General features: G+C 68.9%; 52 protein-coding genes, 1 tRNA gene and 1 pseudogene. 23 read left to right on the forward strand and 31 right to left on the reverse strand.

Annotated features, from left to right (window positions below; genetic code table 11):
- From ACTHK2_RS10275 to ACTHK2_RS10285, 3 genes are all read left to right on the forward strand, one after another.
- Positions 1-289 (forward strand): hypothetical protein (locus tag ACTHK2_RS10275; RefSeq protein WP_440245616.1); only part of this gene is annotated, 289 nt, incomplete at its 5' end.
- A gap of 192 nt (positions 290-481) precedes the next feature.
- Complete coding sequence (locus tag ACTHK2_RS10280; RefSeq protein ID WP_440245617.1) at positions 482-1,039, forward strand: hypothetical protein; 558 nt, start codon at positions 482-484, stop codon at positions 1,037-1,039.
- Entirely contained in the window at positions 1,023-2,120 is a 1,098-nt protein-coding gene (locus ACTHK2_RS10285; RefSeq protein ID WP_440245618.1) for a hypothetical protein, read from the forward strand. Before ACTHK2_RS10280 ends, ACTHK2_RS10285 begins: the two co-directional genes overlap by 17 nt.
- Positions 2,121-2,237: 117 nt before the next feature.
- On the opposite strand, the gene murA is transcribed toward ACTHK2_RS10285, so the two are convergent.
- Positions 2,238-3,497 carry a UDP-N-acetylglucosamine 1-carboxyvinyltransferase gene (gene murA / locus ACTHK2_RS10290; protein ID WP_440245619.1) on the reverse strand — a complete coding sequence of 420 codons (1,260 nt, stop codon included), beginning with the start codon at positions 3,495-3,497 and terminating at the stop codon, positions 2,238-2,240.
- A 65-nt stretch (positions 3,498-3,562) separates the two neighbouring features.
- Positions 3,563-3,802 carry a BolA family protein gene (locus tag ACTHK2_RS10295; protein ID WP_440245620.1) on the reverse strand — a complete coding sequence of 80 codons (240 nt, stop codon included), beginning with the start codon at positions 3,800-3,802 and terminating at the stop codon, positions 3,563-3,565.
- 220 nt (positions 3,803-4,022) lie between these two features.
- Between ACTHK2_RS10295 and ACTHK2_RS10300 the strand changes: the two genes are divergently transcribed.
- From ACTHK2_RS10300 to ACTHK2_RS10380, 17 genes are all read left to right on the forward strand, one after another.
- Positions 4,023-5,036, forward strand: a complete 1,014-nt coding sequence (locus ACTHK2_RS10300) for a KpsF/GutQ family sugar-phosphate isomerase (RefSeq protein WP_440245665.1) — start codon at positions 4,023-4,025, stop codon at positions 5,034-5,036.
- Between the two features lie 113 nt (positions 5,037-5,149).
- Positions 5,150-5,692 (forward strand): KdsC family phosphatase, encoded by a 543-nt coding sequence (locus ACTHK2_RS10305; protein ID WP_440245621.1) that lies wholly within the window; start codon positions 5,150-5,152, stop codon positions 5,690-5,692.
- 5 nt (positions 5,693-5,697) lie between these two features.
- A complete protein-coding gene (gene lptC, locus ACTHK2_RS10310; RefSeq protein WP_440245622.1) occupies positions 5,698-6,282 on the forward strand; it encodes an LPS export ABC transporter periplasmic protein LptC in 585 nt (194 codons plus the stop codon).
- Positions 6,283-6,295: 13 nt separating this feature from the next.
- A complete protein-coding gene (gene lptA / locus ACTHK2_RS10315; RefSeq protein ID WP_440245623.1) occupies positions 6,296-6,853 on the forward strand; it encodes a lipopolysaccharide transport periplasmic protein LptA in 558 nt (185 codons plus the stop codon).
- The gene (gene lptB / locus ACTHK2_RS10320) at positions 6,853-7,572 is read left to right on the forward strand and encodes an LPS export ABC transporter ATP-binding protein (RefSeq protein WP_440245624.1); all 720 of its coding nucleotides are present in this window, start codon (positions 6,853-6,855) and stop codon (positions 7,570-7,572) included. The genes lptA and lptB overlap by 1 nt, the downstream gene beginning before the upstream one ends.
- A 132-nt stretch (positions 7,573-7,704) precedes the next feature.
- Positions 7,705-9,129, forward strand: a complete 1,425-nt coding sequence (locus ACTHK2_RS10325) for an RNA polymerase factor sigma-54 (protein ID WP_440245625.1) — start codon at positions 7,705-7,707, stop codon at positions 9,127-9,129.
- Between the two features lie 156 nt (positions 9,130-9,285).
- The gene (gene hpf / locus ACTHK2_RS10330; protein ID WP_440245626.1) at positions 9,286-9,606 is read left to right on the forward strand and encodes a ribosome hibernation-promoting factor, HPF/YfiA family; all 321 of its coding nucleotides are present in this window, start codon (positions 9,286-9,288) and stop codon (positions 9,604-9,606) included.
- A 30-nt stretch (positions 9,607-9,636) separates the two neighbouring features.
- Positions 9,637-10,092: a PTS sugar transporter subunit IIA gene (locus ACTHK2_RS10335; RefSeq protein ID WP_440245627.1), complete on the forward strand. Its 456-nt coding sequence runs from the start codon at positions 9,637-9,639 to the stop codon at positions 10,090-10,092.
- 183 nt (positions 10,093-10,275) lie between these two features.
- A complete protein-coding gene (gene hprK / locus ACTHK2_RS10340; protein ID WP_440245628.1) occupies positions 10,276-11,229 on the forward strand; it encodes an HPr(Ser) kinase/phosphatase in 954 nt (317 codons plus the stop codon).
- Positions 11,223-12,119, forward strand: a complete 897-nt coding sequence (rapZ, locus tag ACTHK2_RS10345) for an RNase adapter RapZ (RefSeq protein WP_440245629.1) — start codon at positions 11,223-11,225, stop codon at positions 12,117-12,119. Before hprK ends, rapZ begins: the two co-directional genes overlap by 7 nt.
- A 139-nt stretch (positions 12,120-12,258) precedes the next feature.
- Positions 12,259-12,651, forward strand: coding sequence for a PTS sugar transporter subunit IIA (locus ACTHK2_RS10350; protein ID WP_440245630.1), 393 nt, complete (start codon positions 12,259-12,261; stop codon positions 12,649-12,651).
- Between the two features lie 77 nt (positions 12,652-12,728).
- Complete coding sequence (locus tag ACTHK2_RS10355) at positions 12,729-12,998, forward strand: HPr family phosphocarrier protein (protein WP_131995408.1); 270 nt, start codon at positions 12,729-12,731, stop codon at positions 12,996-12,998.
- 117 nt (positions 12,999-13,115) lie between these two features.
- A complete protein-coding gene (ptsP, locus tag ACTHK2_RS10360; protein WP_440245631.1) occupies positions 13,116-14,867 on the forward strand; it encodes a phosphoenolpyruvate--protein phosphotransferase in 1,752 nt (583 codons plus the stop codon).
- A gap of 108 nt (positions 14,868-14,975) precedes the next feature.
- Positions 14,976-16,376 carry an MBOAT family O-acyltransferase gene (locus ACTHK2_RS10365; protein WP_440245632.1) on the forward strand — a complete coding sequence of 467 codons (1,401 nt, stop codon included), beginning with the start codon at positions 14,976-14,978 and terminating at the stop codon, positions 16,374-16,376.
- Positions 16,377-16,392: 16 nt separating this feature from the next.
- The gene (locus tag ACTHK2_RS10370; RefSeq protein ID WP_440245633.1) at positions 16,393-17,547 is read left to right on the forward strand and encodes a hypothetical protein; all 1,155 of its coding nucleotides are present in this window, start codon (positions 16,393-16,395) and stop codon (positions 17,545-17,547) included.
- Between the two features lie 89 nt (positions 17,548-17,636).
- A complete protein-coding gene (locus ACTHK2_RS10375) occupies positions 17,637-18,587 on the forward strand; it encodes a 2OG-Fe(II) oxygenase (protein ID WP_440245634.1) in 951 nt (316 codons plus the stop codon).
- A 16-nt stretch (positions 18,588-18,603) separates the two neighbouring features.
- Positions 18,604-19,719 carry a class I SAM-dependent methyltransferase gene (locus ACTHK2_RS10380; protein WP_440245635.1) on the forward strand — a complete coding sequence of 372 codons (1,116 nt, stop codon included), beginning with the start codon at positions 18,604-18,606 and terminating at the stop codon, positions 19,717-19,719.
- Between the two features lie 14 nt (positions 19,720-19,733).
- Here ACTHK2_RS10380 and tsaB read toward each other — a convergent pair whose 3' ends face one another.
- The 22 genes and pseudogenes from tsaB to clpB form a co-directional block, all read right to left on the reverse strand.
- Positions 19,734-20,420: a tRNA (adenosine(37)-N6)-threonylcarbamoyltransferase complex dimerization subunit type 1 TsaB gene (gene tsaB / locus ACTHK2_RS10385; protein WP_440245636.1), complete on the reverse strand. Its 687-nt coding sequence runs from the start codon at positions 20,418-20,420 to the stop codon at positions 19,734-19,736.
- Between the two features lie 427 nt (positions 20,421-20,847).
- Positions 20,848-22,164, reverse strand: coding sequence for a cell envelope integrity protein CreD (gene creD, locus ACTHK2_RS10390; RefSeq protein WP_440245637.1), 1,317 nt, complete (start codon positions 22,162-22,164; stop codon positions 20,848-20,850).
- 163 nt (positions 22,165-22,327) lie between these two features.
- Positions 22,328-22,402, reverse strand: a tRNA-Lys gene (locus ACTHK2_RS10395).
- Positions 22,403-22,456: 54 nt separating this feature from the next.
- A complete protein-coding gene (gene queC / locus ACTHK2_RS10400; RefSeq protein ID WP_440245638.1) occupies positions 22,457-23,137 on the reverse strand; it encodes a 7-cyano-7-deazaguanine synthase QueC in 681 nt (226 codons plus the stop codon).
- 159 nt (positions 23,138-23,296) lie between these two features.
- Positions 23,297-24,016, reverse strand: a complete 720-nt coding sequence (gene queE, locus ACTHK2_RS10405) for a 7-carboxy-7-deazaguanine synthase QueE (RefSeq protein ID WP_440245639.1) — start codon at positions 24,014-24,016, stop codon at positions 23,297-23,299.
- A 7-nt stretch (positions 24,017-24,023) separates the two neighbouring features.
- On the reverse strand, positions 24,024-24,953 hold the full coding sequence (ybgF, locus tag ACTHK2_RS10410; protein ID WP_440245666.1) for a tol-pal system protein YbgF: 930 nt from the start codon (positions 24,951-24,953) through the stop codon (positions 24,024-24,026).
- A gap of 7 nt (positions 24,954-24,960) precedes the next feature.
- Entirely contained in the window at positions 24,961-25,470 is a 510-nt protein-coding gene (gene pal, locus ACTHK2_RS10415; RefSeq protein WP_440245640.1) for a peptidoglycan-associated lipoprotein Pal, read from the reverse strand.
- Between the two features lie 99 nt (positions 25,471-25,569).
- Complete coding sequence (gene tolB, locus ACTHK2_RS10420; RefSeq protein ID WP_440245641.1) at positions 25,570-26,889, reverse strand: Tol-Pal system beta propeller repeat protein TolB; 1,320 nt, start codon at positions 26,887-26,889, stop codon at positions 25,570-25,572.
- Between the two features lie 4 nt (positions 26,890-26,893).
- On the reverse strand, positions 26,894-27,244 hold the full coding sequence (locus tag ACTHK2_RS10425; RefSeq protein ID WP_440245642.1) for a hypothetical protein: 351 nt from the start codon (positions 27,242-27,244) through the stop codon (positions 26,894-26,896).
- 28 nt (positions 27,245-27,272) lie between these two features.
- Positions 27,273-28,193 carry a cell envelope integrity protein TolA gene (locus ACTHK2_RS10430; protein WP_440245643.1) on the reverse strand — a complete coding sequence of 307 codons (921 nt, stop codon included), beginning with the start codon at positions 28,191-28,193 and terminating at the stop codon, positions 27,273-27,275.
- A gap of 4 nt (positions 28,194-28,197) precedes the next feature.
- Complete coding sequence (gene tolR / locus ACTHK2_RS10435) at positions 28,198-28,638, reverse strand: protein TolR (protein WP_440245644.1); 441 nt, start codon at positions 28,636-28,638, stop codon at positions 28,198-28,200.
- A 128-nt stretch (positions 28,639-28,766) separates the two neighbouring features.
- A complete protein-coding gene (gene tolQ, locus ACTHK2_RS10440) occupies positions 28,767-29,447 on the reverse strand; it encodes a protein TolQ (RefSeq protein ID WP_440245645.1) in 681 nt (226 codons plus the stop codon).
- A complete protein-coding gene (gene ybgC, locus ACTHK2_RS10445) occupies positions 29,444-29,884 on the reverse strand; it encodes a tol-pal system-associated acyl-CoA thioesterase (RefSeq protein ID WP_440245646.1) in 441 nt (146 codons plus the stop codon). Before ybgC ends, tolQ begins: the two co-directional genes overlap by 4 nt.
- 54 nt (positions 29,885-29,938) lie before the next feature.
- Positions 29,939-30,991 (reverse strand): Holliday junction branch migration DNA helicase RuvB, encoded by a 1,053-nt coding sequence (ruvB, locus tag ACTHK2_RS10450; protein ID WP_440245647.1) that lies wholly within the window; start codon positions 30,989-30,991, stop codon positions 29,939-29,941.
- A gap of 149 nt (positions 30,992-31,140) precedes the next feature.
- A complete protein-coding gene (locus ACTHK2_RS10455; protein WP_440245648.1) occupies positions 31,141-33,030 on the reverse strand; it encodes a potassium transporter Kup in 1,890 nt (629 codons plus the stop codon).
- A 13-nt stretch (positions 33,031-33,043) separates the two neighbouring features.
- Positions 33,044-33,637, reverse strand: coding sequence for a Holliday junction branch migration protein RuvA (gene ruvA, locus ACTHK2_RS10460; protein ID WP_440245649.1), 594 nt, complete (start codon positions 33,635-33,637; stop codon positions 33,044-33,046).
- The gene (gene ruvC / locus ACTHK2_RS10465; protein ID WP_440245650.1) at positions 33,634-34,194 is read right to left on the reverse strand and encodes a crossover junction endodeoxyribonuclease RuvC; all 561 of its coding nucleotides are present in this window, start codon (positions 34,192-34,194) and stop codon (positions 33,634-33,636) included. Before ruvC ends, ruvA begins: the two co-directional genes overlap by 4 nt.
- 43 nt (positions 34,195-34,237) lie before the next feature.
- Positions 34,238-34,936: an esterase/lipase family protein gene (locus tag ACTHK2_RS10470; protein ID WP_440245651.1), complete on the reverse strand. Its 699-nt coding sequence runs from the start codon at positions 34,934-34,936 to the stop codon at positions 34,238-34,240.
- Positions 34,933-36,711, reverse strand: a pseudogene (gene aspS, locus ACTHK2_RS10475) (aspartate--tRNA ligase). Before aspS ends, ACTHK2_RS10470 begins: the two are co-directional and overlap by 4 nt.
- 138 nt (positions 36,712-36,849) lie before the next feature.
- The gene (locus tag ACTHK2_RS10480) at positions 36,850-37,467 is read right to left on the reverse strand and encodes a DUF3011 domain-containing protein (protein WP_440245652.1); all 618 of its coding nucleotides are present in this window, start codon (positions 37,465-37,467) and stop codon (positions 36,850-36,852) included.
- Positions 37,468-37,540: 73 nt separating this feature from the next.
- Positions 37,541-37,840: an FmdB family zinc ribbon protein gene (locus ACTHK2_RS10485; protein ID WP_440245653.1), complete on the reverse strand. Its 300-nt coding sequence runs from the start codon at positions 37,838-37,840 to the stop codon at positions 37,541-37,543.
- 177 nt (positions 37,841-38,017) lie between these two features.
- Complete coding sequence (gene clpB, locus ACTHK2_RS10490) at positions 38,018-40,600, reverse strand: ATP-dependent chaperone ClpB (RefSeq protein ID WP_440245654.1); 2,583 nt, start codon at positions 40,598-40,600, stop codon at positions 38,018-38,020.
- 130 nt (positions 40,601-40,730) lie between these two features.
- On the opposite strand from clpB, the gene ACTHK2_RS10495 reads away from it, so the two are divergent.
- On the forward strand, positions 40,731-41,870 hold the full coding sequence (locus tag ACTHK2_RS10495) for a saccharopine dehydrogenase family protein (RefSeq protein ID WP_440245655.1): 1,140 nt from the start codon (positions 40,731-40,733) through the stop codon (positions 41,868-41,870).
- A gap of 202 nt (positions 41,871-42,072) precedes the next feature.
- On the opposite strand, the gene ACTHK2_RS10500 is transcribed toward ACTHK2_RS10495, so the two are convergent.
- Genes ACTHK2_RS10500 through rluD form a run of 3 tightly spaced genes read right to left on the reverse strand, consistent with a single transcriptional unit; the run spans position 42,073 to position 44,334 of the window.
- Entirely contained in the window at positions 42,073-42,594 is a 522-nt protein-coding gene (locus ACTHK2_RS10500) for a DUF4166 domain-containing protein (protein ID WP_440245656.1), read from the reverse strand.
- A complete protein-coding gene (gene pgeF, locus ACTHK2_RS10505) occupies positions 42,591-43,331 on the reverse strand; it encodes a peptidoglycan editing factor PgeF (protein WP_440245657.1) in 741 nt (246 codons plus the stop codon). The genes ACTHK2_RS10500 and pgeF overlap by 4 nt, the downstream gene beginning before the upstream one ends.
- Positions 43,332-43,341: 10 nt before the next feature.
- Positions 43,342-44,334, reverse strand: coding sequence for a 23S rRNA pseudouridine(1911/1915/1917) synthase RluD (gene rluD / locus ACTHK2_RS10510; RefSeq protein ID WP_440245658.1), 993 nt, complete (start codon positions 44,332-44,334; stop codon positions 43,342-43,344).
- A 164-nt stretch (positions 44,335-44,498) separates the two neighbouring features.
- Here rluD and ACTHK2_RS10515 point away from each other — a divergent pair, with 164 nt between their 5' ends.
- A complete protein-coding gene (locus ACTHK2_RS10515) occupies positions 44,499-45,338 on the forward strand; it encodes an outer membrane protein assembly factor BamD (RefSeq protein WP_440245659.1) in 840 nt (279 codons plus the stop codon).
- A gap of 66 nt (positions 45,339-45,404) precedes the next feature.
- Here the strand turns inward: ACTHK2_RS10515 and ACTHK2_RS10520 are convergent, their stop codons facing one another.
- The 4 genes from ACTHK2_RS10520 to sucC all read right to left on the reverse strand — a co-directional run bounded on the left by ACTHK2_RS10520 (position 45,405) and on the right by sucC (position 52,247).
- Entirely contained in the window at positions 45,405-47,069 is a 1,665-nt protein-coding gene (locus ACTHK2_RS10520) for an NAD+ synthase (RefSeq protein ID WP_440245660.1), read from the reverse strand.
- Between the two features lie 63 nt (positions 47,070-47,132).
- A complete protein-coding gene (locus tag ACTHK2_RS10525; RefSeq protein WP_440245661.1) occupies positions 47,133-49,802 on the reverse strand; it encodes an Ig-like domain-containing protein in 2,670 nt (889 codons plus the stop codon).
- Between the two features lie 391 nt (positions 49,803-50,193).
- On the reverse strand, positions 50,194-51,063 hold the full coding sequence (gene sucD, locus ACTHK2_RS10530) for a succinate--CoA ligase subunit alpha (RefSeq protein ID WP_440245662.1): 870 nt from the start codon (positions 51,061-51,063) through the stop codon (positions 50,194-50,196).
- Positions 51,064-51,080: 17 nt separating this feature from the next.
- Positions 51,081-52,247, reverse strand: a complete 1,167-nt coding sequence (sucC, locus tag ACTHK2_RS10535) for an ADP-forming succinate--CoA ligase subunit beta (RefSeq protein WP_440245663.1) — start codon at positions 52,245-52,247, stop codon at positions 51,081-51,083.
- Between the two features lie 190 nt (positions 52,248-52,437).
- On the opposite strand from sucC, the gene ACTHK2_RS10540 reads away from it, so the two are divergent.
- On the forward strand, positions 52,438-53,685 hold a 1,248-nt coding region (locus ACTHK2_RS10540), incomplete at its 3' end, for a histidine kinase dimerization/phospho-acceptor domain-containing protein (RefSeq protein ID WP_440245664.1).

The following is a 53,685-nucleotide window of genomic DNA, read 5'->3' on the forward strand; positions in this document are numbered from 1 at the left end:
CGCACTCGCGAGCGACCTCGTGCACGGCGCCAACGCGTTCGAATATCCGGTCGCGGTGAAGGATCGCGTGGAAACGATGCGCTACGTGCGCGGTGCGGTCGAGACGCGCAGGGTTCCGGCCGGTGAGTACAAGGCGCAGCTCATGCAGCGCGACGGCGAGCCTGGCGAGGACCGCAAGCGCGTGGCGCGCAGCTGGTTCGCCGAATCGCTCGGCTGGCTGCCGGTCGAGATCGAGCAGACCGAGAAGAAGGGTGACACGGTCACATTGCGCTTGGTTGCGGTGCGCTAGGCGCGGCAGTTAACGGCTACGACAGGCAGACGCCGGGTCCCGGCTTTCGCCGGGGCGACGAGGGTGGTTTGGCCGGCTGATGTTCGAACGGCCGAATGGCATGTTTCCGTCTTCGCGCGTTTTTCCGTTTCCCGAAAATGCAGGCCGCGCGGGCGTACGCTGGCGCGGCTGTTGCAGCCCGGGGAGAACGCGATGGCCGAGACGCTGCCGAAGATCCTGCTCGCGCTCGGCGCGGGCCTCATGGCCGCCGGTGCGACGGCTGCGCCCGCGGCCGGCGACTACGCCTGGCCGAACCTGACCGATTTCCTGAAGCAGCTCATCGACAAGGTCGGCGCGCCGGTCAAGGTGTACAAGCTCGAAATGGACCGCGACGGCAAGGTCGACCTGTGGATCCAGGACCAGGCCCATCCCGACCTCGTCGACAGCTGGGAGTACGACCACGGGCGCATCGAGGGCCCCATCCCGGTCAAGTTCGATCACTACCCGTCCGTGGCGGCGCTCGACCACCACGTGATCGAGCTGACCACGATCGATTTCCCGCGCCTGCCCGCGATGCTCGCGACCGCGCGAACGAAGCTCGGCCTGCCTGACGCGCGCGTCGTCTTCATCGAACTCGAACGCGGCGACTCGAGCGGCTTCATCTCGCTCACCGATACGCCGATCTGGACGTTCTCGCTCGACACGCCGCGCCACGACGGTCGCGTCGAGTTCGACCTGCAAGGGAGGGTGCTCGATGTCGACAAGGACTGAGTTTCGCCGCGCCATCACGCTCGCCGCGTTGTGCAGCCTCGACATCGCGGCCGCGGATGCACCCGTCGCGCCCGCGCATCTGCTCGAGGCGCCGGCCGCGCTCAAGGCCGCCTTCGCCGCGCACATCGGCCATACGGTCGACGTCCTGAGCTTCAATCTCGGCGAGCACTACGCGCAGGTACTCGTGCAGAACGTGGCTGCGCGGGACGAATTCGACGAGTTCGCGGCCGTGCCTGGCTTGCCGCTCGAGCCGGGCCGGCCGAAGAAGGCGGGCGAGATCGACTGCCGCAGGAAGGTCGCGTTCGCCACGCTCGATCTTGATGCCGGCGTGCGCGCGCTCGCGCAGGCGCGCGCGATCGCGGCCGCGAATGGCTACAAGACGCCCGACAACGTGATCCTCGGCGCGGACATCTTCTGCAACGATTTCGGCTGGCGCGCGATCCTCGTCAGCGACACGAATGACGACGCGATGCTGCAGGTCACCTGGACGCCAGACGGCAAATCGCCGAAGGCGCAGGAAATGCATGAGGACGGTTGGCGCAAGGTCGACGTCGCGAAGCTGCTCGCGGGCGGCGCGAAAGTCGCAGCGGCCGCGCCGAAGGCCGCGCCGAAGACGGTCGCCGGCGACGGCCGTACGCGCGACTTCCTGCACGGCATCGACGCCGATCTCGCGCGCGTGCAGGCCGAGGTCGGTGCGCCGCTCGGCTTCGAGCACATCAGCCTCGGCCACACGCAGCTCTCGATGGATGTCTTCCAGCCCGCGAACCGCAAGCGCGTGTCGACCTGGCTCGTCGGCGAGGACGGCGCGATCAAGCTCTGGCGCGAGGACGACACGATCCCGTTCGACTGCAACAAGCCGTTCACGACCGCCGATTTTCCGCTCGCGCAACTGGCCGACCTGATCGCCGCGGCACCCGCGCAGATCCCGTCGATGCCGCAGGCCGAGGTCAAGGACGCCGCAGTCCGCCGCAGCGGGCTATGCGGCAGGCCGCACGTCTACATCCGCATCGAGGACGAGCGCGGTTACGGCAACGTCGAGTACGACGAGCGCGGGCGGCTCGGGTCCGCGGAGATCCAATAGGGCGCGTGGACGTCGCGAGCGGCGCACGCCGCGATCTCTTCCGCCCTCGCCCCCCAGCCCTCAGCCCTTGCCCCAAAAAAGCATCGCGCTTCTGCCCGCTCCCACAGTGAGGGGCGCTTACGCGGGCAGTCGGCGGATATGCGCACCGAGGCCGCCGAGTTTTTCCTCGATGTTCTCGTAGCCGCGGTCGATGTGGTAGATGCGATCGATCATCGTATCACCGCTCGCGACGAGGCCGGCGAGCACGAGCGAGGCCGAGGCGCGCAGGTCCGTCGCCATCATCGGCGCACCGGACATCTTGTCGACGCCCTTGATGATCGCGCTGTTGCCCTCGAGCTGGATGTCGGCGCCGAGGCGCTGCAGTTCCAGCGCGTGCATGAAGCGGTTCTCGAACACCGTCTCGGTGATGATGCCGACGCCCTCGGCGACGCAGTTGAGCGCGGTGAACTGCGCCTGCATGTCGGTCGGAAACGCGGGATACGGCGCGGTCGTGATGTTGACGGCCTTCGGGCGCTTGCCGCGCATGTCGAGCTCGATCCAGTCCTCGCCCGTGTTGAGGTGCGCACCGGCGTCCTCGAGCTTGGACAGCACTGCATCGAGCGTCTTCGGCCGCGCGTGCTTGGCCGTGACCTTGCCGCCGGTGATCGCGCCGGCGACGAGGAAGGTGCCGGTGTCGATACGGTCGGGCAGCACCTCGTAGGTCGTACCCGACAGGCGCTCGACGCCGTCGATGACGAGCGTCGCGGTGCCGGCGCCGCTGACCTTCGCCCCCATCGAGTTGAGGCAGTTGGCGAGGTCGACCACTTCCGGTTCCTGTGCGGCGTTCTCGATGATCGTCGTGCCCTGCGCGAGCGCCGCCGCCATCATGAGATTCTCGGTGCCGGTGACGGTGACGAGGTCCATGTTGATGCGCGCGCCCCGCAAGCGCTTGGCCCGCGCCTTGATGTAGCCGCCCTCGACGCTGACCTCGGCGCCGAGCGCCTGCAAGCCCTTGAGGTGCAGGTCGACCGGGCGCGAACCGATCGCGCAGCCACCCGGCAACGAAACCACCGCTTCGCCGAAGCGGGCGACCAGGGGCCCGAGCACGAGGATCGACGCACGCATCGTCTTGACCAGGTCGTACGGCGCGAAATAGTGGCGCGCGGGACGCGGGTCGACATGGATCTTCATGCGCTCGTCGATGACGAGCTCCACGCCCATCTGGCCGAGCAGCTCCATCGTCGTGGTGACGTCATGCAGGTGCGGCACGTTGCTGATCGTGACCGGGCCGTCGGCCAGCAGGGTCGAGGCGAGGATCGGCAATACCGCATTCTTCGCGCCGGAAATCCACACGTCGCCGTTGAGGGGTTGGCCCCCGTTGATCACGATTTTTGCCATGGGGTCGGGGAATGGGGATGGGGAATGGGGAATGGGGAATGGGGAATGGGGGTAGGAGCGACTCCCTATTCCCTATTCCCCGCTTCTTCGGGCGTCAGCGTGCGCAGCGACAGCGCATGGATCGCGCCGCCCATGAGGTCGCCGAGCGTCGCGTAGACCATGCGATGGCGCGCGAGCGGCAGCTTGCCGGCGAAGGCCGGGCTGATCACGAGCGCCTCGAAGTGCACGCCGTCCGGGCCATGCACGTCGACCTTCGCCTCCGGCATGCCCTGCTGGATCAGACTCTGCACGGTGGAACTGTCCATCTTCTGCGTTTCCTCGGGCGATCGGTGGACGGGCGGCGGACTGCCGGCTGCGACGCTGGGGCCGCACGACCCGTCCTGTAGCCGGCCTGCCGGACCAATCCCGGCGGGGAAGCGGCTACAATGGAGGCGGCGCATGGTACTCAAAATCCTTGGGCAGCGCAGAAAACCCGATGTCTTCCACGCCTATGCAGCCCTCCACCTCGTCACGATGAACGCCCAGATGCTCGCCGCCGCCCGCCCCCTGAGCAACCCGTTGCTCGATGCGAATGCGCTCGTGCGCAGCGCCCAGGCCGTCATTGCGACCGAGGCGCAGGCGATCGAGGCGCTGCACGGGCGCATCGACGCCGACTTCCTGCGCGCCTGCCAGCTCATGTTCGAATGCAACGGCCGCGTGGTCGTGTCGGGCATGGGCAAATCGGGGCACATCGCGCGCAAGATCGCCGCGACGCTCGCCTCGACCGGCACCCCCGCCTTCTTCGTCCATCCGGGCGAAGCGAGCCACGGCGACCTCGGCATGATCACGCAGAAGGACGTCGTGCTCGCGCTCAGCAACTCGGGCGAAACCGACGAGTTGCTGACCATCCTGCCGCTGATCAAGCGCCAGGGCATTCCGCTGATCGCGATGAGCGGCAACAATGGCTCCTCGCTGGCGCGCCTCGCCGACGTGCACCTCGATACGAGCGTGCCGGCCGAAGCGTGCCCGCTCGGCCTCGCGCCGACCTCGAGCACGACCGCCGCGCTCGTCATGGGCGATGCGCTCGCGATCGCGCTGCTCGAGGCGCGCGGTTTCACCGACGAGGATTTCGCGCGCTCGCACCCGGCCGGCAGCCTCGGTCGGCAGTTGCTGCTCAAGATCAGCGACGTCATGCACCGCGACGGCCAGATCCCTACGGTCGGCCCTGATGTCACGCTGACCGAGGCGCTGGTCGAAATGACGCGCAAGGGCCTCGGCATGACCGCGATCGTCGACCCCGCCGACCAACGCCTGCTCGGTGTATTCACCGACGGCGACCTGCGCCGCGCGGTCGACGACGACGACATCGACCTGCGCACGACGCCGGTCATGCGCCTGATGACGGCGCAACCGAAGACGATCACCGCCGACAAGCTCGCCGTCGAGGCGGCGCAGCTCATGGAAGCCCACAAGATCCATGCCCTGCTCGTCGTCGACGCGGACAACCGCGTGGTCGGGGCGCTCAACATCCATGACTTGTTGCGGGCGCGGGTGGTGTAGGAGCCGGGAATGGGGAATGGAGAATAGGGAATCGTTCAAGCGGTTCCGCTCCATTTTCGACGATCCCGCTTCCCCATTCCCCATTCCCATTCCCCATTCTCATCGTTCCACGCATGCTCCCCAACGACCTCCCCGCCGACATCCGCGACCGCGCCGCGCGCGTGAAGCTCGCCGTATTCGACGTCGACGGCGTGCTCACCGACGGCAAGCTGTTCTTCGCCGCCGACGGGCACGAGATCAAGGCGTTCCATGTGCTCGACGGGCTCGGCTTCAAGCGCCTGCTCGCCAACGGCATCGAGGTGGCGGTGATCACGGCGCGGATGAGCCACGTCGTGACCGAGCGCATGGCCGCGCTCGGCGTCGCGCACGTCTACCAGGACCAGCAGGACAAGCGCGCCTGCCTCGACGAGTTGCTGCACGCGCTCAAGCTCGATGCGAGTGAAGTCGCCTACACCGGCGACGACCTGCCGGACCTCGCGCCGATGCAGAAGGTCGGCCTTGCGATCGCGGTGGCCAACGCGCACCCGTGGGTGCGCGAGCGCGCGCACTGGCGCACGCGCCTGACCGGCGGCAATGGCGCCGCGCGCGAGGTGTGCGACCTGCTCCTCGGCGCGCAAGGGCGCGCCGAATCCGAACTCGCCGCGTTCCTGCGCTGATCGCGATGGAACGGCGCTATTGGGCGATCGTGTTCGTGCTGGGCCTGCTCGTCGTCGGCACCGAGGCGTTGCTCTGGCTCGTGCGCGAGCGCACCAACGCGCAGACCTTCGCCGGGCCGCCGCGCTCGGACTACACCTTGAGCGAGTTCACCCTCGATGCGCTCGACGGCACCGGCAAGCGCACGTTCCAGGTCACCGGACCGCGCCTTGCGCGGCGCGGCGACGACGGCTCGATCTTCGTCGACGCGCCCGATTACAAGCTCGTCGACGGCGCCGGCCATCCGTGGGTCGGCAAGTCCGAATCGGCCTGGGTCGACAAGGAAGGCACGGTCATGAAGCTGCTCGGCCACGTCGAGATGCATCGTGCCGGCGACGAGGGCACCGAGCCGGTCGATGTCGTGACCCGCGACCTCACGACCTGGCCGAAGCAGAAGAAGATGGAAACCGCGGCCGCGGCGACGATCACCCAGCCCGGCTCGATACTGCGCGGCACCGGCCTTCGCGGCGATCTCAACGACAAGACCCTGGAGCTCCTCTCCGATGTCAGTTCGACCCTGCAATCGAGGCACGCGCGCGAAGGCGCGCACTGAGCGCGCGCTGTGCGTGGCGATCGCGCTGCTGGCCGCCGCATCGATGCCGGCGGCGCATGCGCTGAGCAGCGACCGCGACAAGCCGATGGACGTCACCGCGGACTACTCGAAGATCAACCAGGGCAAGGACAAGCAGCCCGGCACGACGTACCTGCGCGGCAACGTGCGCGTCGTGCAGGGCACGATGAAGGCGAGCGCGGCCGAGGCGACGATCCACCAGAAGTCGAATGGCGACGTGCTGCGCGTGGTGATGAACGGCAAGCAGGCGCATGTCGAGCAGCAGCAGGACGGCGGCGGCACGATGACCGCCGACGCCGACCAGATCGACTTCAACAACGACACCAGCATCGCCGTGCTGACCGGCAACGTGAAGGTCGTGCAGGCCGGCCGCGGCGAGTTCCGCGGCGAGAAGATGACCTACAACACCAACACCGGCGAGATGGAGAGCGGCGACGCCAGCGGCAGCAGCCGCGCGCACATCATCCTGCAACCGAAGGCGAGATCGCCGGGCGAGGCCAGGCCCGCCGGGGACAAACCTGCCGAGAAGCCCGCCGACGGCGCGCCGCGCTGATGCTGAGCGCATCGGGACTGCGCAAGAGCTTTCGCGGTCGCGCCGTCGTGCGCGACTTCGCATTCCACTTGCGCCAGGGCGAGATCGTCGGCCTGCTCGGGCCCAACGGCGCCGGCAAGACGACCTCGTTCTACATGATCGTCGGTCTCGTCGCCGCCGAATCCGGATCGATCCGCATCGACGACCGCGACGTCACCTCGATGCCGATGCACGCGCGCGCGCGCCTCGGCGTCGGCTACCTGCCGCAGGAGCCGTCGGTGTTCCGCCGCCTCAGCGTCGCCGACAACATCCTCGCGATCCTCGAACTCCGTGACGATCTCGACGAGGCGGGCCGCCAGGCCGAGCTCGAAGCGCTCGTCGACGACCTGCAGATCGGCCATATCGCCGGGCAGAAAGGCGTCAGCCTCTCCGGTGGCGAGCGCCGTCGCGTGGAGATCGCGCGCGCGCTCGCGGCCAAGCCGCGCTACATGCTGCTCGACGAGCCGTTCGCGGGCATCGATCCGATCTCGGTCGTGGACATCCAGCGCATCGTGCGCCAGCTCAAGTCGCGCGGCATCGGCATCCTCATCACCGACCACAACGTGCGCGAGACGCTCGGCATCTGCGAACGCGCCTACATCATGAGCGAGGGCAGCGTGCTCGCGCAGGGCACGCCAGCGGAGATCCTCGCCAACGAGCAGGTGCGCGAGGTCTACCTGGGCCGCGAATTCCGCATGTGATTCATGCAGGACCGCGCTTTCGGCGGGCGGCCATTCGGGCTAGGTTCCGCCGGTTGCGGCGCCGCGTCAAGGCTGCCCTCGGCCGATCTTTGGCGCTAGGATGACCGAAACGCCACTTGGCACGTTTTCGGCATGAAACCCGCTCTCCAACTCCGCCTCGGCCAGTCGCTGGCCCTGACGCCGCAGCTGCAACAGGCGATCAGGCTGCTGCAGCTGTCGCGCATGGAGCTGGAGCTCGAGCTCAATACCGCGCTCGAATCGAACCCGCTGCTCGACATGGCCGAGGACGGCGGCGACGGCGAGGATGGCGACGCCGGCGACGGCCTCGAAGCCGCCGACGAGGCACCCGCCGAATCGGCCGATTCCGCCGAAGCGGACGAGCCGCTCGACCTCGACCTCGAGCCCGATCCGACCGACTACCGCGGCAGCGGCTCGGGCGACGAGGACGGCCTCGAGCCGCAGGACGCCGAGATTGAGGACCTGCGCGACCACCTGCTGTGGCAGCTCAACCTCACGCCGATGTCGCCGCGCGACCGCGCGATCGCGACCGCGATCATCGAGGCGGTCGACGACGACGGCTATCTCGCCGAGAGCGACGACACGATCCGCGACGCGCTCGCCGCGCTGTACACGGTCACGCCCGAGGAAATCGAATCGGTGCGCCATCGCGTGCAGCACTTCGACCCGGTCGGCGTCGCCAGTCGCAACCTGCGCGAGTGCCTCGCCGTGCAGCTTGATGCCTTCGACGTGCAGACGCCCGGTCTTTCACTCGCGCAGTTGCTCGTCGCCGACCATCTCGAAGCGCTCGCGCGGCAGGATCGCGCGCGCATCTGCCAGCGCCTGCAGACCGACGAAGCCCAATTCGAGACCGCGCTCGCGCTGATCCGTTCGCTCGTGCCCAAGCCCGGCGGCGCGTTCGCGAGCACGAACGCCGAATACGTCGCACCCGACGCGTACGCGCGCAAGGTCGGCGGCCGCTGGCAGGTCGCGCTCGCGCCGGGCTGCCAACCGCGCCTGGGCATCAACGAACATTACGCGAGCCTGATCGCGAAGGCGCGCCGCGAGGACGCCAGTTACCTCAAGGGCCAGCTGCAGGAAGCGCGCTGGCTGATCAAGAGCCTGAAGACGCGTGCCGAAACGATGCTCAAGGTCGCCGGCGCGATCGTGCGCGCCCAGGAAGCATTCCTCGAGTTCGGCCCCGAAGCGATGCGCCCGCTCGTGCTCAAGGACGTGGCCGACGAGATCGGCATGCACGAATCGACGATCAGCCGCGTGACCACGCGCAAGTTCCTGCACACGCCGCGTGGTACGTTCGAGTTCAAGTACTTCTTCTCGAGCGGCGTGGGCACCGTCGATGGCGGTGCCGCGTCGGCGACGGCGATCCAGGCGATGATCAAGCGCCTCATCGACGAGGAGCACGCGACGCGGCCGATGTCCGACCAACTGCTCGCCACCGAGCTGAACCGGCGCGGCATCAACGTCGCGCGGCGCACCGTGGCGAAGTACCGCGAGGCGATGAACATACCTTCATCGAACGACCGTAGCCGGCTTGGATGAACGTGCGACGCCACCACATTCATATCGAGGACCACGAACGACGGAGGGAACGCAGGCATCCAACGCAATGTCGAATGATGGAGCCGCACGCCGTACACAGGCGCGGTGTTCTATTCGGGGCCCGGCGTCGCCGTGCCCGTCCACGAGGAGCCAGTCATGCAGATCAACGTCAAGGGCCACCAGGTCGAAGTCACCGCCGCGTTGCGCGATTACGCCGCCGGCAAGTTCGAGCGCGTCACGCGCGTCTTCGACCAGTTGCATGACGTCACGGTCGTGCTCGGCATCGAGAAGCTGCTGCACAAGGCCGAAGTGACGATGCAGCTCTCGGGCAAGACCCTGCACGCGGACGCGACCGCGCCCGACATGTACGCGGCGATCGACGTGCTGGTCGACAAGGTCGACACGCTGCTGCGCAAGCACAAGGAAAAACTGACCGACCATCATGCGGACGCGGTGCGCGCGACGCGCTACAGTTGAGTTTCGTCCGGCCGAACCCCGCACCCGCCCATGCCTTTCCTGGACTTGCTGCCCGCCGAGCGGGTGCGGACCGACCTTGCCGCGACCGGCAAGGCGCAGCTGATCGAGCAACTCGCCGGGCTGCTCGCCGGCGGGGGTGACCCGGCGATCGCGCGCGAGGCACTCGCCGCGCGCGAGCGCCTCGGCAGCACCGGCCTCGGCCATGGCGTCGCGATCCCGCATGGGCGCAGCGCGAAGATCGACGAAGCCTGCGCGGCGTTCGTGCGCCTCGCCACTCCGGTGGATTTCGGCGCCGACGACGGGCGCCCCGTGGATCTCGTCGCCGCCCTGCTCGTTCCGGCCCACTTCACCGACCAGCATCTGAAGCTCCTCGCCGAACTGGCCGAGCTGTTCTCGGATGGGGCAATCACCGCGGAGCTTCGCGCGGCGCCTGATGCGGCTGCGTTGCGGGGGGTACTGGAGCGTGGGCTGAGGGCTGATGGCTGATGGCTAATGGCCCCGAGGTAGCGCGGATCACGCCGCGCACGCGGGCGATCCGCCGCTGCGCGGCTTGATCCGCCCCACCGACTCCGCGACTGCGGCGGGCAATGCCTTACACTTTGCCATCGCCCGGAATGCATGCCGCGCCATGGCCCCAAGCCTCCACCCCTCAGCCATCGTCCCCGCCACATGGACCGCCTGACCGCGCGTCAACTGTTCGATGCCGTCAGCGAACGCCTGGCGCTGCGTTGGCTTGCCGGGCTGCGCGGCGAGCAGCGGGCGATCGAGACCGGCGACACCCTCGAGCGGCGCCCGTCGCTGGTCGGCTATCTCAACATCATCTACCCGAACAAGGTGCAGATCGTCGGCACCGAGGAACTGAAGTACCTCGACGGGCTCGATTCGCGCCAGCGCTGGGAGACGGTCGAGAAGATCATGGCCTACCAGCCGACCGCGCTGCTCGTCAGCAAGGACCAGCCGGTGCCGGCCGACCTGCGACAGGCCGCCGAGGAATCGAACACGCCGCTGTGGACGAGCCCCAAGCGCGGCCACGAGCTGCTCACCTACCTGCAATACCAGCTCGCGCGCACGCTCGCGCGCCAGGTGACCCTGCACGGCGTGCTGATGGAGGTGTATTCGATCGGCGTGCTCATCACCGGCGAGAGCGGCACCGGCAAGAGCGAGCTCGCGCTGGAGCTGCTCACGCGCGGCCATCGCCTCGTCGCCGACGATGCGCCCGAGTTCACCCTCATCGCACCCGACGTCATCGACGGCACCTGCCCGGAGATGCTGCGCGACCTGCTCGAGGTGCGGGGCCTCGGCGTGCTCAACGTGCGCGAGATGTTCGGCCACACCGCCGTCAAGCCGTCCAAGTACCTGCGCCTGATCGTGCACCTCAAGCCGCAGAAGCTCGATGCGCCGCACGGCGACGCGATGACGCGCCTGACCGGCGACGTCGGCTACCGCGAGGTGCTCGACGTGCGCGTGCCGCAGATCACGATCCCGGTGGCGCCGGGTCGCAACATCGCGGTGCTCGCCGAAGCGGCGGTGCGCAGCCATATGCTCAAGAGCAAGGGCTTCGATCCCGCGCAGACCTTCATCGACCGCCAGGCGCACCAGATGCGCCGCCTGCCGCCATGGTAGAGGCCAACCACGCCGACGGCGCCGTCGCGGGCGGCCCGGACCAGCTCATCGTCGTCAGCGGCCTGTCGGGGTCGGGCAAGACGGTCGCGCTGCGCACGCTCGAAGACCTCGGCTTCTACTGCGTCGACAACCTGCCCGCGGCGCTGATGCCCGCGTTCGTGCAGGCCCTCTCGCATTCCACCACGGGCCACCGCAAGCTCGCGGTCGGCGTCGACGTGCGCAACCGCGCCGAGAACCTCAACCGGCTGCCGCAGATCCTCGCCGAACTCGCGCGTTCGGACATCGGCTATCGCCTCGTGTTCCTCGACACGCGCGACGAAGTGCTGATCAAGCGCTATTCGGAAACGCGCCGCCGCCACCCGCTGTCGGGCGATGGCCTCGGCCTTGCCGAAGCGATCGCCGAAGAGCGCCGCCTGCTCAAGCCGATGCTCTCGCTCGCCGACCGCGTCGTCGACACGAGCGACCTCAACGTGCACCAATTGCGCCGCCTCGTCATCACCGAGATGGGACTGACGCCGGGCGCGATGACGCTGTTGTTCGAATCGTTCGCGTACCGCCGCGGCGTGCCGACCGACGCCGACTTCGTGTTCGACGCGCGCTGCCTGCCCAATCCCCACTGGGATTCGAAGCTGCGACCGCTGTCGGGCAAGGACATGCCGGTGCGCGAATGGCTCGAGTCGAAACCGGAAGTAAAGCAGTTCGGCGACGACCTGCTCGCATTCCTGTCCACCTGGCTGCCGCGTTTCGAAGCGGATGGCCGCAGCTACGTGACGATCTGCCTGGGCTGCACCGGCGGCCGCCACCGCTCGGTGTACCTCGCCGAGCGCCTCGCCGAACACTTGCGCCCGCGCTACGGCCAGGTGCTGACGTATCACCGGGAGATGGAGTGATGAGAGCCGCGAATGGGGCATGGGGAATGGGGAATGGGAAAAGCATGTCGCGATCCGGCGCGGGCGTGGGCGCGCTAGCCCTCCGCTTTGAACTATTTCCCATTCCCCATTCCCCATTCCCGCCCCGCGGAGCGCGCCCATGAGCGTCGGCGTCCTCCTCATGACCCATGAATCGATGGGCGCGGCGCTCGTCAGTGCCGCGCGCCATGTACTCGGCCGCCTGCCGCTGCCCATCGAAGTGCAGGAGGTCGCGGCGAACGCCGATCCCGACCAGATGCTGCGCGCGGCGGCGGCCAACGCGCGCGATCTCGATCACGGCGACGGCGTGCTCGTGCTGTCCGACCTCTACGGGGCGACGCCATGCAATATCGCGCAGCGCCTGCCCGACCTCGGCGTGCGCATGCACTGCGTGTCGGGATTGAACCTGCCGATGCTGCTGCGTGTCCTCAACTACCCGGAACAATCGCTCGACGAACTCGCGCAGACCGCCGCCAGCGGCGGACGCGGCGGCATCGTCGTCGACAACCCCTGACGGGAGCCGACGCCCACCCTTGCTCCGGCGGCCACCCACCCACATCACTGCCCAGCCCTCAGCCCTCAGCCATAACCATGCTCGAAAAGGACATCACGATCAGCAACAAACTGGGACTGCATGCGCGCGCGTCGGCCAAGCTCGTGCAGGCGCTGCACGCGTTCCAGGCCAGCGCGTTCATCGCATGCCGCGGCAAGGAGGTCAATGCGAAGAGCATCATGGGCGTGATGATGCTCGCCGCCGGGCTCGGCACGCCGATCCGCCTGCGTACCGACGGCGTCGACGAGCAGGCGGCGATGGATGCGATGGTCGACCTGTTCGAGCGCAAGTTCGACGAGGGCCAGTAAAAAAACCCGCTTTCGCGGCGCGCACGCCGCGAGGCTGCCGCAGCGACCCTGCGGCAGGATGCGAAGCGGCGCGACGGACGTTGCGCTGATTTTTTCGACACGGAGGATGGAAAGCGCGTGCGACTCGTACTGACCGGCCTCGGCGCATCGCGCGGCATGGCGCTCGGTCGCGCACGCCTCGAACAACCGAGCCGCTACCTCGTCGACGACCGGCCGCTTGCCGAAGCCGAGATCGAGACGGAGGTCGAGCGCCTCAAGCGCGCGATCGGCGCGGCACGCGAGGAACTCGCCGTGCTGCGCGAGAAGGTGCACGGCGCGATGGCACGCGAAGTCGCCGAATTCATCGACGCGCACAGCCTCATGCTCGCCGACCGCGAGCTCACCAGCGGCCTGTTCGACCTCATCCGCGTCGGCCGCTACCGCGCGAGCGCCGCCCTCAAGATGCAGAAGGACCGCCTCGTCGCCGTGTTCGAGGCGATGGACGATCCGTACCTGCGCAGCCGCAAGGAGGACGTCGAACACGTCATCGCGCGCGTGCAGGCCGGCCTGTCGCGCGAATCGAGCCGCGCCGAGCGCCAGCTCGCCTCGCGCGTCGGCGAGATCCTCATCAGCGATTCGGTCGCGCCGTCCGAACTCGTGCCGCTCGCCGAACACGGCGTGCTCGGCGTCGTGCTCACCTCCGGCAGCCAGGTGTCGCACAGCGCGATCCTCGCGCGCTCGCTGCGCCTGCCGATGATCGTCGCCGCGCACGACGCGCTCGCGCGCATCCAGGACGACGACCTCATCCTCGTCGACGGCGACCGCGGCGAAGCGATCGTGCACCCGGCCGCCCCCGATCTCGCGCGTTACCGCGCCTGGCAGCGCGACACCGCGCAGAAAGGCAAGCGGCTCGCCCTGCTGCGCGACGTCGAGTCGCGCACGCTCGACGGCGTGCCGATCGCGTTGTACGCGAACGCCGAGTCGGCCGCCGACGTCGCCCAGGCCCGCGCCTGCGGCGCGGCCGGCATCGGCCTGTACCGCACCGAATTCCTGTTCCTGCAGCGGCGCGAGCTGCCCGACGAGGACGAGCAGTTCCTCTGCTACCGCGATCTCGTGCTCGGCATGGGCGGCCTGCCGGTGACGATCCGCACGCTCGACCTCGGCGCCGACAAGGCCGACTCGAGCGGGCTCGTGCTCGACGACGAGGAGAACCCCGCGCTCGGCGTACGCGGCGTGCGCCTGTCGCTGCGCCATCCGCAGCTCATGCGCACCCAGCTGCGCGCGATCCTGCGCGCGTCCGCCTACGGTCCCGTGCGCGTGCTCGTGCCGATGGTGTCGGCCGCGGAGGAAATGGCGAGCGTGCGCCACCTGCTGCGCGACTGCGCGCGCGACCTGCGCACGGCCGGGCACGAGATCGCCGAAAACGTGGAGCTCGGCGCGATGATCGAAGTGCCGGCCGCGGCGATCGCGTTGCAGGGGATGATCCGTTCGCTCGACTTCGTCGCGATCGGCACCAACGATCTCGTCCAATACACGCTCGCAGTCGATCGCAACAACGACCAGCTCGCCAACCTCTACGACCCGCTGCATCCGGCCGTGCTGAAGCTCCTCGCGCAGACGATCGCGTGTGCGCGGCGCGCGGGCAAGCGCGTCACGCTGTGCGGTGAAATGGCCGGCGACCGGCGCTACACGGCGCTGCTGCTCGCGCTGGGCCTGACCGACTTCAGCATGCACCCGGCCGTGCTGCTGGAGCTCCGCGAGGCGATCATCGGCCTCGACTGCGCCGCGGCCCGCACGCAGGGGAAGGCGTTGTTGCGCGCCTCGACGCGCGATGCGATCAAGCGCGTGATGGCGAAGTTCGCAGGAGTGGGGTGCAAGGCCGGAGGGTGAGCGGCAAAAGATCGCGCGTGCCGGGCGCGCGGCGTGGCATCATTGATGTTCGCGACAGAGCGGCTCCATCCGGGCGCGGCTCGCGCAGGGCCTTGATGACCCCACCGGATGCTCTTCAACTCCTTCCACTTCGTCGCATTCTTCGTCGTCGTCCTCGCGCTCAACCAGTCGCTGCGGAGCTGGCCGGTCGCGCAGAAGCTCATGCTGCTCGCGGCGAGCTACTACTTTTACGGCCAGTGGCAGTGGCATTACCTGCTGCTCGTGTGGTTCTCCACCCTGGTCGACTGGACGATCGGCCTGCGCCTGCCGCGCGCGCGGCACCCGCATCGCCTGATCGTGTTCAGCGTGGCGGTGAACCTCGGCTTCCTCGCCGTGTTCAAGTACGCCAACTGGCTGATCGACACGTTCAACGGCGCGTCGGACGCGCTCGGCAGCGCACTGCACGTCACGCCGATCGACCTGCTGCTGCCGGTCGGCATCTCGTTCTACACGTTCCAGAGCCTGTCGTACACGATCGACGTCTACCGCGGCGAGCTGCCGCCGCGCCGCAACCTGCTCGACTACGCGCTGGCCGTCGCGTTCTTCCCGCAGATCGAAGCGGGGCCGATCGTGCGCGCGCGCGAGTTCCTCGCCGAACTCGACGGCCCACAGCGCGTGGACTTCGGCGACGTCAAGCGGGCGCTGGTACTGATCGCACTCGGTTACGTGAAGAAGATCGTGCTCGCCGACAACCTCGCGCCGATCGCCGACCCCGTATTCGACGACCCGGCCGCACACGGCTTCTGGGACTGCCTGCTCGCGGTGTACGCCTTCGCGTTCCAGATCTACTGCGATTTTTCCGGTTACACCGATATCGCGATCGGCTGCGCGTTGCTTCTCGGCATCCGCTTTCCGCCGAACTTCGCGCATCCGTACGCGGCGCAGAGCATCCAGGAGTTCTGGCGACGCTGGCACATGACACTGTCGCGCTGGCTGCGCGACTACCTGTACGTCCCGCTCGGCGGCAACCGCCGGGGCGAGGCGCGCACCTACGCCAACCTGATGACGACGATGCTGCTCGGCGGCCTCTGGCACGGCGCGAGCTGGAACTTCGTGATCTGGGGCGGGCTGCATGGCTCCTACCTCGCCGGCGAGCGCGCCCTGCTCGCCCGCTGGCGCTGGTGGAACGCGCCAAACATGGCGGCGGTCGCGCTGCGCACGCTGCTCACCTTCCACCTCGCCTGTTTCGCCTGGGTGTTCTTTCGCGCGCACGGTTTCGACCAGGCGAGCACCATGCTCGGCCGCCTCGCGCACCCGCAGGCATCGGCGTTCGATGGCGCCGCGCATGGCGCGACGGCCGTGCTCGTCGCTGCGCTGTTCCTCGCGCAGCAGTTCGGTGCGCGCGTGCGCTACAAGGAGCGCATCGCCGCGAACGACGCGCTGTTCGCGTCCGCGATCGCCTGCGCGATGGCGGTGACGATCCTGTTCGCGCCGGCCGCGGGCGCGCCCTTCATCTACTTCCAGTTCTGAGGGTTCCGCTTCCGCCATGCGACCGACCCGCACGCGCATCGCCCTCACCCTGCTCGCGCCGTTCGTGCTGCTGCTCGGGATCGAATCGACGTTCCACGCACGCCTGTGGGAGCGGCACGCGCAGCCCGCGAGCCATGCCGGGACCAGTGCACGCCTGAAACGCGCGCTGCGCGACCCGGTCGCGCGCCGCATCGATTTCGTCACGCTCGGCAGCTCGCGACCGGAATACGGCATCGACCATGCGGCATGGGCCGCGCGCGCGACCGAGCGCGGGCTCGTCCATGCCGATCTCAGCATGCCCGGCACGCACTGGATGACGATCGGCGTGCTCGCGCGCTGGCTCGAGCGCGAGCACCCGGAGATCCGCGGCGGCGTCATCGGCATGTCGGTCCAGGATTTCTCCGGCCCGGGCAATGGCGCCTACGAACTGGGCATCGTGCAGCCATTCCGCACGCTCGCCGACACCCCTTGGATCGCGCAACACGTGCGTTTCGACCTGCACGACCTCTCCACCTGGGGCGTCTATTCATCGATGGCGCAGTGGCGGGGCGACCTGCGCGAGTACCTGCGCGATCCTTCCGCGCGCCGGAATTCGATCCGCTGGTACCGGCAGAACAGGCCGGCACAGCAGATGCTGTTCGGCAACCCCGAATCACACGGCGACATGTGCGGGTCCGGCCTCGCAAGCCTCGCCGCCTGCGATGCGCTCGACGCGTCGACCGATGACGCCAGCGCGGGACTGCGGCGGCAATGCGCGGAGCTGCGCGGCCAGGCGGCATCGCGGGCGGACTACGGCAGATGGTTGCGCGACGCGGACGTACCCGCGCCGCTCCAGCAGGCGCGCGACCTCGTGCGCGGGCAGCTCCGCGCGATCACGTGGCCTGAACCGCCGGTCGTCCTGCTCATGCCGATGCCGGCCCTATGGGCGCGCGATGTGCTCGGCGCATCGCAGCACGCATGGGCGTTGCACGTGCTGCAACCGCTCGTCGACACCGGCCGCATCCGTGTCCTCGACGCCACCGACCTCTTCGCCGGCGATCCCGGCGAGTGCGGCGACTTTTTCGATTTCTACCATCAGAACGCCACGGGGCGCGAGCGGCTGGACGCCTGGCTGCAGCCGCGCCTGGCGCCGCTCCTGGGCGCGGCGCCCACTGCGGCCGGCACCCGCTGAAAATCCGGGGCGCATCGGCGGATGCAAGGGGCGCTCGCCCCGCGCGCCGCGGACCACCTTCCCGACAGCCCTCATGGCATGATGCGCGGATGATTTCCACCGACCTGCCCCGCTACGTAGATCACTCGGTACTCGCCCGCGTCGATGCGCATGCGGCCGCATTCGCGCGACGCGACCCGTTCCGCCACGTCGTCATCGACGGCTTCTTCGACGCGAGCTACGCCACGGCGCTGCTTGCGCAGTTCCCCGCGTTCGAGCGCGGCAACGCGCGCAACGAAGCGGGCGAGCTCGGCGGGAAGTCGACGATCGAACGCATCCGCGGCCTCGGCGAGCCGTACGCGCAGCTCGACGACCTGATCCGCACGCCCGAATTCCTCGGCCTCGTCTCCCGCATCACCGGCATCGCGGACCTGCTCTACGACCCCGACTACTTCGGCGGTGGCACGCACGAGAATCGCGATGGCCAGGACCTCGACCCCCACGTCGACTTCAACCGCCATCCGCACGAACCTTGGCATCGGCGGCTCAACCTCATCGTCTACCTCAATCCGGAATGGGACGACGCCTGGGGCGGCTCGCTCGAGCTGCATTCGGACCCGCGCTCGCCGGACGACCGCGTCACGCTCGTCACGCCGCTGTTCAATCGCTGCGTGATCTTCGAAACCACCGAATGGAGCTGGCACGGCTTCAGCCGCATCGCCCTGCCGCCGGAGCGCCGCACGCTGTCGCGCAAGTCGATCGCGCTGTACTTCTACACGCGCGAACGCCCGGCCGAGGAACTCGCTGACACGCACTCGACGATCTACGTCGACCGCCCGCTGCCCGCGCGCTTTCGCGCCGGTCTCACGCTCGACGAAGGCGACGTCGAGGAGCTGCGCGTGCTGCTCGCGCGCCGCGACCAGCACAACCAGCGCCTGTACCGCGACATCACGCGCTTGACCTGCGACCTCGAGCGTTCGCAGGCGGCGCTGTACGCGGGCCGCCTCGGCCGCCTGCGCTATCTCGCACGCCGCGTGTTGCGTCCGCTGCGGTCGGGCTGATGCCTGGCCGCCTGCCATGAGCACCCTGGCTCGCATCGCGGGATGGCTGCGTCCCGCGGCGCGCCGCCTGCCGGAATCGCTCAAGCGGCCGCTGCGGCGCTGGTACTACGCGCGCGCCGCGACCCCGAGGATGGAGGACCCCGCATACCTCGCGCGCCTTGCCGAGGAGACATCCATCTTCGCCGGACAGGAAGAAGTCCACGACCTGCCGCCGATCTTCCACTACTGGTCGAACCGCTACCTGCGCCCGCAACTGGAAGCGTTCGGTTTCTCCAACCCCGACGAATTCTTCGTGCACTACCTCGCGGCAGCGCACGCCGATGCGCGTGCGGCACGGCGCCCCGCGCGGTTCGCGAGCCTCGGCTGCGGCAACTGCGACACCGAGGTGCGCGTCGCAACACTGCTCGTCGCGCGCGGCATCACCGATTTCACGATCGACTGCGTCGACATCAACGAGGCGATGCTCGCGCGCGGGCGCCAGCTCGCCGCCGAGGCGGGGGTATCCGCGCAAATCGCCGCGGCAAAAGGCGACTTCAACGACTGGCGCGCGCCCGCTCGCTACGACGCGGTCATCGCGAACCAGAGCCTGCACCATGTGGTGAACCTGGAGGGGCTGTTCGCGACGATCGATGCCGCCCTCCACCCGGAAGGCCGCTTCGTCACGTCCGACATGATCGGCCGCAACGGCCACATGCGCTGGCCCGAGGCGATGGCGATCGTGCACGAGTACTGGCGCGAGCTGCCGCGCGAATATCGCTGGAACGTGCAGCTGCGCCGCCACGAGGAACGGCACGAATACTGGGACTGCTCGATCGCTGGCTTCGAGGGCATCCGCGCGCAGGACATCCTGCCGCTGCTGCTCGCGCGCTTCGAGTTCGAGCTGTTCATCGGCTACGGCAATCTGGTCGACCCGTTCATCGACCGCAGCTTCGGGCCGCACTTCGACGCGAACGCCGCGTGGGATCGCGACTTCATCGACCGGGTACATGCTCGCGACGAAGCGGAAATGCTCGCCGGCCGCATCACGCCGACGCACATGATGGCCGTGCTGCGACGCCGCCCGTACGACGGCCCGCGCCTGCATCGCGAGGGGCTGCCGGCGCATGCCTGCGTGCACGCGCCGGTAGCGTAGCGACCGAACGCGGGTCAGCGTGCGCGCTGCTGCTCGTCGAGCGTGAGCGCGACCTTGTCGCGCAGGTAGACCGGCAGGGCGAGTTCGGGCGCGACACCGTCGCGCACGCGCGGCAGCGCGAGGCGTGCGACGTCGACCGCCTGCGGATAGCGGTCGCCTTCGGCCCACGAAGGCTCGACGCCGAGGCGCTTGCGCAGCACGTCGGCGTAGGTCGACCAGCCGCTGCCGACGACGTTGCACGCTTCGCGCGAGGCGAGCGGCAGTTCCGCGGCCGCGCACACCACCTCGTCGGCGATCGGCTCGACCAGGCCGTCCGGCATGCGGCGGAACCAGCCCGCGTAGATCTCGCCCATGCGCGCATCGATGACCGCGAGGATCGGCGCATCGTTCTCCGGTGCCTGCAGCGCGAGCGCGGCCAGCGAGGAGACCGGCACGACCGGAACGCCGAGCGCGAACGCGATGCCCTGGGCCGCGGATACGGCGAGACGCACGCCCGTGAATGCACCCGGCCCGCACCCGACCGCGACCGCATCGAGGCCGCGCCGCGCGAGTCCGGCCTCGGCAAGCACCTCGTCGCACATCGGCAGCAGCAGTTCGGCATGGCGCCGCGGCGCGAGTTCGCTGCGCGCGAACAGGCGCTCGCCGGCAAGCAGGGCGACCGAGCAGGATTCGGTCGCGGTTTCGATCGCGAGCAGGTTCATGGCGTGCGGGATTCTAGCGTGCGGGGCGTTTGGAAGGGCCGATGGCTGGGGGCTGAGCTGAGGCATGAGGGCTGAGGGACGCGGGGCGAGGGTTGGGTTGTTCGTGGAGCATCGCGACTGAAAGTCGCTCCTGCAGGACCGGCCTGGCTTTGCGGGAGCAGCTGTCCTTCGCCCGTCGAACTTCGAACATTTGCGTTTTGCGCTGCGCGCAGCCCGCGAAGCGGGCGGAGTCGAAGCGCCCGCCCTCGAGGGAACGGCCCTTCGACTCCGGCCTGCGGCCTGCGCTCAGGGCGAACGGATGAATCCCGTCGCGCGTGCGGTGCGTTGTGTGGGAGCGGCGGAAGGAAGCGCGATGCCCTTCCGCCCTTCAGCCCTCGGCGCCCGCTGCGAAGCCGCGCGCATGCGGGCGCTCCACACTACGGTCGCTTCAAGCCGACTCCTTCCCGCCCGCCGCATACCAGTCCACCCGCCGCGTCAGCGCCATCAAGGCGACAATCGTCGCGAGCATCGCGAGCGAGCCCATGAGCAACGCATAGTCCTCGCTGCGCACGAGCCCGTACAGCAAGGCGTACACGAGCGCGAGCATGCCGCCGAGCGCGAACCCGGCGCGTCGCTGCGCGAGGATCGCCGCGGCATAGCCACCCACGATGAACGCCGTCGCGCCCGCCGCTGCCGCGTACGCGATGCCGAAACCGACGTGCTCGGACAACGCGAGCAGCACGAGGTAGAACGTGCACAGCGCCGCACCGACCAGCAGGTACTGCACCGGATGCACGCGCAAGCCGCACAGCACTTCGAACAGGAAGAACGCGACGAACGTGAGCGCGATGAACAACAGCCCGTACTTTCCCGCGCGCACGTTCTGCTGGTAGGCATTGGCCGGGCGGACGAGGCTCACGCCGAACGCGCTCGCGCCGAGGTCGACGGATGCCATCTCGAGCGACGACCAATGCTGCGGCACGGGGCGATTGAGGTCGAGCACCTGCCAGTCCGCACGGAAGCCCTGCGCATCGATATGGCGCTCGGCCGGCACGAAGGCGCCATCGAAGCCCGGATCCGGCCACGCACCCTCGACGTGCGTTTCGGTCTGCCGCGCGATCGGCAGCGCGGCGAAGCGCTCGCTGCCGGCCGCGGTCAGTTCGAACGCGAACGGCAGCGGCTGCGACATCAGCGAGGGATCGAACGGGAACGCGGCGCTGATTGCGGTGAGGCCGCCCACGCCGGCACCGTCGGGGCCGAACTCGAGCGCGTCCGTGCCGATGCGCAAGCCCGACGCGCGCCGGATGCCGTGCACGTCGGCAACCGGCACGCGCAGCTCCGCGCGCCGCCACTGCGCGCTGCAGCCGTCGCCGCCGACACGCGCGACATCACCCGCGACGAAGCGTCCTTCGGCCTTGATCGTCGCGGTATAGACGACGCTCTCGTAGATGCCGTAGCTGCGCAGTTCCGGTGCGAGCGTCGCGGCGAGCGCGAGGCGATCGGGCAGCACGAAGTCGGTACGCTCGATCGTCGCCGGCTTGCCGTCGCGCTCGACCTCGCAGCGCACCGGCACCGCGAGCACCGGCCCGCCGACGACCTGCGGCGCGCCCCAGCGCACGGCGATCTGCCGCGCCGCTTCCTGCGCGCGACCAGCGCGCTCGCCGATGAGATCGTTGACCTGCGCGAGCGGAATCAGCATCGACAGCGCGAGCACGGCGACGCCGAGCACTTTCGCGGTGGCACCGGTCGTGAATCGGGGAATCATGGCTCTGCCTCCGTTCGTCGGGAGCAGGCATTGCAACCGCGCCACGCGGCGTGGCGCAGGCGGATTGGGGCGGGATGCGGGCGGTTTGCGCTGGGAGCGTGGCGTTGCGTGCGCGCGCAGGAAGTGGGGACCCTGGCCAAGCACCGTGGTCGTCGCATGTGGATGGTGGGCCGTGATGGGATCGAACCATCGACCAACGGATTAAAAGTCCGCTGCTCTACCGCTGAGCTAACGGCCCACAGGAGGCGCCCGCGATCACCGCGGGGTCGCGCAGTTTACCCGCCCGGGGGCGTCAACGGTAGCGCGTGGGGTCGGCGACGCCGGCGACGCGGAAGCCCTCGGCGCGCAGGCGACAGGCGTCGCAGTGGCCGCAGGCGCGGCCGTCCGGGTCGGCTTGGTAGCAGGAGACGGTCTGCGCGAAATCGATGCCGAGGTCCAGGCCCGCGCGCACGATGTCGGCCTTGCCCATGTCGAGCAGGGGCGCGTGCACGGCGAGGTGCGCGCCTTCGACGCCGGCCTTGGTCGCGACGTTGGCGAGGCGGCCGAATGCCTCGATGAAGGCCGGCCGGCAATCAGGGTAGCCCGAATAGTCGACCGCGTTGACGCCGCACCAGATGTCGCGCGCGCCGAGCACTTCAGCCCAGCCGAGCGCGATCGACAGCATGATCGTGTTGCGCGCGGGCACGTAGGTGACCGGAATGCCGGCGCCGCCTTCATCGGGCACGGCGATGTCGTCAGCCGTCAACGCGGAGCCGCCGATGCTGCGCAGATCGACGTGCACGGTCTTGTGCTCGACCGCGCCGAGCGCGAGCGCGACGCGACGCGCGGCATCGAGCTCGGATGCGTGGCGCTGGCCGTAGTCGACGCTGAGCGCGTAGCACGCGTGGCCGCGCGCCCGCGCCATCGCGAGCGTCACCGCCGAATCCATGCCGCCGGACACGAGCACGACGGCGCGTTGGTTTTCATTGGCCATCGATCACTCCGTTCGGCTTGGAGATTGGTGATTGGTGATTGGTGATTGGTGATTGGTGATTGGAGATTGGCGATATCCGGCGGTTTCGCGAGGGTGCCGACGCAGAAGATGACAAGCAGCCACTCACGAATCACCCATCACGAATCACCAGTCCCCAACTTACCGGCCCGGCTCCTCGCCCCACAACAGCTTGTGCAACTGCAGCTGCATGCGCACCGGCAGGCGATCGGCGAGGATCCACTCGGCGAGCGTGCGCGGCGCGAGGCGGCCATGCACGGGCGAGAACAACACCTGGCAACGCGCGGCAAGGTCGTGTTCGCGCACGCGCGCGACGGCCCAATCGTAGTCGCCGCGATCCGCGAGGACGATCTTGGCCTGGTCGTGCGGCAGCAGGTGGCCGACGTTCGACCAGAGGTTGCGCGCGACCTCGCCCGAGCCGGGCGCCTTGAGGTCGACGACTTTCCGCACGCGTGCATCGACGCCGCCGACGTCGAGCGCACCGGACGTCTCCAGCGACACCTCGTAGCCTGCGTCGCACAAGCGCGCGAGCAACGTGATGCAACGCTTCTGCGCGAGCGGCTCGCCGCCGGTCACGCAGACATGGCGCGCGCCGTATGCGGCGACTTCGTCGAGCACCGCATCGATCGTGCGCCATTCGCCGCCATGAAACGAATACGTCGTATCGCACCAGCTGCAACGCAGCGGGCAGCCGGTCAAGCGCACAAAGACGGTGGGCCAGCCGACGGCATCGGCTTCACCCTGCAGCGAGTGGAAGATCTCGGTGACACGCAGCCGCTCGGGCGATTGCGCCACGGCGTCCGCGGTCGTGATGGCGACGGCGTCGCCGGCCGCGGCGCCGCGGGCGGCGACGGTCGTCATGGCAGGCTCAGTGGCGCGCTTCCGACTGCAATGCGCGCAGTCGGCCCTGCGCGAGGCGCGCGACGGTCGTGTCCGGATACTTCTGCACGACTTCGTTGAGCGTGGCCTCGGCCGCGTCCCACTGCTTCTGCTCGTACTGACTGTAGCCGACCTTGAGCAGCGCGTCGGGCGCCTTCTGGCTGTTCGGATACCGCGCGAGCAGCGTCTGGAAGGATTCCTGCGCGATCTTGTAATTCTGCGTCACGTAGTACGACTCGCCGAGCCAGTAGTACGCGTTGCCGGTGAGATCGCTGTTCGGATACTGGTCGATGAACGACTGGAACCGACGTGCCGACTCGGCGTAGCGACCGTCCTTCAGCGCGGCGAATGCCTCGTTGTAGGTCGAACCTTCCGCAGCGGGATCGGCAGGCGCGGCCTTGGCGACGTTCGTCGCCGGCGGTTCGGCCGCCGTCGCATCACGCGGCGCGATCGCTGCGCGATCATCCGCGGTGAGTTCGCCGACACTGGTGCGCGCGGCGTCGTTCCGCGCGTTCGGCGCCCGGCCTTGCGGGTTGCCGAGGTCCACGTCGGGCGGCTGTTCGGGGGCAGCGGGACGGGCACCCGCGGGGGCGCCGGTCGCAGGCGCGCCATGGCCTTCGAGCCTTCCAATGCGCGAATCCAGATCGACGTACTGGTCCTTGTCGCGCTGCTTCGCCTCGTCGAGTGCGTGCTTGAGCTCCTCGACCTGGCCTTGCAGCGACTGCACCTGCGACTGCAACGCCTGGATCTGGTTGACGAGGTCGACCGCGCCGCCGCCCTGGCCATTGGCCTGCTGCTCGAGGCGCTCGACGCGCGCGGCCAACGACAGGCGCTGCTGCGCCGAAACGGGTGCGGCGAACGCGAAGACGGCGGCCGACAAGGCCGCCGTCGCGATCGCACTCGCCTTCAAGTGCGCCATCACGTTCTTACTTCGCGGTGTAGACGATCTCGACGCGACGGTTCTTCGACCAGCACGATTCATCGTGCTGACGGCAGACCGGACGCTCTTCGCCGTAGCTCGTCACGTTGAGCTGCGAGGACGACGCGCCGGCCGCGCTGAGCGCGCCCTGCACGGCATTGCCGCGGCGCTCGCCGAGGCCGAGGTTGTATTCACGCGAACCGCGCTCGTCCGCATTGCCTTCCAGCGTCACGCGCGCTTCCGGGAACTGGCGCAGGTATTCGGCGTGGCAGGCGATCTGCGCCTGGAACTCCGACTTGATCTCGGTGCGGTCGAGGTCGAAGTAGACCACGCGCTGGCGCAGGCACGAATCGGTGTCGAGGCTGTCCTTCGTATAGCGGCCGGTGCTCTCCATGGAGTGCGTCTCGGTCGTCTGCGGCTGCTCCTCGACGACGGGGGGCTTGACGACCTTCTTCTTGCACGCGGCGACGCCTGCGACGAGCAGGACCGAGAAAACGATGCGGACGGTAGTGTTCATGGTGGTTCCCTTTCGTGAACTGGGCAGATAGTGTTGGAATAAACCTGAATCGACGTTCAAGCGGAGCAGTGGCGACTCGCCGCTCCCGCACCGGACGCGTCAGCGCTGGCGATACGGGCCCCAAGCGGGTTCACGCACGTCCCCCTCCGCGAGGCCCAGTCGTTGGCGCACGCGCCCGTCGGCAGACGCGGCGTACAGCACGCCGCGTATTCCTTCGCTGGCGGCATACAGCAGCATGCTTCCGTTCGGTGCGAAACTCGGGGCTTCGTCTTGGCTGCCCGGGGACACCAGGGTGTTCTGGTTGGTCGCCCGGTCGAGGACTGCAATACGATACACGTTTCCGTTGCCCTGCACCATTGCAAGCTTGATGCCTTTGGCGTCGACGACGCTCGGGCTCGCGTTGTACTGGCCGGCGAACGTCACGCGCGTCGGCTCGCCGCCGCCCGGGGACACCTGGTAGATCTGCGGCTTGCCCGAACGGTCCGCGGTGAAGTACAGGGTCTGGCCATCCGGCGCCCAGCGCGGCTCGGTATCGATCGCGAAATGGCGCGTGACCTGGGTCGTCTGCCTGCTGGCGAGGTCGAGGATGTAGATGTCCGGATTGCCGCCCTTGGACAGGCTCACCGCGAGGCGGTTGCCGTCCGGCGAGAACGCGGGCGCGCTGTTGATGCCGCGGCTGCTCGATACGACCTGGCGCGAGCCGGTGCCGAGGTCCTGCACGTAGATGGCCGAATTGCCGCTTTCGAACGACACGTAGGCGATGCGCCTGCCGTCCTGCGACCACGCCGGCGACAGCAGCGCCTCGCGCGAGCGCACGACGACCTGCGGGTTGTAGCCGTCCGAATCGGCGACCATCAGCGCGTAGGACATGTTCTTCGGCGTGCCCGTCGCGGTGATGTAGGCGATGCGCGTCCAGAACGCGCCGCGCACGCCGAGGATCTTCTCGTAGACCGCGTCGGCAACCTGGTGCGCGATGTCGCGCAGGCCGCTGCGCTGGCCGCTGATCGTGCCGTTCGCCTTGAGCGCCTGGCTGGCGACGTCGAACAGCTCCCATTCCACGCGCAGCGAACCGCCATCGCCCTCGACCATGCGGCCGACCACGAGCCAGTCCTGCTTGAGCAGGCGCCACGTCGCGAACTTGACTTCGCCCTGCCGCGTCGGGAATTCGACGATGTCGTTCTTCGGCAAGGTGCGGAACTGGCCCGAGCGCGCGAGGTCGGCGCGAACGATCTCGCCCGGATTCGACTCCGGCGGCACGCTCGCGCCATCGAAGCCGAACGGGATCACCGCGATCGGCAGCGCGGAGGCGTTGCCGTTGACGATGTCGATGTCCAGCTGCGCATGCGCCGCGCGGCCGAACCCGCAGGCCGCGACGAGGATGAAGGCGAGCCTGCCCAGTAAGCGTGCGAATTTCGTCATCGGCCTATCCGTCGTATCTGAAAGTGAACGTGATGTCGCGCTGGAACACGGTTTCGTAGCCGCGGTATGGCAGGGGTGCGGCGCGCAGCGCCGCCTGCTCGATCGACGCCCGCGTGGCCGGGTCGGCGTCGCAGGGCGGGACGAGCGACACCGCGACGATGTCGCCACCCGGAAGCTGTTCGATCTTCAGCGTGCACGCAAAACCCGCCTCGGCGCTTCGCGGCCGCAACCAGGCATGGGTCACGGCCGAATGGACCGCCGCCGCGTAGCGCGCAGCCACGCCATCGTCGGCCGAGGCGCGACCGGCCGCGAGGCCGGCAATGGCGAGCAGGACTGGAACGAGCGCCACAGCCATCGCGTCCCCCTTCGACGTTGCGCCGATACTACCCATCGAACCTGAAGGTGAACTTGATATTGCGCTGGAACACCTTCTCATAGCCCTGGTACGGCAGCGGCGCCGCCTTCATCACCGCCTGTTCGATCGACGTGCGCGTGACCGGGTCGGCGTTGCAGGGCGAGCCGATCGACACGCTGATCACATCGCCGCCCGGGATCTGGGCGATGGTGAGCACGCAGCGCAGGCCCGCCTGGGCATTGTCCGGGCGGTTCCAGTTGTTCGTCACCGCGGCCTGGATCGCCGCCGAATAGCGCGCGGTGAGGTCGTCGTCCTGCCCGCCGGCGCCTGTCTGCGCCTGCGGCGCTTCATGCTCGGCCTCGGGCGCGGCCTGTGCCTGGGCCTGCTTCTGGTTGCGGTCTTCGATCTGCGCCAGGCGCTCGCGTTCGAGCTTGAGCTTCTTCTCGACCGCCTCGCGCTCCTTGCGGATCTCGGCGAGCTGCTTCTGCTGCTCTTCGCGCAGCTTGCGCTGCTTCTCCTCTTCGAGCTCGACCTGTCGCTGGCGGACCTTCTCTTCCTGCTCGCGCTTTTCCTGCTCGGCCTTCTCCTGCGCAAGCGCGGCGACGCGCTCCTGGTCGACCGGGCTCGGCTTCTGCAGTTCGTTCGGCGTCTGCTGCTCGGGCTTTGGGGGTTCGGGCTGCTCGACGGGCTTGGGTTCTGGCTTGGGCGGCTCCGGCTTCGGCGGCTCGGGCTTGGCCGGCGGCTTCGCCGGTTGCGGCTTCTGCGCGCCCGCGCGCGCCTTCGGCGCCGCCGTCGGCCCGACCAGCGTCGCCTCGATCACCGGTCCCGGCATCGTCACCGGGCGTGTTTCGTGCGTCCACCAGAGCCCGACCAGCAACGCGAGGATGCACAGCAGGTGCAGCGCCATCGCGAGCGCGAACGCACGCAGCTTGTCGCCGAACGTCTCCATCCGGTCAGTGGGCCTGTTCCGCTTGCACCGGCTGGCTCATGAGGCCGACCTTCGGCACGCCCGCCGACTGCAGCAGCACCATCGCCTGGTAGATCTTGCCGTAGTCGGCGCGCTGGTCGCCGGCGACGAGCACCGGTACCTGCGGATTGGCGCGGACGAAGGCCGACACCTTCTTGACCAGCGTGTCGGCGTCGATCGGCTCGCGCTGCGACGCGCCGAGGGTGAGGAACAGCGCCCCGCCCTCGTCGACGCTGACGACCGCCGGCTCCTTGTCGTTCTGGATCGCCTTCGCCGCCGACTGTGGCAGCTGGATGTCGACGCCGAGGTTGAGCAGCGGCGCGGTCACCATGAAGATGATGAGCAGCACGAGCATGACGTCGATATAGGGCACGACGTTGATCTCGGCCTTGAGTTTGCGCTTGTGGCGGCGGGATGCGATGGCCATTCGTCTATAGGGCTGAGGGCTGAGGGCCTTGGGCTGATGAAGCAGCTGGCGGGATCTGCAACGTCCGAAGCGGGCGATCGGGGCTTGGCCGGGGGTCTGTAGCAGCCCTCGGCCGTCCGCCCTCGGCCTTACTCGTCCACATGCGCCTGCCGCGCCAGGATCGAGGAGAACTCCTCGACGAACGTGTCATAGCGCAGGCTGATGCGTTCGAGCTTGGTCGAATAGCGGTTGTACGCCCACACCGCGGGAATCGCCGCGAACAGGCCCATCGCGGTCGCGATGAGCGCCTCGGAAATGCCGGGCGCGACCATCGCGATGGTCGCTTCCTTGACGTTGGCGAGGCCCTGGAACGCGATCATGATGCCCCACACGGTGCCGAACAGGCCCACGTACGGACTGATCGAACCCACGTTGGCGAGGAACTCCAGGCTGTGCTCGAGGCGGTCGACTTCGCGCGTCGAGGCCACGCGCATCGCGCGCTGCGCGCCCTCGAGCAGCGCGCGCGAGTCGACACCGCGGCGCTGGCGCAGCCGCGCGAACTCGCGAAAGCCCGCTTCGAAGATCGCGCCGCTGCCACTGACGCGCTCGCCGGCGCCGCTGATCTCCTTGAACAGGCCCGCGAGATCGGCGCCGGACCAGAAACGCTCCTCGAACTCGTCGGCGCTCGCGTTGGCGCGATCGAGCAACGCCTTCTTGCGGAAGATGATGAACCACGACGCGATCGAGAAACCGATCAGGATTCCGAGCACGAGCTTGACCGGCAGGCTGGCGCCGAGGATCAGGGCGAGGACGTTCAGTTCCGAGTTCATGCAGGGGCGATTTCCTGGAGCAGGTGATTCGGGATGGGACGCGGGCGGAACTTCTGCGCGTCGAGGCAGGCGATGCGCACCTGCGCTTCGACCAGCGCTTTCGGCTCCGGTTCACGCAACAACTGCTGGCGTACGCGCAAGCTCGCGCTGCGCAGGTCCTCGATCGCGACCGTCGCACTCAGGAGGTCGTCCAGCCGTGCCGGCGCATTGAACGCGAGTTCCATGCGATGCACCACGAAGACGATGCCTTCCTGCTCGCGCAGTCGCTGCTGGCCGATGCCGGACGCACGGAACCACTCGCTGCGCGCACGCTCGAGGAAGTGCAGGTAGCGCGCATGATAGACGACTCCGCCGGCGTCGGTGTCTTCCCAGTAGACGCGGCAGGGCCAGGCGAACACAGGCCGGGAATGGAGAATCGGGAATCGGGAATGGTTCAAAAGCACTCCGATCAGCAATGGGTGGATGGGTGAAGAGAGACTGCTCGCTATTCCCTATTCCCTATTCCCCATTCCCGATTCCCTGCTCTCGAACAGATCCTCCGCCCCCACCCTTCGCGGCGGCGCCAGCCCGAAATGGCGCCAGCACTTGTTCGTCACCATGCGTCCGCGCGCGGTGCGCACGAGGAAGCCCTGCTGGATCAGGAACGGCTCGAGCACATCCTCGATCGTGCCGCGCTCCTCGCTGATCGCCGCAGCGAGGGATTCGACGCCGACCGGTCCGCCGTCGAAGTTCTCGATGATCGTCGTCATGAGGCGCCGGTCGAGCGCGTCGAAGCCTTCGGCATCGACCTTGAGCATCTCCAGCGCCGCGCTCGCCGCGTCGCGCGTGATCGTGCCGCCCGCCTTGACCTCGGCGTAGTCGCGTACGCGCCGGAGCAGGCGGTTGGCGATGCGCGGCGTGCCGCGCGCGCGGCGCGCGATCTCGGTCGCGCCGTCGGGGTCGCAGGCGATGCCGAGGATCTTCGCCGCGCGGCGCACGATCGCGGTGAGTTCGAGCGGGCTGTAGAACTCCAGCCGCTGCACGATGCCGAAGCGGTCGCGCAACGGCGCGGTGAGCAGGCCCGCGCGCGTGGTCGCGCCGATCAGCGTGAACGGCGGCAGATCGAGCTTGATCGAGCGCGCCGCCGGCCCCTCGCCGATCATGATGTCGATCTGGAAGTCTTCCAGTGCCGGGTAGAGTACCTCTTCGACGATCGGCGAGAGGCGGTGGATCTCGTCGACGAACAGCACGTCGCGCGGCTGCAGGTTGGTCAGCAGCGCGGCGAGGTCACCCGGCCGCTCGAGCACCGGACCCGAGGTCGAGCGCAGGTTGACGCCGAGCTCGTTCGCGATCACGTGCGACAGCGTCGTCTTGCCGAGCCCGGGCGGGCCAAAGATCAATACGTGGTCGAGCGCCTCGCTGCGCCGGCGCGCCGCCTCGATGTAGATGCCGAGCTGCTCGCGCACGGTCGCCTGGCCGAGGTATTCGTCGAGCCGCTGCGGGCGGAGGGTCGCCTCGGCGAGGTCGTCTTCGCGCGTGGCGCTGGCGGAGGTGAGGCGGTCCATCGAGAGCCGGGAATGGGAATGGGGAATGGTCGACGACGGATTATCGTCGCCTTTCCGGAGTGACGATAGCAGCGTCCCTCCGGCATCGCAGCGACCGTTCATCAAGGCCGGGCTTCACCATTCCTATTCCCGTTCCCCATTCCCGGCCCTCAGATCTCCACCTGCGTCCCCAATTCGATCAGCCGGTTGCCGGGGATCTGGAAGAACGCGGTCGCCGGGATCGCATTGCGCTGCATGAAGGCGAACAGCTTGTCGCGCCAGAGCGCCATGCCGGGTCGGTCGGTCGCGACGATGCTTTCGCGGCTGAGGAAGAAGGTCGTGTCCATCATGTCGAACGGCTGGCCACAGTTGGTGACCGTTTCGAGCATGTTCGGCACGTCCGGGTCCTCGGCGAAGCCGAAGCGCAACGTCACGCGGTAGAAGTCGTCGCCGAGCGGCTCGACGCCGACGCGCTCGTCGTTCTCGGCGATCGGCGTGTCGACGGTCTCCACCGTGAGCATCACGTTGCGTTCGTGCAGCACCTTGTTGTGCTTGAGGTTGTGCAGCAGCGCGTGCGGCACGCCCTCCTGGTTCGCGGTGAGGAACACCGCGGTGCCCGGCACCCGCAGCGGCGGATGCGCGACGATCGAGGCAATGAACGGCTCCAGCGCGAGGCCGCCGTGCTTGATCTCGCGCACGACGAGTTCGCGGCCACGGCGCCAGGTCGCCATCAGGGTGAAGATCACCGTGCCGAGCACGAGCGGGAACCAGCCGCCATGCTCGACCTTGTCCGCATTGGCGGTCAGGAAGGCCAGATCGACGAACAGGAACAGGATGCCGACCAGCGCGACGCGCGCACGGGTCCAGTTCCACATGCGGCGGAACACGATCATGACGAGGATCGAGTCGATCGTCATCGTGCCGACCACGGCGATGCCATAGGCGGCGCCGAGGTTGTCCGACGAGCGGAAACCGACCACTACCGCGAGCGTGAGCACGAGCAGCATGCGGTTGATCCACGGCAGGTAGATCTGTCCCATCTGTTCGTGCGAGGTGTGGCGCACCTGCATGCGCGGCAGGAAACCGAGCTGGATCGCCTCGCGCGTGACCGAGAACGCACCCGAGATGACTGCCTGCGAGGCGATTACCGCCGCCGCGGTCGCGAGCACGATCATCGGCACGAGCAGCATCGGCGGCACCATCAGGAACAGCGGGTTCTCGGCCGCCTTCGGGTCGGCGATCAACAGCGCGCCCTGGCCGAAGTAGTTGAGCACGAGCGCGGGCAGCACGAAGCCGAACCACGACCAGCGGATCGGCTTCTTGCCGAAGTGGCCCATGTCCGCATACAGCGCCTCCGCGCCGGTGATCGCGAGGATGACCGTGCCGAGCGTGAAGAACGCGGTCCAGCGCGCCTGCGCGAAGAACTCGATCGCATAATACGGCGACAGCGCGCGCAGCACGGCGGGGTGCTGCGCGACGTGCCATACGCCGAGCACGGCGAGCGCGAGGAACCACAGGATCATCACCGGCGCGAATACCGCGCCGACCTTGCCGGTGCCGCGGTTCTGGAATGCGAACAGGCCGACGATGATCAGCGCCGACAGCGGCACGACCCAGTGCGCGAGGCCGGGCGCGAGCACCTCCATGCCCTCGACCGCGCCGAGCACCGAGATCGCGGGCGTGATCACGCCGTCGCCGAAGAACAGCGCGGCACCGAACAGGCCGAGCACGACGATCCACCAGCGCGCGCGCTGGCTCGATCGCACGCTGCGCTGGGCAAGCGCGGTCAGCGCCATGATGCCGCCCTCGCCCTTGTTGTCGGCGCGCATGATGAAGCCGGCGTACTTGACCGAAACCACGAGGATCAGCGACCAGAACACGAGCGAGAGGACGCCGAGCACGTTCGCCGTGGTCGGCGGCGCACCGTGCACGCCGAACGTCTGCTTGATCGTGTAGAGCGGACTCGTGCCGATGTCGCCGTAGACGACGCCGATCGCACCGAGCACGAGTGCGCGCGTGCGAGTGCCGACGTCGTCGCCGTTACCGATGTCCTCTCTCATGACAGCTCTCTCTTCAGCGCAGCGCCGCCTTGAGCGCCTTGCGGATGATGTCTTCGGCACGATCGCCGGGGGCGGCCGCGTCGCGCACGAGGCGCGTGACTTCGGCCGGCTTGTAGCCGAGCGCCTGCAGCGCGACGCCCGCTTCGGTGACCGGATCGACCGCGCCGGGCATGCCGCCGATCGCGACGGGCATGCCGCCCGCGAGGCCATCGACGCGATCGCGCAGTTCCACCACCATGCGCTCGGCGGTCTTCTTGCCGATGCCCGGGATGCGCGTGAGCGCGGTGATGTCGCCGCCCTGCACGAGCCGCGCGAACTCGTCGACGCTGACCCCCGAAAGCACCGACAGCGCGATCTTCGCGCCGACGCCGGACACCTTCTGCAGCGTGCGGAACAGGCTGCGTTCGGCCTCGCGCAGGAAACCGTACAGCGCGACCGTGTCTTCCTTGACCGCGTAGTGCGTGCACAGGCTCACTTCGCGGCCCAGCTCGGGCAGGTCGAAGAACGTCGACATCGGCGCCTCGAGTTCGTAGCCGACGCCACCGACGTCGACCACCAGCCACGGCGGCTGCTTCGCGACGAGCACGCCCTTGAGCCGCCCGATCATCGACGCCTCCTCCACGCTTCGCGCGGCAGGCCGAGCCGCTGCAGGCTCGAACGCGTGTGCGCGTGGGCGAGCGCGATCGCGAGCGCGTCGGCCGCATCGGCCTGCAGCCTGCCCGGCACCTGCAGCAGCAGGCCGACCATGTGCTGCACCTGCGCCTTGTCGCCCGCACCGGTGCCGACCACCGCCTGCTTCACTTCGCGCGCGGCGTACTCGGCGACGCCGAGGCCGTGGTGCATCACCGCGCAAATCGCCGCACCTCGTGCCTGGCCGAGCTTGAGCGCGGAATCGGCATTGTGCGAGACGAATACGCGCTCGATCGCGACTTCATGCGGCGCGTACTCGGCGACGATCGCGCCGATGCCATCGAAGATGCGCTTGAGGCGCGCCGCGAATGTGTCGTCCTCGCCGTCCAGCACCTTGAGCGCAGTATGGAACACGTGGCGCGAACGCCCGGCCGGATCGACGTCAATGATGCCGATGCCGGTGCGCTGGCTGCCGGGGTCGATGCCGAGGATGCGCACGACCGCGAGCGCTGGCTGGAGAGCAGTGATCGACACGATCCCGTTGGCTCGGCGAGAGAGGGGGAGTCTAGCGCAGCGGTCAGGGCGGCGTCGGCGCGAACTGCCCCGCGCGCAGGAACGCGACGGTGAGGTCGGCGACTTCGGACGAGAACAGCAGCCCCGTATGCGACGCGGCGACCGTGCGATGGTCGGCGATGCCGGCGAGCTGCGTCTCCTCCACCGATACCGTGCCGTCGTGCGGCGCGACGAGCGGGCCGAGCGTGATGCCGAGGCCGAACGGCAGCTTGCCGGCGATGACGCCGACGCGGCGCGAGCCCTTCCATGCGTCGACGCCTTCGAGCAGCGGCTCCGCACTCTGTCCGAGCAGGAGGCGCCCGCCCGGAAAACCGGTCAGTGCGCGCGCCACCGCGCTGCCGCGCAGCGGCGGCCCGATGCAGACGATGCCGCCCTTCGGCAGGCCACGCACGCCGCGCGTCGCTTCGAGCGCGACCAGCGAACCCAAGCTGTGGCCGACCAGGTGCACCGCGTCCGCGTCCTGCGCCTGCATGCGTTCGCGAAGGCGCGTCACCGCGGGCTGGATGCCACGGAATACGCTCGCGTAGTCGATCGTCTCGACCGAATAACCGGCTTGGCGCAGCCGCCGCGCGAGCGGCAGCAAGGTGATGCCGCGCATCCAGATGCCGTGCAGCAGGATCACGTGCTCGCGCGGCGCGGACTCGACCGCGCGCGGCGTACGCGCCGCGCGCGAATCGATCGGCCGGCGCGACGCGCGACTCATTCCGCCTTGCGCTCCGCGACGCGGATGTGCACCTCGGCGAGCTGGGCCTCCGGCACCGGCGACGGCGCACCGGTCATGAGGCATTGCGCACTCGTCGTCTTCGGGAATGCGATCACGTCGCGGATCGACTCGGTGCCCGCCATCAGCGCGGCGATGCGGTCGATGCCGAAGGCGATGCCGCCGTGCGGCGGCGCGCCGTACTTGAGCGCGTCGAGCAGGAAGCCGAACTTGGCCTCCGCCTCCTCGGCGCCGATGCCGAGCAGTTCGAACACCGCGCTCTGCATCTGCGGGCGATGGATGCGGATCGAGCCGCCGCCGATCTCGTTGCCGTTGAGCACCATGTCGTAGCCACGCGAGACCGCGGCCTTCGCGTTCGCGCGCAGGTCGTCGATGCTGTTGACCGCGGGTGCGGTGAACGGGTGATGCAGGGCGACGTAGCGCTTTTCCTCGTCGTCCCACTCGAACATCGGGAAGTCGGTGACCCACAGCGGCGCCCAGCCCTCGGCGACGAGGCCGAGGTCCTTGCCGAGCTTGAGCCGCAGCGCGCCCATGAAATCCGACGCGGTCTTGTACGTCGCCGCGCCGAAGAAGACCGCATCGCCGGTCTGCGCGCCGGTCGCCTGCATGATCGCCGCGAGCGTGGCGTCGTCGAGGAACTTGGCGATCGGCGAGTTGATGCCCTCGCGCCCCGTCGCCGCGTCCTCGACCTTCATCCAGGCGAGGCCCTTGGCACCGTACTTCGCCGCGTGCGCCGCGTAGTCGTCGATCTGCTTGCGCGAGAACTGCGCGCCGCCCGGTGCGCGCAGCGCGACGACGCGGCCGTCGGCATGGTTCGCCCAGTCGGTGAATACCTTGAACTCGCAGCCCTTCACGAGCTCGGCGACGTCGGTGAATTCCATCGCGATGCGCAGGTCCGGCTTGTCCGACCCGTAGCGGCGCATCGCGTCGGCGTACGTCATGCGCGGGAACGGGCTCGCGAGTTCGACGCCGATCGTTTCGCGGAAGACGACGCGGATCATCTCCTCGACCGTGTCCTGCACGTCGCGCTCGGACACCCACGCGAACTCCATGTCGAGCTGGGTGAACTCGAGCTGGCGGTCCGCACGCAGCGCCTCGTCGCGGAAACAGCGCGCGATCTGGTAGTAGCGGTCGAAGCCCGCCATCATGAGGATCTGCTTGAACAGCTGCGGCGATTGCGGCAACGCGTAGAACTCGCCCGGATGCATGCGCGCCGGCACGAGGAAGTCGCGCGCGCCTTCGGGCGTCGCCTTCGTCAGGATCGGGGTTTCGATGTCCTGGAAACCGCGCGCGTCGAGCCAGCGGCGCAGCGCCTGCACGAGGCGGATGCGCGTGCGCATCATCTGCTGCATCTCGGGACGGCGCAGGTCGAGATAACGGTACTTGAGGCGGATGTCCTCGCCCGGGTTCTCGTGCGCATGGAACGGCAGCGGCTCGGCCTTGTTGAGCAGCTCGATCTTCGTCGCGACGACTTCGACGCGGCCGGTGCGGATCTTCGCATTGACCGCTTCGCGCTTGCGCACGACGCCAGTCACGCGCAGGCAGTCCTCGTAGCCGACCGCGGCCGCGGCGGCGAGCACCTCGGCATTGCCGTCGGTGTCGGCGGGTTCGGCGACGATCTGCACGATGCCTTCGTGGTCACGCAGGTCGATGAAGCAGAGCCCGCCGAGGTTACGGGCGACGTCGGCCCAACCGCAGAGGGTCACGGTCCGGCCGATCAGCGCCTCGTCGACGAGGCCGCACTAGTGTGTGCGCATGGAAGTCCGCTGGCGCCGGCGCGGCGCGTAATCAGGCGCGGAATGCTACGGAGGTTCGTGCTGCGCCGCAATGCGGCGCGGGCCCAAATGAAACGCCCGCCAGATGGCGGGCGTTTCCCGGATCGGTCGATGCCCGGCTCAGCGCCAGCGGCGGTTGACCATGAATTCGGCGTCGCAGCCGCCGTTGACCCAGATGCCCGCGCGGTTCCAGCCCCAGTTCTGTCCTTCCACGCAGCGCGTGTTGGAGATCTGGCGCGCGATGCGCACATCGCTGCCACGGCCGGTGTCGACCTGACACATGCGATAGCGATAGTCCTCGCTGCCGCAGCGGACGCGGATCGCCGTGTCCCAGCCCGGACCCGGGCGCCAGTCGCCGCCACCGCCGTGGTGGTCGCCACCGCCTGACCAGCGGCGCTGCACGCGGAACACGCCTTCGCAGCCCTCGTTCACCCAGATGCCGGCACGGTTCCAGCCCCAGTTGCGGCCTTCGCGGCACGGCGTCTTGGAGATCTGGCGGACCAGGCGCACGTCGCTGCCGCGGCCGGTATCGACCTGGCACATGCGATAGCGATAGTCGTCGCTGCCGCAACGCACGTCGATGTCGCGATCCCAATCCGGGCCCGGACGCCAGTCGTCGTATTGCGCGGGGGCGGCGGCGAATGCCTGCACGAGCGGTTGCGGAGCGGGTGCGGCGGTGAGCGTGGCACACGCGGACGTCAGCACGAGCGCGATGATTCCTTGGGTTGCCTTGAACATGACCTACTCCCCGGTCGTGGTGAATAACGTCCCGGAGTCTAGATGATCTTCATGAACGGAATCGAAGCGCGCGTCAGGACGCCGCACCGCCGTCGCTTTTCGCCGCGGGCTTGGCCTCGACCTTCGGTTCGGACTTGGACTCGGCCTTGGGTGCGTCGTCCTTGGCGGCCAGGTTGCGCTTGGTGTCGCCGTCCTTCTTGAAGTCGGTCTCGTACCAGCCGCTGCCGGCGAGGCGGAACGCAGGCGCGGTCAGGCGGCGCTTCACGCGCGGCTGGCCGCACTCCGGACAGTCGACGGGGTCGGGATCGGACAATTTCTGCAGGCGATCGAACACGGCTTGGCAGGCGGAACATTCGAATTCGTAGATCGGCATACGGAAACTTCCATCGGACGTGGCATGGCGCCGGCGCGGCGCCGAAACGGCGTGCAGCATGCGGGCATGCCGGGGAATTACAAGTACCAGCACCACCCGCGGATGGCTGCGGCGCCTACGCGGGGGCGACGATCGCCTGGCCGCGGGCGCCGCCTGCGCGCCCGCGCCCAGCGCTGGTTACGCGCCGGAAAACACGAGGCGCCCGCCTTCCGCATCGACGCGCACCGTCTCCCCGGGCCGGAAGCGGCCCTCGAGGATCTCCCGCGCCAGCGGGTTCTCGAGCTGCTGCTGGATCGCGCGCTTGAGCGGGCGCGCACCGTAGACCGGGTCGAAGCCGACATTGCCGAGCAGGTCGAGCGCCTTGTCGCTGATCGCGAGGCCGAGCTGCCGCTCGCCCAGGCGCTTTTCGAGGTAGGCGATCTGGATGCGCGCGATCTGCCGGATCTGGCCCTTGTCGAGCGCGCGGAACACGACGATCTCGTCGAGGCGGTTGATGAACTCGGGTCGGAAGTGCGCCTGCACGACGCCCATCACCGCCGCCTTCATCTGCGTGTACTGCGCCTCGTCGTCGCCGGCATACTCCTGGATGTACTGCGAGCCGAGGTTCGAGGTCATCACGATGACCGTATTGCGGAAATCCACCGTGCGCCCCTGGCCGTCAGTGAGGCGGCCATCGTCGAGCACCTGCAGCAGGATGTTGAAGACGTCATGGTGCGCCTTCTCGACCTCGTCGAGCAGGATCACGCTGTAGGGGCGGCGTCGCACCGCTTCGGTGAGGTAACCGCCTTCCTCGTAGCCGACATAGCCGGGCGGCGCGCCGATCAGGCGGCTCACGGAGTGCTTCTCCATGAACTCGCTCATGTCGATGCGCACCATCGCGTCCTCGCTGTCGAACAGGAAACCCGCGAGCGCCTTGCACAGCTCGGTCTTGCCGACGCCGGTGGGGCCGAGGAACAGGAACGAGCCGTTCGGGCGGTTCGGATCGGACAGCCCCGCGCGCGAACGGCGGATCGCATCGGCGACCGCGCGCACCGCTTCATCCTGGCCGACGACGCGCTTGTGCAGCTCGTCCTCCATGCGCAGCAGCTTTTCGCGCTCGCCTTCGAGCATCTTCGACACCGGGATGCCGGTCCAGCGCGAGACGACTTCGGCGATCTCCTCCGCGGTGACCTTGTCCTGCAGCAGGGTGAAGCCCTTCGTCTCGGCTTCCTGCGCGGCCTTCAGCTCTTTGTCCAGTTCCGGCAGGCGGCCGTACTGGATCTCGCTCATCTTCGCGTAGTCCTGCCGGCGCTGCGCGGCCTCGAGTTCGAGCCGCGCCTGTTCGATCTGCTCCTTGATCTTCGTCGCGCCCTGCAAGGTCGCCTTCTCGCTCTTCCACACTTCCTCGAGGTCGGAGTATTCGCGTTCGAGAGACGCGATCTCCTGCTCGAGGTCGGCGAGGCGCTGCCTGGATTCCTTGTCCTTCTCCTTCCTGAGCGCCTCGCGCTGGATCTTCAGCTGGATCAGGCGGCGCTCCTTTCGGTCGAGTTCCTCCGGCTTGGAGTCGATTTCCATGCGGATGCGCGAGGCGGCCTCGTCCATGAGGTCGATCGCCTTGTCCGGCAGCTGGCGGTCGGGGATGTAGCGGTGGGACAGCGTCGCCGCGGCGACGATCGCGGGGTCGGTGATCTCGACGCCGTGATGCACTGCGTACTTCTCCTTGAGCCCGCGCAGGATCGCGATCGTGTCCTCGACGCTCGGCTCGCCGACGAACACCTTCTGGAAGCGGCGCTCGAGCGCGGCATCCTTCTCGATGTACTTGCGGTACTCGTCGAGCGTGGTCGCGCCGATGCAGTGCAGCTCGCCGCGCGCGAGCGCAGGCTTGAGCATGTTGCCCGCATCCATCGCACCCTCGGCCTTGCCGGCGCCGACCATCGTGTGCAGCTCGTCGATGAACAGGATCACCTGGCCTTCCTGCTTGGCGAGGTCGTTGAGCACGCCCTTCAGGCGCTCCTCGAATTCGCCGCGGAACTTCGCGCCCGCGATCAGCGCGCCCATGTCGAGCGAGAGCACGCGCTTGTCGCGCAGGCCTTCGGGCACCTCGCCATTGACGATGCGCTGCGCGAGGCCTTCGACGATCGCGGTCTTGCCGACGCCGGGTTCGCCGATCAGCACGGGATTGTTCTTGGTACGCCGCTGCAGCACCTGGATCACGCGACGGATCTCCTCGTCGCGACCGATGACCGGGTCGAGCTTGCCCTTCTCCGAACGCGCGGTGAGGTCGATCGTGTACTTCTCGAGCGCCTGGCGCTGCTCTTCCGCGTTCTCCGACTGCACCTTCTCGCCGCCGCGGATCTTCTCGATCGCCGCCTGGATGTTCGCCTTCGTCGCGCCGGCCGCCTTCAATGCGGCCCCCGCCTCGCCGCGGTCGTCGAGTGCCGCGAGCACGAACAGCTCGGAGGCGATGAACTGGTCGCCGCGCTGCTGGGCGAGCTTGTCGGTGAGGTTGAGCAGGCGATTGAGATCGTTCGAGACGTTGATGTTGCCTTCCTGCCCGGCGACCTTCGGCAGCGCATCGAGCGCCTGGCCGATGCGCGTGCGCAGCGCCGCCACGTTCGCTCCGGCCTGGGCGAGCAGCGGCACGGTCGAACCGCCCTGCTGGTCGAGCAGCGCGGCGAGTACATGCACCGGCTCGAGCATGTTGTTGTCGCGCCCGACGGCGAGCGACTGCGCGTCGGCGAGCGCCTGCTGGAAGCGCGAAGTGAGTTTGTCCATTCGCATGGTGGCGGAGGTCCTGTTCGATGGGGTGGGCCGCGGCGGGCGGCCGTATGGCGCGAAAATGCGGCTCGCCGCGCGGCGATTCAAGCCGATACCCGCGCTACGATGGCGGTTTCCACGCTCCGGCCGACCCATGCGACGACCCGCCGCACGCCCATTCCGGATCGTCGTCCTCGGCGGCTATGGGCTGTTCGGCACGCGCATCGTCCGCGGCCTCGCCGGCGACGAAGGCCTCGAACTCGTGGTCGCCGGCCGCGATGCGGGACGCGCGCGACGTTTCGCCGACGAACTCGCGCGGGCCGGCGCTCGAGCGGCGATCGCCTCGACGGCGTTGGACGTCGAGGCGCGCGATTTCGCGGAGCGCCTCGCCGCGCTCGCCCCCGCGCTGGTCGTGCATACGGCCGGGCCGTTCCAGGGTCGCGACTATGGCGTCGCGCGCCTGACGCTGGCGCTCGGTGCGCACTACCTCGACCTCGCCGACGGCCGCACCTTCGTTGCCGGCTTCGGCGCGCTCGATGCCGAAGCGCGCGCAGCAGGCCGCCGCGCGGTCAGCGGCGCGAGCAGCGTGCCCGGACTGAGCGGGGCCGTGGTCGCCGCGTTCGCCGGCGAGTTCGGCAGGCTCGACGCGATCGAAACGGCGATCAGCCCGGGCAACCGGACGCCACGCGGCCTCGCCACGACGCGCGCGATCCTCGGGTACGTCGGCCGTCCGTATCCGGTGCTCGATCGCGGGCGCTGGCAACGCGCGCACGGCTGGCAGTCGCTGCGCCGATTGCGCGTACCCGATGTCGGCACGCGCTGGCTCGCGCGCTGCGAGGTGCCCGACCTGTCACTGCTCCCGGAGCGGCATCCGACGCTGCGCAGTTGCGATTTTCGCGCCGGCCTCGAGCTGCGACGCATGCATTTCGGCCTCTGGCTCGCATCCTGGGCCGTGCGTGGCGGGGTTGTGCACGACTTCGCGCGGCAGGCGCCGAAGTTGCTCGCGCTGAGCGAGCGCTGGCTCGCCGTAGGCAGCGACATCGGCCTGATGCAGATCGACTTGCGCGGCGTCGATCGCGAGGGCGTGCCGCGGCACCTGCGCTGGCGCCTGGTCGCGGCGCACGGCGACGGGCCGCAAGTGCCGGCGACCGCGGCAAACATACACGCGCGCAAGCTCGCGCGCGGCGAGCTGCCCGGCGGCGGCGCCGGCGCCTGCCTGGACCTCTTCACGCTCGACGAGTGCCTCGCCGCGCTCGATGGCTACGCGATCACCACGATCATCGAGAAGGTTTGACGGCGGCACGCCTGGCGCGCGTTCCGCCTGAAGACATGCATGCGGATGGGCAGCGGCGCGTGGATCGAGCGCAGCGCGAGTCCTGCCGCGGGATGCGATACCGCCCGGTCGCGTGCAGGCGGCAGCACGCCCTGCGACGTCCGCGCGGATGGACGCGTAGGCTCACTCCCGCCGTCCGACATCACGAAGCCTCGGTGCGAGCCTATCCGCCGACGTCGAGCCAGCCGCGGTAGCGCACCAGCAGCCCCGCGATCGGGAGCGCAGCAGTGACCTCGAACGTGTAGCGCCCGCCGCCGTCCGCCTCGCGCGCAGCCACCGCGCTGAACCAGCGCGCCGGCAGCGGCAGGCCTAGGGCGCTTGCCCTTACGACGGTCCATTCGAGCGCGCCGCCGCGCGCCACGAGGCGGAACACGAAGGTGGCTGCGCCGAGTCGTTCATGCAGCAGTCCACCCTGCTCCCACAACCGCGACCGCATCACGTGTGCGCCGACATGGCGCGACCAGCACTCCCCGACCGCGTCGGGCGCGATCTCCACTTCGATCGGTCCGCGCCCCGCGGGCGGCAGGCGCGTCGCCCATGCGCAGAGGGCAGCGAGCGGATGGCGGCCACGCTCGACCTCGACCTCGCCCGCGTAGCGACGCGTACCCGTGTCGAGGTGCAGCTCGCGCACGCGCGGGCCGAGCGTATCGAACGCGCTGCCGAGCAGGCGCTCGAACAGCGTCACGGCGCGATCCACACCCGCGATGCGAAGCGGCCGGTGTCGCGCTCGCGACGGTACGAATAGAAGCGCGCGTCGGTGAAGGTGTCGAAACCGCCGCCATGCACGCTTCCCACGCCCGCCCGGGTGAGGCGCCGCCGCGCGAGGGCGGCGAGGTCGCACAGCCAGTGGCCGGGGCGTGTCGGCGCGAACCAGGCGGCGGCGCCCGCGTCCGCCGCGACGAACGCATCGCGCACCTCGGCGCCGACTTCGTACGCGCGCGCGCCGATCGCCGGGCCGATCCACGCATGCACCCGCGCGCCACCGAAGCGCCCGAGCGTCGCCTCGAGCACGCCGGCCGCGAGCCCGCGCCAGCCCGCGTGCGCCGCGGCGACCGCATCGCCGTCGGCGCTGCAGAACAACACCGGGAGGCAGTCGGCGGTGAGGATCGCGAGTACGGTGCCGGCCGTGCGCGTGACCGACGCATCGGCGTCGCGGTCGCGCTCGCCGGCATCGGCATCGAGCACGTCGATGCCGTGTACCTGGCGCAGCCACAGCGGCGCCGACGGCAGGCCGAGCAGCGGCAGCAGCGACGCGCGATTGGCGGCGACCGCCTGCGCCGAATCGCCGCTGCGACCGCCTAGATTCAGGTGCTCGAACGGCGGCAGCGAATGCCCGGGCAATTGCCGCGTCGTGACGCAGGCGCGCACGTTCGCGGGCGCCGGCCAGTCCGGCGTGATCACGCCTTCGATCGGCACGGACATCGGCACGCGCTCAGCCGTTTTCCTTCGTGTCCGCGCGCAACGCCGCCAGCAGCGCCTCCATGTCGGCCGGGCGCTCCGCCTCGATCGCGACCGGCTTGCCGCTCTTCGGATGGGCGAACTCGAGCTTCTCCGCATGCAGCGCCTGGCGCCTGAAGCCGCGCAACGCGGCGGTGAGTTCCGGTGTGGCGCCCTTGGGCAGCTTCAGCAGGCCGCCGTACTGCGCGTCACCGACCAGCGGGTGGCGCACGTAGGCCATGTGCACGCGGATCTGGTGCGTGCGCCCCGTCTCGAGCCGGCACTCGACCAGGGTCATCGCACGGAATCGCTCACGCACGCGGTAGTGCGTGATCGCCTCCCGGCCGTCTTCGCGCACGGCCTGCTTCAGGCGGTCGTGCGGGTGCCGACCGATCGGCTCGTCGACGCGCCCGCCGGCGACCATCGCGCCGTAGACGATCGCCGCGTACTGGCGGTGGACGTCGCGCTCGGACAATTGCTCGACCAGCGCGGTGTGCGCGCGCAGCGTGCGCGCGACGACCATCAGGCCCGAGGTGTCCTTGTCGAGGCGATGCACGATGCCGCCGCGCGGGATCTCGGCGAGCTTGGGATCATGGTGCAGCAGCGCATTCTGCAGCGTACCCGCGGGATTGCCCGCGCCCGGATGCACGACCAGCCCGGGCGGCTTGTTGACGACGATGACCTCGGCATCCTCGTAGCGGATGTCGAGCGGGATCTCCTCTGCCTGCGCGCCGATCTCGCGCTCCATCCGCACGTCGAGCTCGATCGCCTCGCCGCCGCGCAGGATCTGCCGCGGCGCGACGACTTCCCCATCGAGGCGCACGGCGCCGGCCTTGATCCAGGCGGTCAGGCGCGAGCGCGAATAGTCCGGGAAGATCTCGGCGAGCGCCTGGTCGAAACGGCGCCCGGCGAGTGTGTCGGGAACGGTGGCGGCGAGGCGCGACGCGCTGGGCGTCGGCTCGTTCAGGCTCGATTGGGGTTCGCTCATGCTCGGGAATGCCGGATGGCGGCGCTTCCAGCGCCGGCGGGGTTTCAGGTTATGATCGGTGTTTCGCGCGGCGCGTGGTAGCGTCGCCGGCCGGTCGATCCGGCGGACCCGGCCTGCGGCCGGACCCATCCCATCCGTCCATCATCGCAGAGCCTGCCACCCGCATGCGAGTCTCCTCCAGTTTCCGCCCCATCCTGCGCCTCGTCCTGCTCGCGCTCATCGTCGCGCTCGCCGGCTGCTCCCTGTTCCATCGCGGCAAGAAGGGCGACCCGATGGACACGCTGTCGGTCGAACAGCTCTACCAGCAGGGCAACGAGGCGCTGCAGTCGGGCAACAACGACTATGCGGTGCGCTCGTTCCAGCGCCTCATCGCGCGCTTCCCGTTCGGCCCGTACACCGAGCAGTCGCAGCTCAACCTCGCCTACGCGCAGTACAAGTCGGACAAGCCCGACGACGCGTATTCGACCGTCAACCGCTTCATCAAGACCTATCCGACGCACCGCCATATCGACTACGCGTACTACCTGCGTGGCCTGATCAACTTCAGCCGCTCGGGCGGTTTCCTCGAACGCTACGTCGGCCTCGACATGACGCAGCGCGACCAGGCCAACCTGCGCCAGTCGTTCGACGACTTCGGCGCGCTCGTCACGCGCTATCCGCAGAGCCGCTACGCGCCGGACGGGCGCCAGCGCATGGTCCACCTGCGCAACATGATGGCGCAGTCGGACCTCAACATCGCGCTGTTCTACCTCAAGCGCGGCGCCTACGTCGCCTCGTCCAATCGCGCCAAGTCGATCATCGAAACCTATCCGCAGACGCCGCAGGCGGGTGATGCGCTCGCGATCATGGTGAAGAGCTACCACGAACTCGGCCAGGACAAGCTCGCCGACGACGCCAAGCGCGTGCTTGAGCTCAACTACCCCGACCATCCGTCGCTGCAGGGTCGCTGGCCGCGGTACCGCTCCAACTGGTGGAAGCTGATCCCGCTGCAGAACCGGGGTTGATGCCGACGGTACGCGCGCGGCGCGCATCGCCCAGCGACCGGCGCCCGCTTTTTTGGGTCGGGGGACTCAGCGCCAGCCCGACGTGATCGGATAACGACGTTCGCGGCCGAATGCGCGCCGCGATACTTTCGGGCCCGGCGCCGCCTGCTGGCGCTTCCATTCGCCGATGCGCACGAGCCTGAGCACGCGCTCGACGGTCGCGGCATCGAAGCCGGCACGCACGATGTCCTCGCGCGACTGCTCCTGGTCGACGTGGCGCAGCAGGATGGCGTCGAGCACGTCGTACGGCGGCAGCGAGTCCTGGTCGGTCTGGTTCTCGCGCAGTTCCGCCGACGGCGGTCGCGAGATCACCGCGGGCGGGATCACCGGCGTGCCGGCGACCGCGTTGCGCCAGCGCGCGAGCGCGAATACCTCGGTCTTGTAGAGGTCCTTGATCGGCGCGTAGCCGCCGCACATGTCGCCGTAGATCGTCGCGTAGCCGACCGCGTACTCGCTCTTGTTGCCGGTGGTCAGCACGAGGCCGTGGAAGCGGTTCGACAGCGCCATCAGGATCGCGCCGCGGCAGCGTGACTGCAGGTTTTCCGGCGTCACGTCGCCCGCCGGCGCGGGCGCCGGATCGAACGCGTCGAAGGCGGGACCGAGTGCGTCGAGGAAGCCGCCGAAGGGCGCTTCGATCGGCACCGTGACGAGCCGCACGCCGAGCGCGCGCGCCTGCTCCTCGGCCAGGTCGTTGCTGAGGCCGGAGGTGTAGCGCGACGGCAGGCGCACGCCGACGACCTTGTCCGCGCCGAGCGCGTCGACGGCGACGGCGAGCACGAGCGCGGAATCGATGCCACCGGACAGGCCGATCCATACGCGCTCGAAACCGTTCTTGACGCAGTAGTCACGCGTCCCGCGCACGATCGCGCGCCAGGCGAGCGCGTCGCGGCTTTCGTCGTCCTCGACCGGCCATGCCACGGGGGTGAAGCGACGCGTGGCCGCGTCGTAGTCGGCGACGAGCCAGTGGTCCTCGAAGGCGCGCGCGGCCGGATGGACGTGGCCGTCGCCGTCGGCGAGCACCGACGCACCGTCGAACACGACGGCGTCCTGGCCGCCGACGGTGTTGAGGTAGGCGACGCCGACACCGCGACCGTCGCGCTGCGATTCCTGCACGCGCTCGGCGAGCAGCGCGTCGCGCTGCGCATGCTTGTCGCGTTCGAACGGCGAGGCATTCGGCACCAGCACGAGCTCGGCGCCGGCGGCGACCGTGCCCGCGAACGGCTCGGCGAACCACAGGTCCTCGCAGATGACGAGGCCTACGCGTACGCCACGGACGTCGAACACGCAGTCGTCGCGGTCGGGGTCGACGTCGAAATAGCGCCGCTCGTCGAAAACGGCGTAGTTGGGCAGTTCGCGCTTGCGGTACGTCGCGGCGATCGCGCCGCCGTCGAGCACGCTCGCCGCGTTGTAGACGATCGCGCCGGCCGCCTGCGGCCAGCCGACGACGGCGACGATGCCGTGCGTCGCTGCCGCGATGCGTTGAAGTGCGGCCTCGCATTCCGCGAGGAAGCTCGGCCGCAGCAGCAGGTCCTCGGGCGGGTAGCCGCAGAGCGCGAGTTCCGGAAACAGCACGAGGTCGGCGCGGTGCAGGTCGCGCGCCTCGGCGATCAGCGCGGCGATGCGCGCCTCGTTGCGCGCGACGGCGCCGACCGGAAAATCGAACTGGGCCAGGGCGATGCGGAGTGTCGACATGCGGCGTGCGGAGGATGACGGGGGCAGCCATTGTACGGCCGCCCCGCATCCTTACCCGCATCGCTACGGGATGCCCGTCGCCACGTTCACCGTCGCCGTGGCCGTGCCCCCGCGACCGTCGCTGATCGTGTAGGTGAACGTCGCCGCACCGAGGAATCCATTGGGTGCCCACGTGACCGTGTTGCCCGTGATGGCGACCGTGCCGGCCGGTCCGCCGGCCGCGGCGATCGGCTGCGTCACAGCGATGATCGTCAATGGATCGCCATCGGGATCGCTGTCGTTGGCGAGCACCGCGATCACGGTCTGGTTGAGGTTGCCCGTGTCGTCGACCGCGACCGGCGGCTGGTTCGGCGCGGGCGCGACCACCACGGTCACGAAAGCGGTCGCGCTGCCGCCGCGGCCGTCGCCGATCGTGTAGGAGAAGCGATCGACGCCGCTGAATCCTGCCGCAGGCGTGTAGACCACGGTGTTGCCGGCGATCGCGGCGGTGCCGTCCAGCGGCGCGCCGACGCTCGCGATGACGAGCGGATCGCCGTCGGGGTCGCTGTCGTTGGCGAGCACGGCGACCGTGACCGGTACGCCGAACGGCGTCGCCGCGGTGTCGTCCACGGCCACGGGCGGCTGGTTGGGCGCGGCACCGACGGTGACCGCGACGGTGGCGCTCGCGCCGCCGCCACGCCCGTCCGAGATCGTATAGGTGAAGCGATCGACACCGACGACGCCGGCGACGGTCGGCGTGTACGTGATCGTGCCGCCCGATACCGCGATCGTGCCGAAAGCCGGCGCGGTCGTCGCCGTGATCGTCAACGGGTCGCCATCCGGGTCGCTGTCGTTGGCGAGCACCGCGATCGGCACCGCGACGCCGAAGGTCGTGCTCGCGACATCGTCGACCGCGACCGGCGGCCGGTTCGGCGGCGCTACGACGTTGAGCGTCACGCGCGCCGTCGACGAGCCGCCGCGGCCGTCGCTGATCGTGTACGTGAACACGTCCGCACCGACGTAGCCGGCCACCGATGCGTACTGCAACTGGGTGCCGATGATCGTCGCGCTGCCGTGCTGTGGCGCGCCGACCGAAGCCAGGGACAGCACGTCGCCATCCGCATCGCTGTCGTTGGCGAGCGCGTCGACGAGCACGGGCTGGGCGGAGATCGCCGTCGCAGCGTCGTCGCGCGCGATCGGCAGGCGATTCGGCTGCGCGGCGACGACGACGGTGATCGTCGCGGTCGCGCTGCCGCCACGACCGTCATCGACCGTGTAGGTGAACGTGTCGACGCCGCTGAAGCCGGGTACGGGCCGGTAGACGACGTCGGAGCCGACGATGCTCGCGCTGCCGTGTGCGGGAGCGCCGACGCCGGCGAGCACGAGCGCGTCGCCGTCCGCATCATCGTCATTGGCCAGCACGGCGATCGTGACGGGTTGGCCGAAGCTGGTCGTCGCACGATCGTCGCGCGCGACCGGCGCCCGATTCGGGCGACCGCCGATGGTGACGGTCACGTTCGCGCTCGCATGGCCGCCGCGACCATCGCTGAGCGTGTAGGCGAACGTGTCGACACCGCTGAAACCCGCCGCGGGCGTGTAGAGGATCGTGTTGCCCGACGCGGCCGCGCTGCCGTGCGCAGGCGCGGTCACGCCGATCACGGCAAGCGCATCCCCGTCGGCGTCGCTGTCGTTGGCGACGACGTCGAGCGACACCGGAACGCCGACGGTCGTGGTCGCGGCATCGGCCTGCGCGACCGGAAAGTGATTGGTGTACTGGCGCGGGCCGTGCGTGACCTCGACGGTCTCGGTACGCGTGCGCCGGTACGATTCGACCGTGCGCGGATGGGCACTCGACGCCCGCGCGAGCGAACGCGCGATCCATGCCGGGTCTTCCAGCTGCGCGGTCGGCACGAACGCGCCGTGGCGGCCGAATTCGTAGCGCAGGAACACGGAGAGGCGGTCGTCGTCGCCCTCGCCCGCGCCGCCGCTGCGCGCGACGTGTTCGGCGAGCGCGGACAGGCCCCAGCCGCGCGTGCCGAGCGGGGTGTCGAGGCCGAACGCGAAGGTGCTCGCGCGCGCGCCATCGCCATCCTGCGTGCTCGCCCCCGCATGCACGCGCATCGCCAGCGGCTCGAACACATGGCTCACTTGCAGGCCGATCTCGGCGCCGTAGGGCTTGCGCTCGAACAGCGTCTGGATGGTGGTAGTGTCGACCTGCGTGTAGGTGCCGATGTCGTCGTCGCCGCTCGTCGTCGCCACGTCGCTGTGCACCGCATGGCCGGCGAGGCGCGCGCCGCTGATGCCGTGCGAAAGCCAGCCTTCGACCGAGAACGCGCGGCGCTCGATGCCGAAACCGAGCGTCGCCTTGCGATCGTGCTCGCCGTTCTGGTCGACCGCGAAGCTGAGCCGCGCAACCGTCGCGCGGTCCGGGTGCTCGCGCGCGGCGATCGGGTCGCCGCCCCAGAGCCAGTTGAAATCGGCTTGCGCGCCGCCGGCACCGGACTGGTCCCACCAGATCTGTCCGACCATCGCACGCGCGTTGTTGCGCGCGAACACGCCGAGCAGCTGGCCTTCGGTATGGCCCTCGCGATTGACGCCGATCGAAACGCTGCCGTCGTTGCCGACGTAGCTCAGCGGCACCGATGCATCGGTCACCGACGGCACGCCGTCGTCGTCCGGATCCTTCGGCAGGATCTGCGCGGAGGCGATGGCGGTACATGCAAGGGCAAGCAGTGGAATGAGGCGACGGCGCATGATCCCTCCCCGGACGCGGCGCGCTGGGTGTCATCCTAACGTCGTTTTGCCCCGGAGGCGGACAATTCGCCGTTCGGTTCAGGTTCGCCGGAACGCTGCGCGGGCCCAAGAGCATCGCGCGGAGTCGAAGGGCCTTCGTCCTCGAGGACGGGCGCTCGACTCCGCCGCTTCGCGTGCTGCGCTCGGCGCGAATGGAACCGTATATGCAGTGCCGGCCGGCGAAAAACAGCGCGTAGGCCGGATCAAGCCGCGCAGCGGCGGATCCGGCGCATGCGCGCCTTGATCCGCCCTACCTCGCTACCCGGCTCCGGCCCCCAGCCGTCAGCCCTGAAAAACGAAAGGCCGCGAATCACCTGCGGCCTTTCATCCGACGCGTTTGCCGCCGAAAAACCTACATCTTCGACGCGAGCGTCTTGCCGAGGTCGGCGGGCGACTTCACGGTCGTGACGCCCGCCTTCTCCAGCGCGGCGAACTTCGCCGCCGCGGTGCCCTTGCCGCCCGAGATGATCGCGCCGGCGTGGCCCATGCGCTTGCCGGCCGGCGCCGGGGCGCCGGCGATGAACGCGACCACCGGCTTCTTCACGTACTCGGCGATGAACTCGGCCGCTTCCTCCTCGGCGCTGCCGCCGATCTCGCCGACCATGATGATGCCTTCGGTCTGCGGATCGTCCTGGAACAGCTTGAGGCAGTCGATGAAGTTGAGGCCGTTGATCGGGTCGCCGCCGATGCCGATGCAGGTGGACTGGCCGAGGCCGACGTTGGTGGTCTGGAAGACCGCCTCGTAGGTCAGCGTGCCCGAACGCGACACGATGCCGACCTTGCCCGGCTTGTGGATGTGGCCCGGCATGATGCCGATCTTGCATTCGCCCGGCGTGATGATGCCGGGGCAGTTCGGCCCGATCAGGACGGTATCCGGACGCTGCTTGAGCACGTTCTTGACGCGCAGCATGTCGAGCACCGGGATGCCTTCGGTGATCGCGACGATGACCTTGATGCCGGCATCGGCCGCCTCGAGGATCGCATCGGCCGCGAACGGCGGCGGCACGAAGATCATCGACGCGTCGGCACCGGTGTCGTTGACCGCGTCGAGCACGGTGTCGTAGACCGGGAGGCCGATGTGCGTGCCACCGCCCTTGCCCGGCGTGACGCCGCCGACGAGCCTGGTGCCGTATTCCAGCGCCTGCTCGGAGTGGAACGTACCCTGCTGGCCGGTGAAGCCCTGGGTGATGACCTTGGTGTTCTTGTTGACCAAAACGCTCATGGGTTCGTGTCCTTCGCTCAGGCGGCCTTGACCGCGGCGACCGCCTTCTGCGCGGCGTCGTTGAGATCGTCGGCCGGCGTGATCGCGAGGCCGGAATTGGCGAGCAGCTCGCGGCCCTTCTCGACGTTGGTGCCCTGCAGGCGCACGACGACGGGAATCTGGAGGCCCACTTCCTTGACCGCGGCGATGATGCCCTCGGCGATGAGGTCGCAGCGCACGATGCCGCCGAAGATGTTGACGAGGATCGCCTGCACCTTGTCCGAGGACAGGATCAGCTTGAACGCCTCGGTCACGCGTTCCTTGGTCGCGCCGCCGCCGACGTCGAGGAAGTTAGCCGGCTCGCCGCCGGCGAGCTTGATCACGTCCATCGTCGCCATCGCGAGGCCGGCGCCGTTGACCATGCAGCCGATGTTGCCGTCCATCGTGACGTAGTTGAGGTTGTTCTTGACCGCGGCCGCCTCGGCCGGGTCTTCCTGCGACTCGTCGCGCATCGCGACCAGCTTCGGATGGCGGAACTCCGCGTTGTCGTCGGAGTTGACCTTGCCGTCGAGCGCCATCAGGTCGCCCGAGGCGACGATCGCGAGCGGGTTGAGCTCGACTAGCGCGAGGTCCTTCTCGTTGAAGAGCTTGTACAGGCCCAGCATGATCTTGGTCAGCTGGTTCGCCTGCTTGGCATTGAGGCCCATGTCGAACGCGAGCTTGCGGCACTGGTACGGCTGCAGGCCCTCGACGAAATCGACCTCGATCGTGTGGATGTCCTCGGGCGTGTCGCGCGCGACCTGCTCGATGTCGACGCCACCCTGCGCGGAGGCGATGAACGACACGGTCTTGCTGCCGCGGTCGACGAGGATCGACAGGTACAGCTCCTTGGCGATGTCGGTCGCGTCGGTGACCAGCACCAGGTTGACCGGCAGCGCGCGGCCGCCGGACTGGTAGGTCTCCATGCGCCGGCCGAGCATGCCCGTCGCAGCAACCTTCACGTCGTCGAGCGAACGGCAGAACTTCACGCCGCCGGCCTTGCCGCGGCCGCCGGCATGGATCTGCGCCTTGACCATCCATTGCTCGCCGCCGAGCGCGCGGGCGGCTTCGACCGCCTGTTCCGGCGTCGAGGCGACCTTGCCGGGCGGCACCGGGATGCCGTACTCGGCGAACAGTTCCTTGGCTTGGTATTCGTGGAAATTCATGGGACACCTTGTGCGAAGGGACGCACGCGCGCGGCGCGAATCCACCGCGGCAGCGCAATCCGGGGAGCGTCGGCGAAAAGCCGGCGGAAAAACGGTCGCCTATTCTCGGGGATGGGCCGGGCGAAAGCAAAGAAAACGCCGCGCGCCGCCGGTCGACCCGCACGCTATATACTGGGTCGACGGAGCCTACGTGAGCACGGGTACCCATTTGCTGGACACGACGGCCTCACCGGGCGACATCACCCGGCGCGAACTGTATTTCTTCAACCTCTACCGCTGCCTCGAGGCCGTGGTCTACGTCGGCCTCGTGTTCAGTCCGTTCGCGGTGGACTGGGTGCGCCTGTCGCGGCCGCTGCTCGGGCAGGTCGCGTCGGCGACCTACGTCGTCATCGCCGTCGCACTGCTGATCGGCACCGAGCGCCTGCGAACGCGGCTCGCCGGGACCATCAGCACGTCGCTGCTGATCGACATCGTCGCCGCGACGCTCGTGCTGGTCGCGCTGACCGGCCACACCCTCGTGCCGATGATGCTGCTCGTCAACGTCGGCATCGCGGCGCTGCTCTTGCCGCACCGCGCCTACCTGTTCGCGATCGCAGCCGCGATCGGCATCGCGGTGCCGCGCGCGTACGACCTGCTGTCGGGGTCGGTCATCGAGAACAACGGCATCGAGACGCTCGCGGTCGTCGTCGCCTATTTCATCGTCGCCGCGCTGCTGCGTTACCTCGGCGGCCACATGCGCGCGGCCGAAGACCTCGCCGCACGCCGCGGCGTCGACCTGCTCAACCTCGAGCAGATCAACGACCTCATCATCCAGCGCATGAAGACCGGCGTGCTGCTGGTGGACCGCGCCAACCACATCCTGCGCATCAACGAATCGGCCTGGCACCTGATCGGCAATCCGCCGCCGAACCAGCGCGAACTCGGCTCGGCCGCACCGGAGCTGTCGCGCCGGCTCTATCACTGGCGCCATACCGGCAAGAGCGATCAGACCGCGGTCGCGCTCGCGCACGACGTACCGGAGGTGATCCCCCGCTTCACGCGCCTGGCGCCGAACGACGATACCAACGTGCTGATCTTCCTTGACGACACGTCGCTGCTGTCGCGGCGCGCCGAGGAACTGACCCTGTCCTCGCTCGGCCGCCTGTCGGCGTCGATCGCGCACGAGATCCGGAACCCGCTCGCGGCGATCCGCTATTCGGCCCAGCTGCTCGCCGAGTCGCCGGAACTCAATGCCGAGGACAAGCGCCTCGTCGACATCATCAACAACCACTGCACGCGCGCCAATGACGTCGTCGAGAACATCCTGCAGCTCTCGCGGCGCGAGCGCTCGCGCCCGGAGACGATCGACCACAATTCCTGGGTGCTCGCGTTCGTGGGGGACTACAAGCAGTCGAAACACCACGGCCACGACCACTTGCGCGCGGTGACCCACCAACCC

Source organism: Dokdonella sp., assembly GCF_051958935.1.
Taxonomy (GTDB): Bacteria; Pseudomonadota; Gammaproteobacteria; order Xanthomonadales; family Rhodanobacteraceae; genus Dokdonella_A.

Excerpts from the sequence above, each read along its gene's own strand:
- ACTHK2_RS10280 (WP_440245617.1), top strand. The coding sequence starts at position 482 with ATGGCCGAGACGCTGCCGAAGATCCTGCTCGCGCTCGGCGCGGGCCTC.
- ACTHK2_RS10285 (WP_440245618.1), top strand. The coding sequence starts at position 1,023 with ATGTCGACAAGGACTGAGTTTCGCCGCGCCATCACGCTCGCCGCGTTG.
- murA (WP_440245619.1), bottom strand. The coding sequence starts at position 3,497 with ATGGCAAAAATCGTGATCAACGGGGGCCAACCCCTCAACGGCGACGTG.
- ACTHK2_RS10295 (WP_440245620.1), bottom strand. The coding sequence starts at position 3,802 with ATGGACAGTTCCACCGTGCAGAGTCTGATCCAGCAGGGCATGCCGGAG.
- ACTHK2_RS10300 (WP_440245665.1), top strand. The coding sequence starts at position 4,023 with ATGCTCGCCGCCGCCCGCCCCCTGAGCAACCCGTTGCTCGATGCGAAT.
- ACTHK2_RS10305 (WP_440245621.1), top strand. The coding sequence starts at position 5,150 with ATGCTCCCCAACGACCTCCCCGCCGACATCCGCGACCGCGCCGCGCGC.
- lptC (WP_440245622.1), top strand. The coding sequence starts at position 5,698 with ATGGAACGGCGCTATTGGGCGATCGTGTTCGTGCTGGGCCTGCTCGTC.
- lptB (WP_440245624.1), top strand. The coding sequence starts at position 6,853 with ATGCTGAGCGCATCGGGACTGCGCAAGAGCTTTCGCGGTCGCGCCGTC.
- ACTHK2_RS10325 (WP_440245625.1), top strand. The coding sequence starts at position 7,705 with ATGAAACCCGCTCTCCAACTCCGCCTCGGCCAGTCGCTGGCCCTGACG.
- hpf (WP_440245626.1), top strand. The coding sequence starts at position 9,286 with ATGCAGATCAACGTCAAGGGCCACCAGGTCGAAGTCACCGCCGCGTTG.
- ACTHK2_RS10335 (WP_440245627.1), top strand. The coding sequence starts at position 9,637 with ATGCCTTTCCTGGACTTGCTGCCCGCCGAGCGGGTGCGGACCGACCTT.
- hprK (WP_440245628.1), top strand. The coding sequence starts at position 10,276 with ATGGACCGCCTGACCGCGCGTCAACTGTTCGATGCCGTCAGCGAACGC.
- rapZ (WP_440245629.1), top strand. The coding sequence starts at position 11,223 with ATGGTAGAGGCCAACCACGCCGACGGCGCCGTCGCGGGCGGCCCGGAC.
- ACTHK2_RS10350 (WP_440245630.1), top strand. The coding sequence starts at position 12,259 with ATGAGCGTCGGCGTCCTCCTCATGACCCATGAATCGATGGGCGCGGCG.
- ACTHK2_RS10355 (WP_131995408.1), top strand. The coding sequence starts at position 12,729 with ATGCTCGAAAAGGACATCACGATCAGCAACAAACTGGGACTGCATGCG.
- ACTHK2_RS10365 (WP_440245632.1), top strand. The coding sequence starts at position 14,976 with ATGCTCTTCAACTCCTTCCACTTCGTCGCATTCTTCGTCGTCGTCCTC.
- ACTHK2_RS10370 (WP_440245633.1), top strand. The coding sequence starts at position 16,393 with ATGCGACCGACCCGCACGCGCATCGCCCTCACCCTGCTCGCGCCGTTC.
- ACTHK2_RS10375 (WP_440245634.1), top strand. The coding sequence starts at position 17,637 with ATGATTTCCACCGACCTGCCCCGCTACGTAGATCACTCGGTACTCGCC.
- ACTHK2_RS10380 (WP_440245635.1), top strand. The coding sequence starts at position 18,604 with ATGAGCACCCTGGCTCGCATCGCGGGATGGCTGCGTCCCGCGGCGCGC.
- tsaB (WP_440245636.1), bottom strand. The coding sequence starts at position 20,420 with ATGAACCTGCTCGCGATCGAAACCGCGACCGAATCCTGCTCGGTCGCC.
- creD (WP_440245637.1), bottom strand. The coding sequence starts at position 22,164 with ATGATTCCCCGATTCACGACCGGTGCCACCGCGAAAGTGCTCGGCGTC.
- queC (WP_440245638.1), bottom strand. The coding sequence starts at position 23,137 with ATGGCCAATGAAAACCAACGCGCCGTCGTGCTCGTGTCCGGCGGCATG.
- queE (WP_440245639.1), bottom strand. The coding sequence starts at position 24,016 with ATGACGACCGTCGCCGCCCGCGGCGCCGCGGCCGGCGACGCCGTCGCC.
- ybgF (WP_440245666.1), bottom strand. The coding sequence starts at position 24,953 with ATGGCGCACTTGAAGGCGAGTGCGATCGCGACGGCGGCCTTGTCGGCC.
- pal (WP_440245640.1), bottom strand. The coding sequence starts at position 25,470 with ATGAACACTACCGTCCGCATCGTTTTCTCGGTCCTGCTCGTCGCAGGC.
- tolB (WP_440245641.1), bottom strand. The coding sequence starts at position 26,889 with ATGACGAAATTCGCACGCTTACTGGGCAGGCTCGCCTTCATCCTCGTC.
- ACTHK2_RS10425 (WP_440245642.1), bottom strand. The coding sequence starts at position 27,244 with ATGGCTGTGGCGCTCGTTCCAGTCCTGCTCGCCATTGCCGGCCTCGCG.
- ACTHK2_RS10430 (WP_440245643.1), bottom strand. The coding sequence starts at position 28,193 with ATGGAGACGTTCGGCGACAAGCTGCGTGCGTTCGCGCTCGCGATGGCG.
- tolR (WP_440245644.1), bottom strand. The coding sequence starts at position 28,638 with ATGGCCATCGCATCCCGCCGCCACAAGCGCAAACTCAAGGCCGAGATC.
- tolQ (WP_440245645.1), bottom strand. The coding sequence starts at position 29,447 with ATGAACTCGGAACTGAACGTCCTCGCCCTGATCCTCGGCGCCAGCCTG.
- ruvB (WP_440245647.1), bottom strand. The coding sequence starts at position 30,991 with ATGGACCGCCTCACCTCCGCCAGCGCCACGCGCGAAGACGACCTCGCC.
- ACTHK2_RS10455 (WP_440245648.1), bottom strand. The coding sequence starts at position 33,030 with ATGAGAGAGGACATCGGTAACGGCGACGACGTCGGCACTCGCACGCGC.
- ruvA (WP_440245649.1), bottom strand. The coding sequence starts at position 33,637 with ATGATCGGGCGGCTCAAGGGCGTGCTCGTCGCGAAGCAGCCGCCGTGG.
- ACTHK2_RS10470 (WP_440245651.1), bottom strand. The coding sequence starts at position 34,936 with ATGAGTCGCGCGTCGCGCCGGCCGATCGATTCGCGCGCGGCGCGTACG.
- ACTHK2_RS10480 (WP_440245652.1), bottom strand. The coding sequence starts at position 37,467 with ATGTTCAAGGCAACCCAAGGAATCATCGCGCTCGTGCTGACGTCCGCG.
- ACTHK2_RS10485 (WP_440245653.1), bottom strand. The coding sequence starts at position 37,840 with ATGCCGATCTACGAATTCGAATGTTCCGCCTGCCAAGCCGTGTTCGAT.
- clpB (WP_440245654.1), bottom strand. The coding sequence starts at position 40,600 with ATGCGAATGGACAAACTCACTTCGCGCTTCCAGCAGGCGCTCGCCGAC.
- ACTHK2_RS10495 (WP_440245655.1), top strand. The coding sequence starts at position 40,731 with ATGCGACGACCCGCCGCACGCCCATTCCGGATCGTCGTCCTCGGCGGC.
- pgeF (WP_440245657.1), bottom strand. The coding sequence starts at position 43,331 with ATGTCCGTGCCGATCGAAGGCGTGATCACGCCGGACTGGCCGGCGCCC.
- rluD (WP_440245658.1), bottom strand. The coding sequence starts at position 44,334 with ATGAGCGAACCCCAATCGAGCCTGAACGAGCCGACGCCCAGCGCGTCG.
- ACTHK2_RS10515 (WP_440245659.1), top strand. The coding sequence starts at position 44,499 with ATGCGAGTCTCCTCCAGTTTCCGCCCCATCCTGCGCCTCGTCCTGCTC.
- ACTHK2_RS10520 (WP_440245660.1), bottom strand. The coding sequence starts at position 47,069 with ATGTCGACACTCCGCATCGCCCTGGCCCAGTTCGATTTTCCGGTCGGC.
- ACTHK2_RS10525 (WP_440245661.1), bottom strand. The coding sequence starts at position 49,802 with ATGCGCCGTCGCCTCATTCCACTGCTTGCCCTTGCATGTACCGCCATC.
- sucD (WP_440245662.1), bottom strand. The coding sequence starts at position 51,063 with ATGAGCGTTTTGGTCAACAAGAACACCAAGGTCATCACCCAGGGCTTC.
- sucC (WP_440245663.1), bottom strand. The coding sequence starts at position 52,247 with ATGAATTTCCACGAATACCAAGCCAAGGAACTGTTCGCCGAGTACGGC.